The organism is Piscibacillus salipiscarius JCM 13188 (assembly GCF_001311865.1).
Lineage (GTDB): Bacteria > Bacillota > Bacilli > Bacillales > Alkalibacillaceae > Piscibacillus > Piscibacillus salipiscarius.
In genome coordinates this window covers 1-56,996 of the sequence record NZ_BBCD01000001.1, presented here as the reverse complement: position 1 = coordinate 56,996, position 56,996 = coordinate 1, and the positions used below count along the sequence as shown (strand labels likewise).

Sequence of the window (56,996 nt, the reverse complement as noted above, 5' to 3'; positions counted from 1 at the left end):
GAGTCATCCTCAGAGTAGGGGGTGACTTTTTTGACTGAACAAGAACTTCAAACCCTACGAGATAAACTTAAAAGTCGACTCGATATCACATGGGATGATGCCGGTACCGATAATGATTTACTTGACATTATTAAATCGGGTATCGCTTATCTAGATGAAATCGCCGGTACTAACCTCAACTATATTGAGGATTTAAAGGCTAAACAATTGTTATTGGATTATGGGCGTTACGTTTACAACAATGTGTTTGAGTTATTTGAAATTAACTTTAATCATGAACTCTTAAAACTATCCATTCGTGAAGGGGTGGTAGCTTATGAAGCGTCTACAGATGAAACCACTTCATGAGCCCTTAAATGATGGTTTTTTAGAGTATGGCCGAGTCACACCAGTCAGAAACGGTGTTGGAAAACGAACGGGCGAGGCTTTTGTGTCTGAAGGAAAATTAGCCTTTAAAGAGCTGAGCGCTCGAGAAGAAGACTACCGCATGGCCGGACTAAAAGGGGCAAGTCTTGATATCAAGGTTAAAACGTTATGTCCGCCTAAATTAAAGCGCATAAGTAAAACACAGCTGACCGTAATGATTGACCAAATTGAATATGACGTGATTGAAGTGGACCGAGATAACCAACAACGTTATCTCTATTATTTGCAGGAAGTGGGTGTGAGAGATGAATGAAAAACCTAAAGCCTATATGCAAGAACAAAGTCAAAAGATTTATGATCAACTAAACCAACACTTTAAACTACCGATTTTCCAAGATGAAGTAGGAGAAAACGAAATACCGAGTGATTATCACTTTTTTCTATTGGTGTATGGAGATATCCAGAGCACTAAAAATGATGTATTACTCCAAGATGTTTATATCATTTATACATCTCAAAACAATGCAGCAGTTGATCAAGACGTACTCGACATCATCTCTCTCATCAATCCTGTTAAAGGGGTTTCATTCAACCGAACTATTAAGCAGCGTTTAGAAATTAAAGAAACAGATGATTATTTGGATGAAGTAACCGTTCATTTTAGGAGGAAGCTAAGTTATGAGCACCAGTTACAATCTTGATTATTCAGATATACAAGCGTTAGAAGAAAAATTGGCTCGTCTTCCAGGTCAAATGGAACAAGTCATGAATGATGTGTTACATCGACAAGGAATCGAAATCACGGCTCGTCATATTACTGAACGAATGCCGGTTTCTGATCGTAATAAACGTCACGCAAAATATAGTAAATGGTGGAAAAGTGAACGTCATAATTTAGGATTTACGATTAAGGCTAAAGGCGGAGCTGCGAATAAACCGAGAAGTTTCGGTTATTTAGTTTTTCCGAATGAAGGTCGCGGTCCTCACAATCCGATGGAACAGCGTTTTATGGAAGAAGGATTAGCAGAAAGTGTTAATCCCATTCTTAATGAGTTGAATGAAGCAATTGATCAAAAATTGAAGGAGGAATTAAGCTAATGGCTACAATCGTTGAAAAATTTGATCCCATGACGATTACGAATGTGGGAGTTCAAATGATAGATACCGATGGGACCCAACAAGATGGAACCAAATTTGGTGCTGCAGGTTCTATTGGCGGTGAAACAACACTACGTGAGATTATTAAAACAGAAGAGGGCGTTGAGGTGGATAAAATTGTGAAGCCTCAAAAAATGGATTTAACGGTATCCTCTCATGTTCAGCTGAAAGTCATGCGTGATATTTTTGGCTTTTCAAACCAGGACTTAAAGCCAGGTGTTTATTCTTATGGTCAGGATTCAAAAGGGAAGCACTTTGTCTTAACGGCTGATGTGATTGATGAATTTGAAGATCACACGAAATTAGTGGCTTTCCCTAAATGTGTTAGCGCGACTGGTTTTACGTTTACGATTGAAAACGGAGCGGATGAGGTTGCGTTAATGGAATTGACATTAACGGCTTATCCGGATGACTTTAAACAGTTTTATTATGAAGCGATGGTGGAAGAACTTGAAGATACAACCATTCCAACGACATGGCATCAACAGTTTGATCGTACATTAGTAGAATCGGTTCCGACTCCCTAATGCGCCCTCCAACCTAGCAGCATCTAGCGTGACGGCTACAACCTTAACGCTAACGTGGGACGCTGTTAGCTATACGGAGGGAATCGATCATTATGAAATCTATCGTGATGGAGCATCAGTGGGGACTAGTGCGACAGCAAGTTTTGATGATACAGGTTTAACGGCTTCGACTTCTTACATGTATCAAGTCAAGGCGATTGGAACCGATGGAAAAGAATCAGAATTGAGTCAAGAACTACAAGTTACAACAACTGCTTAAAGAGTAGGGGGATCCCTGCTCTTTTTAATTTGTGTATGATAGGAGGCTTAAATAGTGCCTAAAGTTGAAATTGTCACACTGAAAGATATGGAAGTCATTGAAGTCGATGGTGAATACGAAACTCGATTCATGAATGAAAAGCGGTACCCAGCAGCCATAACCAACTACTCATTAAGTATGGGTGAAAAAATGGGACTTACTAAGGGATCTCAATTAACCGATCTCATTAAATTATCAGCCATGGAATCTGTTCGAAGAGATCTTGAACAACAACAGTTATCAGAAGAAAGCATTGAAGCAGCTGAAGGAATTGATATTCACAATTACCTAAAAGTAATTTATCTTGCCATTATCGGGTTGAATCGAAAACTCGACCTTACTTTTGATGACTTTCTAGAAAAATACCACGAAGACACACTTACGATTATTCAAACGTATGTGAGCCTTGTATTAGCGAGTATGAACATCAATAAGAATCAGTTTGCGGAAGGATTCAAAAAAAAGTACGGCTAAAAAAAGTAGGTCAAGATAAAAGACGTTCGTCCACCCAATATTACATTTGAGTGTGTGGAGGACCGATATGTCATGTACTGCTTGGTCTATGGAATAGATTCCAATATTTTTGGCATTCACCTATTCCGGATGTAGAGCGAATTTATGAAAGCAAAAAGGCATATGAAAATTGGGTACATAACCCGTTATGATAGGCAGGTGATAAGATGGCGAAACAACCTGAAACGAAAGTAACCTTTAGTGTTTTTAACAAAGAGTTCAATGAAGCTATGAATGAAATGAAAGGCGAAAGTAAACAGCTTCGAAAAGAGTTCAAGCTTCAGTCTGAACAAATGAAAGATACCGCATCCGAGACGCAAAAGTTAGAATCACGAATCGAGTATTTGGGTAAGCAACAGTCGATTGCCAAAAGGCAAATTCAAGAGACGGAAAAGCAGCTCGAAAAAGCGAAAAAAGTCTATGGCGAAAATTCAAATGAAGCCAATAAACTATCCAACCGTTTACTCGATTTGCGTATTTCTGAACAGAAACTACAAAATTCTATTAATCGAACTGAAACGGAACTCAATCAACAAGCGCAGGACATGGCTGATGCTCGAAAAGAAGCGGGCAAATTCAGGCAGTCATTAGATAAGACAGCTGAAGCAGCTAATAATGTCGGTGATTCTTTATCAACGGGTCTAACATTACCATTAGCTGGTGTAGGAGTTGCAGCCGGGGCTACAGCTATGAATGTTCAAGATTCTATTCGTCTTATGAATGACTTAGTCGGTGAAGCGGGTGATGAAGCTAAGCAGCTTGAAGAGGACTTTAGAGCTGTTTGGGATGATGGGTTTGGTAATAGCCCAGAACATGTCGCACGGTCTATTGCACTCATTAAGCAAAATATCCAAGGAATCAATAATGGATCTGAGCTACAAAAGGTCACTAAGGATATGTTAGCCCTAGCTGAAGTGACAGAGGTGGATATGAGCGAAGCGACCCGAGGGGTTAATCAGCTCATGCACAACTTCGGTATTACAGCCACGGAAGCTCTTGATTTATTTGTGAAAGGTCAGCAAGAAGGACTCAATTATTCAAATGAGATGTTTGATAATATCGCGGAATATGCCCCGTTATTTCAAGGTATGAAATTTTTCGGCAGGGGAATACTTTGCGATTCTAGCCAATGGTACCCAAAACGGAGCATATAACTTAGACTACATTAACGATTTAATGAAAGAGTTTAATATACGTGCTCAAGACGGGTCTAAGCGAACAGCAGATGCCTTTAACCAAATGTCTAAAGATACACAAGAGGTTTTTGAAGCATTTGAAGATGGGGAAGCCACAACGAAAGATTTGTTTAATACCGTTATTCCTGAACTCGAAAACATGGATGATCAAGTCCAAGCCAATCAAATTGGTGTTGAATTGTTTGGCACAAAGTGGGAAGACATGGGGGCTGACACGGTTTATGCCTTAGATGATGTCAATGAATCACTGTCAGACACACAAGGGGCTATGGATGAGTTATCTAAGTCTCAAGAAGAGACGTTAACCGTGAATTTCAGCGAACACTTAGAGGCATTTTAAAGGCATTAGAACCTATTGGTGAAGAATTACTAGAAATTGCTCAGGAGATCACACCTAAAATACAAGAGTTATCGGATTGGTTTGTTGAACTAGATGATGAAACGCGCAATGTTTTGTTAACTCTAGCAGGAGCTGCAGCGGTTGCGGGTCCAGCGTTAAAAGTGTTTAGTGGGCTAACTTCGATTGTTAAAACATTAACGGGTGCTATTGGACTAGCCAGTAGTGGCGGGTTAGTATCAAGACTTGCTTTATTAAGTCGTGCGGGTCCGATTGGGTTAGCTATTGCGGGGGTTGTTGGATTGGGGGCTGCGTTATATACCACGTTAGGCCGAACCAAAGAATTTGACGAAGCCTCGTTAGAGACGGCGGATAAACTCATGAAGCAACATCGTAGTAATGAAGAGTTAATTAACAGTTATGACGAGCTTCGCCAAAAGTCGAAGTTAACCACCGATGAGTTTGCGAGATATGTTGATTTACAAGACCGATTAGATGAAACACATAACCCTCAGACGTTAAAAGATATCAAAGATGAAATGGCTAAGCTGCAGGAAAAATCAGGTTTATCTGCGAAACAGTTTGACCGGATGGTTGGGTTAAACCAAGATTTAGTTGAAGTGATGCCAAACGCCACAACAAAGATCACAGAGCAAGGGAATAAAGTGGCCGGCACGACCGATGAAATGAAGAAATACAATCAAGAATTGCAGACCATGGCTACACGCAAAGTCGAAGACCATTTTTATCAGCAGCTCGAAAATCAAAACAAATTATTAGAAGAGCGTAATCAACTTGAAAAAGATTTGACCAGGACTCGCAAAGTCGAAGATGAAATTAGTAACATGTTGGTCAATTACAATAAGACCTTACTCGCGAATAAACGTGAACAATATGAACAAACACTTCAAGAACTAGATGCCCAAATTATCAAACGACAGAATCAAAATAAGTCAGTTAATAAACTTATGGAGCAAAAAGCCATCAATAAAGCCTTATTAGGATTAACGAGACTAACAAAAGATGAGCTATTCGAAGAGTATAACACTTACCGTAAGCAAAACACTGAACAAAAGGAAAAATTAGAAGCTAAAGAACAAGAACTAGGAAAGTTAGAGTTGTCTCTACAGCGTCTTCAGGAACAATACTTGCTTGAAGCAGGTATTACGGATGAAAATGCTAAACAAGCTGTTCGAGAAGGGAAGACATTATCTGTTTTAGATAAACAAATTGCAGCTCTAAAAGAAAACAAGCAAGAGCTTCAAGAACAATATCCAGCTGCATTGCGAAATACAGATGAATATCGTAAGGCAGTCAGTGAGATTGATAAACAAATTGGTAAACTGGAGTCTACTAAAGGCAAAATTAATGAGTTAAATGGAGTGGCAGCTGAATTCACAGATGAACTTGGCAGAGACGTTAACAAAAATGCCAATGTAAATGTATCACCATCTGTCAGTGATATCAATGCTGCATTATCTGAACCTGTTTATCGAAAGGTTAACGTGAGCGTTACTGAGTATACGCGAAGTCGATTATTGAGTTCTTACGCAGATGGTACCAACTTCCACACCGGTGGTCCCGCACTCGTTGGGGAAGAAGGGCCTGAGCTTATCCGTGAAGGTAACAAATGGTCGCTAACTAGTTTTGGCATTCTTCCACATTTAAAACGTGGTGCTCAGGTCTTCACCTATGAACAAACACAAAAATCCTAAGAGGCATTAATCAGTTACCAGCTTATGCGAGTGGTGTAGGTGTAAGTGAATCCATGAATAACCGTCTAAATGATTTGTCTTCTGACTTAACGTTAAGGAATCAAGTGTCAAATCAAATGAAATTTGATATAGGTGTCGGAGATGTTGTTCTGGATGGTCAACAAGTGGGACAAATTATTTGGAAGCCTGTTCAAGACTATATGCAACGAGAAGAAGCAATTGAAAAAGAGTTTAAATAGAGGTGAGGGATGTGAAAAGTGAGTTAAATTTCAAAGTCAGAAAACAAAACACTGAATACGACATGCATGAATTAGGGGTGTGGGTTGAATCGTTTCACATACACTCACCAAACAGCCAAAAGACCACTTTACAAATGCCAGGTAAGCATGGATCACGATTAATGCAATCTTCGCAAGGTGTTCGAACGGTTGACATATCTATGCAGTTGGAACAGAACAGTTTGTTTGAATACGATGAATTGAAGCATCAAATTTATGATATTTTCTATTCGGATGACACACTGACCATTGTAAGAGATTTACGACCTGATCGTGAAATTTATGTCATTCAAGAAGGCGATTATGATTTGGAGAATATCACTAAATCTGATGGGCGTTTTGAGCTATCGTTAACTATGATTGACCCTTATATATACGGTAAAGAATTATTTGAACCATTAGCGTCAACAGCTGGAACAATTATCAATGTTGAAGGCACGAATCCTACTCAGCCGATTATTGAACTCGATGTGTTAGCTCCCATCACGTTTGCTTTAGTCAGTAATGGAGACGAATTTATGATGATTGGCCAACCTGTCGATGTGAAACAAACACCGGTCCAAAAAGAAGAGCGGGTGTTTTATCATGGCATGGAATCCATGACAGGTTGGGTATCAACGAATGTCATAGGTGAAGGTTATATTAACGGTTCAATGGATTTTGACAGCACGGGATTTTTCCCTGTTTTTGCTGCTCCCAATCCGGATGAACAGGAGTGGCATGGCCCAGCTATGAAACACAGCTTGTCAGAAACCGTCCAGGATTTTAAAGCTGATATGGGTTTTCGGTTCTATGCTGAAAGTCGCGGGGGTTCCGTTGGACGGATTGAAATGTATGGGTTAGATGCGACGAATGGCATTGTCTTTCGAGCGTTCATCGAAGATAAGTGGAAAGGGAGAGACCACTTTGGGGTTCAATTAGAGTTAGGTAACGGGATGGTAACGGACTATTTGACCTTGCCTAAGTCGCTAGAGGATATGTATGGACGCTTAAAAGTCTTTCGTGAGGGTAATAAATGGACATTAATTATTCAACATTTAAGAGATGGCACGGGACAAATTGTTGAAAGAGAATGGAGACGAACCCTAACGACAGATGCCGTGATGCAACCAGTGTCCCAAATCCAATTGGCGTTTCAAAAATTTTATGATTTACCTGAAGAAGACATGGAAGTACTCCTCATGCGCTGTTATAAACTTAATGATGTCCAAGGGATTCCATATATCGCAAACGCTGGTGACAAAATTGTATTTGATCATAGAGACACTCAACAACGCAGCCCAGAAATTCGGGTTAATGGTGAGTTGCGTAATGATCTCAAAGATTTTGGCGCTACACCGTTCAGTTTACAACCCGGTAAGAACACCTTAGCTTTATTACCTGATAATGCGGTTCAAGCTATTTTACGCTATCGCCCAGCCTATAAGTAAGGAGGTGATCATGATTGCAATCACTCATTCATCTAGCTGACAAACAAACAGGTGAAGTACTCGATTATATTACGGAAGATAATTACTGGCGAGATAACCGCCGAATTAATTTAACATCAAACCGAGATACGTTTGATTTTATTACCTTTTCAGATAAGGCATTTTCAACTCATATCCAAGATCAGAACCGTTTGGTGATTCCGGATAAAAAGGTAGGGTTTGCCGAATTTATTATTGATCAGCATATTGAAAGACTTAATCAAAATGGCAGTCACGAAAAACAAGTTTATTCGACAGCTAGTTATTTGCGATTAAAAAAAGCAAAAATCATTGACCCACAAGAAACAACGGCAGAGACTGCTGCATATCATACAACGGAAACTTTAAAAGGAACCGGTTGGAATGTTGGAAAAATAGCTCATACAACCTTACGGTCATTCAATATTGAAGAGCATACCAATCCTTATAGCTTTCTAAAGAGAATAGCCAGTGAGTTTAATCTTGAGTTGCAATTTCGAATTGCTATAGAAAATGGAAAGATTGTTCGGTATGTCGACATGCTAGAACGGATTGGCAGATGGCGAGGCTTTGAAGTCACCTTTGGGCACAATCTATTAGGCATTGAACGGAAAAGTAAATCTACGAATGTTGTAACGGCTTTACTCGGTGTGAGTCCAGCTGATGTCGATGGCCAAGTTAAAACAGCTCTTATCGAAGATCAAGAAGCCTTAAAACGTTGGGGTGTGCCAAATGCTAATGGTCAACTGCAACATTTATATGCGGTTTACCATCCACAGTCGTCTGACCCTGATATGACGCAAGAACGATTAGAAACGCTCACCACAAATGAACTCGAAAAGCGTGTGAACGCGACCATTGAATATACGACGGATATTGCTACCTTGTCGAATAAGTTAGGACAGCAAGTGTTTATTGGCGATACGGTCAGAGTAAAAGATGAAAAGTTTAATCCAGCCTTATATCTAGAAGCTAGAGTTCATACAGCTGAGGGTAGTATAAAAGAACATGCTAGAACTAAAATTGTCCTGGGCGACTATGTTGAGTTCACCCAGGAAGAAGTCATGTCAATTTGGCGTAGTTTACAAAAACAAGTAGCTAGTAAAATTGAAGATGCCGAGCTTCGAGATTACACTTACAATAAACTGACCATTGATGATAAAGATACTACCGTTTTTGAAGATGGCAAAACGTTCGCCGAATTACAAGCAAATGATGCCCAAACTGCAGCTGAAAGTTATGCAGATACCGTTTCAAGTCAGGCTCAATCAGCAGCCGAAAGTTATGCGGATGCAGCAGCTGGCCAAGCCTTAATTGATGCTCAAAATTATGCAGTCGCGCAAACCGTTTATGATAACAAAATGACTGAAATAGCGAGTGATTTAAGTGATAAAGCAGACATAACGTATGTTGATGGTGAACTCGTAAGCAAAGCTAATAAAGGCGATGTCTATACAATTGAGGAAGTCGATAATGCACTATTAAACAAAGTGTCCGTCACACAATATCAAACGGATATGGACGGTGTTGTTCAAGACTTAAACACTCATAGTACTCTTATTGGGCAAAACCAGGATGCTATAGCTTTAAAAGCTGACAGTAGCCGGGTGGATATGATAGAAGGAACTGTTCAGGATCATAGTGCTGAGTTAACTGTCATGAGTGATGAGATTTCAAGCAAAGTAGAAGCTGATTATGTCGATGGCATCGTGGGCAACATGGATACTAGATTGCGATTTGACGGTATGGATGATTATGTTGAAGTTAATAATGTGGGAAGTTACCTCAATTCTACTAATTCCTTCACTGTTGAGTTTAATATTAAGTATATTGAGTTTGTAAATCATATGGTGGCTTATGGAAATAAAGCAAAAGAATTCTGGTTTGAACCTTTTAAGACTGATGATGTAAGCACGGGTATTTCTGCAAATTTTGTAGATACAAATGGAACAAGTCATCAATTAAACACAGGATATGTTTTACCATCCACTGCCACTTGGTATTGGTTATCTTACACCTGGGATGGAAGGTATTTAAAAGCATTTTTAATGGTGAAGAAAAAGGAAGTTTAGATACTGGCGGAGTTACTGCGGATTTACCTATTATTCACTATATAGGTTCATATGGTGATGGATCTAACAATATTAATGGGGGAAATGAAAAATGTTAGAGTGTGGGATAGCCCTTTAACCAAAGAACAAATCCAAAGTAATATGAATTCTGAATTAACGGGTACAGAAACAGGCCTTGTAGGATACTGGAAAATGAATGATGGTGTTGGTAACATTGCATATGATAGTGCAGGTAATAACGACGGAATTATTAGCGGAGCAAGATGGCAAGGCATAGCTACAACACCTGCTGGTTTGCTGGACGTTACTGTATCTGAACACACTACTCAAATCACACAAAATGCTAATCAAATCGAATTAAAAGCGGAAGCTTCAACTGTCGACACGTTATCAGGTGATGTCAGTAATATGCAATCAACGATCACGCAACATGCCAATGAAATTGAGTTAAGAGTGCGGGAAGATAATGTAGTATCCGCCATTAACTTATCATCTGAAAGCACCACGATTAATTCTAGTAAAATTAATCTAGTGGGGGCTGTGACCGTTTTATCGGATATCACAGGTAATTTAGGAACGATTAACGCTGGTCAAATTCTAGGTATTTATATAGAAGGGGCAGAAATTGTTCAAAATGCAGGTAGTGGTCATACCAGTATCCACTTGAACAATGAAGGGTTGATTGTTAAAGATAGTACCAATAATGATCGACTCGCCATTGTAACCGATGAATATGCATTTCAGGGTGCAAATCCATCTAGTATTTATTTTGAACCGAATACATCACAAGAATTCATTCTAGGCACCCTTCATGAAGGATTGGGTGAAGCCTTTTTAGGGTTTGTTGATTATCACAGTGGTTACTTTTTTAATATCAGAAACCGCGGTGGTCGAATTACGCTTGATGCGAATGAAGTTTATTCTTATGCCAATCATGCCGTGCAAAGTAATGGTCCCGGTTTACAACTCGAAGGCAGAAATCACTTTTATATAGAGTTTTATAAAAATGGAAGAACTAATGGGCGTAGTGGTTATTTTGGTTATCCTAATTCGACATCAAATGATGTCACCTTTTCAAACGAGATGAATGGTGGTTGGATTAGTTTTAATGCTGTTGGCGGTGGTAATGCAAATAGAGTGGTTGACATGAGAGCTAACATTGGTTCTGGTAATAACGTTTCTCTCCGTTTACCTGGGCTTGACACGTATACCACTTCTTCAAGTCCGAATCTATATATTAGTGGGGCTCATCACATTATACGTTCAACTTCAGCAAGAAAATACAAGAAGAATATTGAACCTTTAGAAGAAGAATACGCGTTTAACTTTTTTGATAATGCCGAGCCTGTATGGTATCAATCTAAGGCCAATGCAGATCCTGATCATTATGGGTATTATGGTTATATTGCTGATGATATAGCGCCAATAGAACCTCGATTAGTTAAGTTTAAAGACTATGATGAAAACGGCGATCCATATTTTGAACCAATTGGCGACGTTTATGAATGGGCTGAACCAGAAGGGTTTCACTATGATCGCGTTCCAGCATTATTGCATAAAGTGATGAAAGTAAAATTTACAGAGTATGACAATCGACTCAATTATTTAGAAATTGAGAATCAGTTGATGAAAGAACGGATTAGACAATTAGAGGAGGCCTCTTAATATGCAGGTGAAAATTAAACACGCTAAACTAGGGCAGGTCATTGACCTGCTTTTTAATTTGAGTTTGAAAGGCAAACAATCAAGGCATCGTACTAAATTTATTCAAAAGCTAAGTGAGCGTTATAAAGAAGTCGAAGAACAACGCATTGAATTGGCCAAAGAGTTTGCGAAAAAGATGAAAATGACGAGCCCCTAAAAACGAAAGATGGAAAAGGGTATGAAATAGAGGACCAAGAAGCGTTTCAAAAAGAAATAAAAGAATTGTTTGAAGAAGAGTTGGTCATTGATGGGGGTGATAACCAAGGAATGCTGCAAACCGTTAAGAAGGTGTTGGATGAATGCGATGTGGCTTTTAGTGGTGTACAAGCCACTGCTTATGACTATATATGCGATCAATTAGAGGAGGGTGTTAAACATGATTAACAGCTTAACTATTAAAGTGAACAATATCCAATTTGTGCACACAGGAGAAGAACCGACCGTAAATATTCATTTCCGCGGAGTGGATCCAGATAATCAACTTAACGTGAATGGGTATGTCCCCGTTACAAATGATGAATATGAAGCCAATTCAGGAGTTAACCAGCTAGAACAATTAGTAAGAGAAAAATTGACCGAACGAATGACAGTGTAATTCATCGTTGGGAGTACGAGAGGTGCCAATAACCTCTCTTTTTTAATGACCAAATATATAGAGGGAGGTCAAACTTATGACTAATAAGGAGATGAATCAAAGATGGGAAGTGTTAATTTGTCTTATTTAGAAGCAGCACATTTTTTATTTATTCGGAGAAGTGAAATTTCTTCACTTACTACTATTATTAATGGCGCTGGATATCATCACAGGTGTGTTTAAGGCTTTTAAAAACCGTAATCTGTGGAGTAGGAAAAGTTTATTTGGATATGCCAGGAAGGTTCTTATATTAGTTGTGATTATCCTGGCGAACGTAATTGATCAAATACTAGGATTAAATGGAACGGTTGCCTATGCAACGGTTCTTTTTTATATTGCGAATGAAGGCCTGTCAATTATGGAGAACTTAGCAGCTGTTGGTGTAGATGTACCTCCAGGACTATCTAAGAAACTGAGCAGTATCAGTGAAGACAATAAGAGTGTAACCCAAGAAATGCGAGAAGAATTCTCAGATAAGGAGCGTCGATAAAGATGGCAACATTTATTTATCCAAGCGTTAAAAGAGTAACAAGTGAGTTTAGATCAAATACGAGGCCAGATCACCATGGAACCGATTATGCTCAACCAGGTTATCATGAAATTAAAGCGGTCGCTGATGGAAAAGTCACACGTTCGTACGAATCAGGTTCTTACGGCCAGTGTATTATGATTGAACATCACATTAATGGCGAGACATGGGAGTCCGTTTATGCTCATATGCGCGATGGTTCACGCAAAGTTCATGTTGGGGACCATGTTAAGCAAGGACAAGTTATCGGTGTAATGGGGAATACGGGCCATTCATTTGGCCAACATTTACACTTTGAATTGCATAAAGGAAACTGGAACATCAACAAAACGGATGCTGTTAATCCAGAAAAATATTTAGGAAGAAATCTTTACGCTGCTAACTTAAAAGTAGATGGATTATGGGGCAGTATAACAACTAGAGGTCTTCAAGAAGCATTAGGTACCGTAGAAGATGGTATTATTAGCGATCAATATAAGAATGACGTAACGAAAATGATTGTCAGTGGTATTACGTTTGGCCAAGGTGGCAGTTTAGTGATTAGAGCCTTGCAACGTAAAATCGGTGCAGCTGTTGATGGTTACTTAGGTCCTGAAACAGTTAGAAAACTTCAGAGATATTTAGGAACACCTGTTGATGGTGTGATTAGTGACCCAAGTTTAGTAGTTAAAGAGCTACAGCGAAGATTAAATAAAGGTATTCTATAAATACCAACTTCTATAATAATTCAATAATATTAAATAAAACAGATTACAAATAACGTCATTTATCCCCTCTTGGAATGGAGGGGGTGAATGATTTTTTTCAATATCATTATTCCAAGTGAAAATGGATAAATTCATCTTTTGATATAGTGACTATTATTTCTATGCAAAACAATTATTTCAAAGCTTTTATTAACAGTTCTTTGCTTTATAATCATTTAATATGAAATGGTTTAAGTACATCCACCATTGTATTTTAATAAAATACAATTTATTTTTGCAGGATTTTCTCATTACATGTTGAAATATATTATTAACACACATTGAAAACTCTAACTAGTTACTAAAAATAATATAAACGGAGGTTTTATTATGAAGTTTTATTATCTCTATCACTGATTTTGGCGTTAAGTTTTAGCTTTACGATTTATGTGTCAGCAGAAACTTTAACAGAGGATCAAACACAAATCCCAATTAATGGTTCAAGCTGGGATTATGGATTAGGTTACTCAGCATTTAATTTAACAAGCAGTGGAAGTATATATGTACTAGCACAGACAAATTATGTAGGGGCTAGTTCTGTATATGTTCAGATTGAACCAGGAACTAATGGGTCTTCTATTAAACGGTCTAATTCGAGTGCTGGAGGATCAGTCAGCATCACACAAGGTATGGGTACTTATAATAATTCAAATTTATATCATAATTATTCTACCCATAGAATTTATAAAAATGGAGTGCTTGCTGGCACCGGTAACACTAGTATTCATTGGTGATCATAAGCAATTAGGATGAAACTATGAAAAAATATAACAATATGCACTCTAGCTTGTTTTATTTTATTTAGTTGTAATACAACTAATGATATAAAACGAAATATACGATACAAACAATCTAATATAAATGGTTTCAGTTTAGGTTTATATGATGAGACTTCTAGTGATAGACATCAAGTAATATATAAATTAAAAAGCGATGAGTCCTTTACTCCGACTATTAAAATAAATAATAATTTTAATAGAGGTTTTACTTATAGACTATTAATATTACAAAATTATGAACAAAAGAAATTAAACTCAATAATAAAATGATGGATTATATTGACGTTAATATAGGTAGAAATCAGAGCAAAGAATTTCGAATTGAAGTTAATGTTGAAAAAGGTGTTAATGATTTATTGATTTTATGTATTAGAGACCCTGATAATATTCTAGATAAAGAACAATACGTACCAACTGGCACTGTTTATTTAGCTAGAAGAGCTGTTACTATAAAAGGTGTAGAATATAAGCAAAAAAATATACCCCCTAAAAAAATAACTATTTATAAAGAAAATGAATCTAATGACGGTTCTCGAACTTCGCCATATGTTGTATTAGAAAATAACGATAAAAAAGAATTGTCTATGAATAGAATACCTAACAGCTTTTCCGGCTCAATGTATTTAAAAATGGGCAATAGTAGTAAAAGGACAAACTATGCTATATTCGCCATATTAGGTTCGGAATTAATGAAAATTGAAACTCCTTATATAATAGTGCATGAAAAAGGGGATTTTAAATTAAAGTTAATGGATTTGCCAATTGAAGGCGAACTTAATAAAAATTGATAGTCGGAGTTATAGAAAATCCTTTCACTCTTGACAAAGATGAACTAGTTCAACAAAAAGTTGAATTTGTTAACTTAATTTCATTAGTGGAAAAATAATAAAAGAGGGAGTACTCCCTCTTTTATTATTTTTTGTTTTTACTTGTATAATGTGAACCTGCTTTAATCCATTTATTTGTTTTGGGATCAAAAACAGCATATTTAAACTGCAGTTTGTCATTTGAGTCTATCCAACTCGCATAAAAATAAACTTCTGTTTCAGGTGGCGAGTTCGGCTTTCCGTTGTATATTGAATCGGGTAAATACTTAAAAATCTTTTCCTTTTCCAATATCCTTTTATTTCTTTATACTCAGTTATTATTCGTACATTTTTGTTAGCTAATTTATACTCCTCATAAAAGTCTGGATTTACTCTCTCTAATACTTTATCCAATTCACCGCTCTCGTTTTTTTCAGCAATAATTTCTTCACTAAAACTTATAAACAGTAAAAGAAACATTAAGGAAATTAATAAATGTAATTTTCTCATCTAAAATAATCACTCCTTTATTATAAGGATTGATAATTAGTGGATAAAATATACAAAATATTTATTCTCTAACTGAAATTTAATTACTCCAATATGTATTGTTACAGACTATCAATTAGGAGTGATTACTACAAGGTTAGACTTTTATGCAAGTTGAATCCATTTAATTATTGATCCCATCATTTCATTGAATATAAACACACCTCTAAATAATAAATAGATAACCATTATTTCCTGATTAAGTATTTTGTTTCTCTATAATCTAAATGAGGATTAGAATTATTCATTCAGAACACTAGAGTTAAGTATAACTAAAGTTATATGAACCAATAATAATAATTCAACATATAAATTTTGAACTTGTAAGACTATTGTCACATTTTGTATAATGTTGGTAATGGTAAATAAAGGGGGAATATTTTATGGAGAAAGTATTAGAAATCGTGAAATCAAAGTACTTTGTAGCGATAGTCGTTGCTATCATATTTATCGTGATTGGTTATCAAGCAGGTTACGGTAGTGGGTTTGATGATAAGAAGGCTTTGATTGATAATAAGAAAGTTTCTTATGAGAGTCTAAATGAACAAGTTAAAGGGCTACAAACAGATGTTAGTAGTTATGATGAAGAATTGGCTGCTAAGGAAAGTGAACTAAAAGATATTAATAGTCAACTTGAAGAAAAGAAATCCGATTTAGAAAAGTTAATACAACTTGAGAAAGACCGAGATATTCTAAAATCGGAAAAATCAAATCTGGAGTCCGAGGTTAATTCATTAAGAGACAGTGTAGATAAATTGGAATCTAAACTTGCTGATTTAAAAGGTGGAGTCGAAAGAGCTGAAGGTGAAGCTAAACGTTTAGGTGCTGGACAATACCTGGTCGGAATGGACTTACCACCAGGTCGTTACGAAGTCTTTCCAGAAGGGTCTGGTAGTAATTTTGTGGTTTATAACAGTGAGGGAAGTTTAAAAGTAAATACGATATTAGGTAATAATGGTGTAGATAGCTATGTATTCTTGGTTAATGAAGAAGATTATATCGAAACAGAGGCGGCAGTTAAATTTGTGCCAGTAGAATAACAAAAAAGAGAAGGGTCTATTATTAGATCCTTCTCTTTTAGTGTATATTTTAGAAAACTTTAATCTAAGTCATAATTAATTCACCCATGAATTACCCAGTATTTACCCAGAAAAATTAATTTTAATTTTATTTAGAAAAACTCAAAACACTTTTATAATGTGGATTATATCAGCATTTAGCTTAATTTTATTTAGATTAAATTAAGAAGGTATGTTCAGAACTCAAGTTCATCCTTGGGAACGTGAGCAATATATGAGTAGTTATTAATATGATTAAACCCCTTAGTACATGGTGTGCTAAGGGGCTTTTTTTGCTAATTTAATAATTAATAAATATATAAAAAGCTGTCCCTTTTACAGGAACAGCTAATTCATTAATATTAGTGAATTTCCCGATACAAACCAATGACTTTTCCTAAAATAGAAACCTGATTCAATATAATAGGTTCCATCGTTGGATTTTCAGGTTCCAGGCGGTATTGGTTTTCATCTTTAAAGAAACGTTTAACCGTTGCTTCGTCATCTTCAGTCATGGCAACCACGATATCCCCGTTATTCGCCGTTGCTTGTTTTCTAACGATGACCATGTCTCTGTCAAAAATCCCAGCTTCTATCATACTATCACCTTGGATTGAAAGAACAAAGACGTCATCTTCAGTTGCTGAAATAGTAGATGGAATCGGGATAAATTCTTCTACATTTTCAATCGCCGTAATAGGTTCGCCGGCCGTTACTTTACCGATTAAAGGAGCGTATAAAGCGCTACGTTCATGGACGGTACTACCGTCATCATACACGATTTCAATAGCCCTAGGTTTAGTAGGGTCGCGCCGAATATAACCCTTTTCTTCTAATCTAGATAAATGACCATGAACAGTAGAACTTGAAGCTAAGCCAACAGCTTCGGCAATTTCTCTAACAGAAGGTGGGTAACCTTTTAAATTGACATTATTAACTATGAAATCAAAAATCTCTTTTTGTCTCTTTGATAGTTTTTTCATATTTTCACCTCAACGTTTAATCCTGGGTTTATTATAGCAATATTAACCAATATAAGCAAACATTCGTTCGTAAAAATTTAAAAACTTGTCTAAGAAGGATTCAACATGTAAAATGACAATCGAACCTATATAAAGGAGTTTTTTGAATGATTTCTGATGAACGAATTAAACGGATAAATGAATTAGCTAATAAATCAAAGACAGAAGGTTTAACTGATCAAGAAAAGAAAGAGCAAAAGAAGTTAAGAGAAGAGTATTTACAAGCATTTCGGCAGTCATTTAAGAACCAACTAAAATCAGTTAAAGTTGTAGACCCTGAAGGTACAGATGTTACACCTGATAAATTAAAGAACGAAAAAGAAAATGGTCAAAAGCACTAAAAGGTTTCTTCAAATAGAAGGAATCTTTTTTTGTATGGATTTATCGATAGATTTGTTATAATAAATTTTGTGTGATTAATGATACATAAAGGGTATGGTATTTAAGGATGACAAGTTTTGTGTTGTGTATACTAAAAGTATTGTAAAATTACTATAAAATAACTTGTCAGATGTTACTAAACCATATACGATAAATGGTGGTAACTGATTGAACGGATATGAAAGGGGATTTTAAATTGACGAATATTGAACAAAATCAATCAATACGATCAGAACACTTGCGATTGATGCAGTTGAGAAAGCAAGCTCTGGTCACCCAGGTATGCCAATGGGTGCAGCTCCTATGGCGTATACATTATGGAGTAAAGTTATGAATCATAACCCTAAAAATTCTTCATGGTTTAACCGAGATCGATTTGTTCTATCGGCTGGTCATGGGTCTATGCTACTTTATGCTTTACTTCATTTATCTGGCTATAAAGTATCAATGGATGATATTAAGAATTTCCGCCAGTGGGGGTCTAAAACACCTGGTCACCCTGAATTTGGTCATACAGATGGTGTCGAGGCAACAACTGGTCCATTAGGCCAAGGAATTGCTATGTCAGTGGGTATGGCGATGGCAGAACGTTTCTTAGCTTCCAAGTTTAATAAAGACAATCAAAATGTGGTAGACCATTATACGTATAGTATTTGTGGTGATGGTGATCTAATGGAAGGTGTATCTCAAGAAGCAGCTTCATTAGCAGGTCATTTAAAGCTTGGAAAATTAATCGTTATGTATGATTCCAATGATATTTCATTAGACGGTGATCTAAATCGTTCATTTTCAGAGAGTGTTGAAGATCGTTTTAAAGCGTATGGATGGCAAGTCATTCGCGTAGAAGACGGAAATGATACTGAAGCTATCGAAAAAGCATTATTAGATGCGAAAGCGACAGATGACAAGCCTACTTTAATTGAAGTAAAAACAGTCATTGGTTATGGGGCACCAAACAAAGGTGGTAAATCTGATGCCCACGGAGCTCCATTAGGTGATGAAGAGCGTCAATTAGTAAGAGAACATTATAATTGGGATCATGAAGATTTCCACGTACCAGAAGAAGTAAAAGCTGACTTTGAAGAAAAAATGGTAAAGCGTGGTAAAGAAGCTGAAGATGAGTGGAATCAATTACTTGGACAGTATAAATCAGAACACCCTGAATTAGCTAAGGAATTTGAACTGGCGATGAACGGAGAGCTTCCTGTTAACTGGAATGCAGATCTTCCAACCTATGATGAGGACTCAAAAGCACTAGCTACTCGTGCAGCTTCAGGCGAAGTACTTAATGCGATTGCTAAAAATGTGCCGCATTTATTTGGCGGAAGTGCCGATTTAGCTGGTTCAAATAAAACGATGTTAAAAGATGAAGAAGACTTCAAATATCCTGACTATTCTGGTCGTAACATTTGGTTTGGAGTACGTGAATTTGCTATGGCTTGTGCACTAAATGGTATGGCTCTACACGGCGGAGTTAAGGTGTATGGAGGTACGTTCTTTGTATTTAGTGATTACTTACGTCCAGCACTTCGTCTATCTGCATTAATGGGTACTCCAGTTACGTATGTACTAACCCACGACTCGATTGCTGTTGGGGAAGATGGACCTACTCATGAACCGGTTGAGCAACTTCCATCTTTACGTGCGATGCCGCATTTAAAACTAATTAGGCCTGCAGATGCTAATGAAACAAAAGTAGCTTGGGAAATTGCAGTTCAGTCTACTGATACTCCGACTGCATTAGTCTTAACTAGACAAGGGTTACCAGTACTGCCTGAAACAGCTAAAAAGGCACCCGAAGGTGTTCGTAAAGGTGCATATGTGGTTAATGAGGTTGAAAAACCAGATCTATTATTGTTAGCTTCAGGTTCGGAAGTTCAGTTAGTTCACAAAGCTAGTGAACAGTTAAAAGAAGAAGGAATTAACGCTCAAGTCGTGAGTATGCCTTCTTGGTACTTATTCGATCAACAAGATGATGATTATAAGGAATCAGTACTACCAAACAATGTTAAAGCTCGTTTAGCTGTAGAAATGGCTTCTCCATTTGGATGGGAGAGGTATACGGGGTTAGACGGTGATGTATTAGGAATTCCTACATTTGGTGCATCAGCTCCTGGAAACAAAGTTATTGAAGAGTACGGTTTTACGGTTGAGAATGTTGTAAGTCGTGCGAAAAAGCTTTTAAAATAGGTATTTTGACAAAAACAATCAGTTTACAGGATTAAAATTTTGACAAATTTCGCCTAAGATTATTGATATGATATGTCCCAAAAGGGGGACATATCATGTATCAATATCATTTATATTTAGTGAAATCAGATTATGCGAAGCATTTTTATTATAAAATTGATACGGTATATCGTTTCTTGCAAGAACAAATGATGGATCAACCATCTAAATCCGCACAAGGACAGTATAAGCTTGTATTGGACAAGGTATATGCGAAGGATCTATTTCTACATTTAAATTATTGGAAAGATCAAGATATTCATATAAATATGAACCGTAATCATATTAACTTAATGGATTGTAAGCAATCGATCTCGTTAACAGTTAATGACTATTCAATTTCAATTTCTGCTGAGACAATTGTTGACTTAGATCAAATATTGTTTCGATCAATTAAGACTTTCCACCCTCACGTATTTGTAGTAAATTATGAAACTTATGAATGTGGGTGGATTACACCTTTTGTTGGTAAACAAATCTATTCACTATAATCAAATTTCGACTATTGTCATAGGGTTGTTGTTTTAATATACTTATTGAGAGACAACTAGAAGGAGGAAAATTTAATAATGGATACAATTTGGGTCGTATTAATTGCTTTAGGAGCACTTATTATCGGTCTTGCTATTGGTGTTTTTGTTGCTCGTAAGATGATGATGAGTTACCTTAAGAAAAACCCACCTATTAATGAACAAATGTTACGCACAATGATGATGCAAATGGGTCAAAAACCATCACAAAAGAAAATTAATCAAATGATGAGAGCAATGAATCAACAAATGGATGAGCCAAAAAAGAAAAATAAGTTAAAAGGATGGACAAGTAGTCTATCCTTTTTTAATTTCTGTTATTTTTCACTAAATTTTCAAGCATTACAAGATAACTAAGGCCTGTAATTTGGTACGATACATGTAGGTTATGTTTAGAAGGAGAGTTTTTAATGGACCTTAATATATTTTTAGCCTTTGGTGCAGGGTTCTTATCTTTTATTTCACCATGCGTCTTACCGCTATATCCGGTGTTCTTATCCTACGTCACAGGAATGAGTGTTGAAGAGTTAAAGACTGAAAATGCAATGCTTAGAAAAAGAAGTTTATTACATACATTATTTTTCCTTATTGGATTTTCGGCAATCTTTATCATTATGGGATTCTCAACTTACTATATAGGTGAGTTTTTAATCACTTATCAAGACTTAATCCGTCAGCTGGGTGCCGTTTTAATTATATTTTTGGCTTCTTCATGATTGGAATCTTTAACTTTGAATTTCTTATGAAAGAACGTAAGGTGACAATCAAGAACAGGCCAGCAGGATATATTGGAACATTGTTAATAGGAATGGCTTTTTCGATGAGCTGGACACCTTGTACAGGCCCGATTTTGGGCGCTGTGATTACTTTAGCAGCATCAGATCCTCAATCTGCTGTTGTCTTAATGACAGCTTATTCTCTAGGCTTCTCAATTCCATTTTTCATTTTATCATTCTTTGTTGGCAAAATGGATTGGTTAACGTCATTCAGCTAAAATTTCTAAAGTTGGAGGATATATTCTAATCTTCCTAGGTATTGCTTTATTTTTTGATTGGATGAAAGACCTTACAGCTTATTTAGCTAGCTTCTTTGGTTTTACAGGTTTCTAATATCGTTTGTATTTCATATATTAAGTGTATTAGAATAAAGTTAATGAACGTATCGTGAAGGAGTTATGTTATGAAGCAACCTAATGATCTAATACTACGTACTACGACTCAATTAATTGCCTTTATTCTATTAGGTTTTAGTGTTTATTTATTCTTTGCTGGTCACAATGCACCTGGAGGCGGTTTTATTGGAGGATTAATGACCTCAGCCGCCATTATATTAATGTACATGACTTATGGCTTTGATAAAATCGAGAAAATATTACCCGTAAACTTCAGAACTTTATTTGTCACGGGTTTATTAATCGCTACGTTAGCTGGAATTGGCTCCATTTTCTTTGGTGAGTCCTTTTTATCACATACATCAGAATACTTTAATATTCCACTTCTAGGTGAAAAACACTTAGCAACTGCTATGATTTTTGATTTAGGTGTATATTTAGTAGTAGTAGGAATCACTTTAACCATTATTTTATCGATTTCAACCGATTCAGACGATAATGAATCTGACAATGTAGGTGTATAATAGTGTTCTTTGAAAGTACTTTATTTGCTGTGTTAACGACAGTGATGTTTATAGTAGGCGCTATAACAATGATTATAGTGAGGTCTCGTGCATCAAAAAACCAGCAAGTGTAAAAAAAATTATATTACCACCACTTGGTATGAGTACGGGTGCATTTATGTTTCTCATTCCATATTTTCAAGTATCTTGGTGGCAAGTCCTTGAAGCTATTTCGGTAGGAATGGCCTTTTCGGTTTTATTAATTTGGACTTCTAATTTTGAAGTCAAGGGAAAAGATATTTATTTAAAACCATCTAAAGCCTTTATATTTATATTAGTTTTCTTATTATTGTTAAGGATTGCTCTTAAGGCTTATTTAGGACAAGAAGTTTCAGTTGGTGAGACAAGTGGCATGTTTTATTTACTTGCATTCGGTATGTTGTTCACATGGCGAATCGCTATGTTGATTAAATTTATGAAAATTAAGCAAAGCTTAAATTTCAGTCAGGTTAATTTCAGTTCACGGTCAAATTAATTTGGTCGTGAACTTTTTCTTTACATTCATCAAATTTTCATATTCATTCATTATGATTATTATAGAACGGAAGGTGAAAGTATGGCAGCAACGTCAGTATTAATATCAGTCGGAACATTAGTAGTCAGCTTTATCGTCGGTATAATAACTTATTTCTTGACTAGTCAAGAATCAATTGATGTAAGAAAAAAGAATATCGAAGAAGTGTCATCGTTTATTGTAAATGTCATCATATTTATTTGGATTGGGAAAATCCTTTTAAACATCAATCTTTTTATTCAGGACCCGTTAGCTGTATTAGCTTATCCAAGTTATTCTAGTGCATTTTACATAGGATTAATTGGTGCAGTTCTTGTCTTCGTTAGGAGGATGAAAAAAGGATTGGTTGATTTGGCGCCATTTCTAAACTCTTTGATGGTCATCTTTATTTTTACCTCTTTTACTTATGAATTTGTAGATTATGTTTGGAATGATAACTTATATACTTGGCGATACTTAACGTTGTTATTTGGAATAACGATGATCTATATTATGATTTCAAATAAGGTGTCATATTACTTAACAAGTGGACTATTAATGGTCTTATGGGGACTTGGACAAACTATTTTGTCAATATTACTTCCGTTTACAACAGTTTTTGGCTATTTAATTTCTATTTGGTTTTTCATTATTATTAGCATAATTGGGATCGTTTTGTTATTAACTAGAAAGCAGGTGAAAGCATGGCAGAAACAGCAGACTTAACTATTTGGTTAGCTTTAGGTGCGGGAATATTGTCGTTTTTTATCCCCGTGCACTCTACCTTTGTTTCCCGCTTACATTTCTTATATAACGGGTGTAAGTGTTAAGGAATTACAAAATGATAAAAGTTTGAAAGTCCGGTCACTTATTCTGATTCACTCAGTCCTATTTTTATTTGGTGTATCGCTAGTTTTTATCGGATTAGGATTGGGCGCTTCATATTTAGGTCAATTTATTCAAGGGTTTCTAGTTGGGGAATCCGGCCAATTATTACAACGGATCGCTGGGATTTTTATTATCATAATGGGATTATTTGTAGCAGGTTGGTTAAATATAACGTCTTTTATGAAAGAAAAGCGTATTCAATTTGCTAATAAACCTCGCGGATATTTGGGAACCGTATTAATAGGAATGGGATTTGCAGCAGGTTGGACTCCGTGTATCGGTCCAATCTTTGGTTCAATATTAGTTTTAGCAGCAAATAACCCTGCCCAAGGTTCACTATATACCATTTTTTATGTCATAGGATTTGCTTTGCCGTTTTAATCTTAACATTCTTTATGAGTTCAGCGAGGTGGATTGTTAAGTATAGCGGATTAATTATGAAAATTGTGGTACCATCATGATCATCATGGGGGTTTTATTATTCACAGGTCAAATGTCAAGAATATCAAGCTTCCTATTAAGATTAGTGCAAGATACTTGGATGGCTAACTTAGGTTAGATGGAGGGAAAATAGGATGAAAAAGTATATCATTTTAGCTGTTCTAATAGTGATGTTTGGGTGGGCGGTTTATGACTTTGTTCAGTCAAACGAAACAAATCAAGAACAAGATGATAGTGGTTTTATGATTAGCAGTGAACCGAATGCAGAGAATACCGAAGAATCTAAAGTAGGATTAGATATCGGTAGTAAAGCACCAGACTTTGAGCTTGAAAATCTTCAGGGAGAAACTGTTAAGCTATCAGATTACCGAGGTCAAAAAGTGATGATTAACTTTTGGGCAACTTGGTGTCCGCCATGCCGAGCGGAAATGCCTGATATGCAAAAGTTTTATGAGGAAAAAGAGGTCGTTATATTAGCAGTTGATATGTTTGAAACAGAACAAAACTTAGATAATGTAAAAAACTTTAAGAACGATTTCAACTTAACTTTTCCAATTTTAATTGATGAAGGTGATGTTTCAACAGAGTATCAAATACTTCCGATACCTACTTCATATTTTGTGGATTCAAAAGGAATTATAAGACATAAATCCATGGGAGCTATGAATTATGAACAAATGATTCAAGCGTATGAAAAGATGGATTAGCCCCGTATAGTTTAATATAATGGTAAGGTAGGTGAGGTGTTTAGACATGAAAGAGACAATTTTAATAGTTGAAGATGAAGAGATGATTAGAAATTTAATAAGGTTATATTTAGAAAAAGAACAATACGAAGTCATTGAAGCTGCAGATGGAATTGAGGCACAAGCACAATTCCTTAAACACCAGCCTTGCCTCATTATATTAGATTTAATGCTACCTAAATTATCTGGTGAAGAATTTTGTGAATGGGTGAGAAATCAGGAAACAACACAGGAAACATCGATCATTATGTTATCTGCTAAAACACAAGTAGATGATAAAGTTAATGGTCTCAAATTGGGCGCTGATGATTATCTAACCAAACCATTTAACCCTGAAGAGTTATTAGCTCATATTGAAGCGGTGCTAAGGCGTACGGGGAGGTTTTGTCATAAAATTACTTACGATGGGCTTAGCATTAAGGTTAGAAAAGGTGAAGTGACATTAAATGGTGAGCCTATTCAATTGACAAAGCATGAATTTAATTTACTTTATTTTCTAATGTCTAACCCTAACTCAGTATATAGTCGTGAACAATTAATAGAACAGCTTTATCCAAACTATGAACACGATATTTTAGACAGAACGATCGATGCCCACATTAAAAAGCTACGATTAAAAATTAATGATCAAAAAGATCCAAAGCGCATTCAAACAGTGAGAGGAATGGGATACAAATTGTCCCGAATCAGGAACATGTTTAAAAGCTTATTGGTAAGATTAACGTCACTTAACATTTTAATGATTACATTAAGTATTTTAATCAGTAGTTTTGCCATATACCAAACGGCATGTATATTGGTTGATTCCATTGGCAACCTCAATGAGAATCGGCAGTCACAGTTTGAGTGGATTCTATTTCAATATTTATTTGTATTTAGTTTTCTAACCATTATAATTGGGAGCGTTTTGCATTTTTATTTAACCAAAAGTTTTAATTAATCCCATTCGTAAGTTGATTTTATCTACGAAAAAATTAAAAGAAGGCGAAATCCCTGAATCAGTTAATTATGAATCCAATAATGAAATCGGTGAATTAGTGAATCATTATAATGAACTGTTACACCGGCTTAAGGAAAACAATCAGTTAAGAAGAAAAATGGTTACAGATCTTTCGCATGAAGTCAGAACACCTATTCAAAACTTAAACGGCTATTTATACGCTATTAAAAATGGTGATATAGAGCAAAATGAAGTCGTAATGGAATCGTTGTTTAATGAATCAGAAAGATTGAAACATTTAATCGAACAGTTAGATCAGCTAAAAGAATGGGATTTAGCTAAACATAACGTCATACTCGATAAATCTACTGTTGAGATTTCAAATTTGATTCGAAGATGTGTATCAATTTTTCAGTGGAAATTTGATCAAGTTCATATTTCAATTGATTTGAAGTTAGATGAAGACCTGATTGAATTGCAAGAAGAAGGGATTCAACAAGTAATCAATAATTTACTAGATAATGCTTATAGATATCATGAAGGGTCTGATCCAGTTCAAATTCATGGTAAAAAACACGAAGACTACTATGAATTCAGTATAATAAGCAAAGGGCAACCTATAGCACCTACCGATCAAGAAGAAATTTTTTAAACGATTTTACAGATTGAATCAACATGAAAAGAAGATTAACAGCACGGGATTAGGTTTAGCCATTGCCAAGGAGATAATTTCTAATCATAAGGGGAATATTGGAGTTTATTCATCAAAACAAGAGAATACTTTCTGGTTTACATTACCAAAAAGAAAAACAATGAGTACTTAATCATAAGCTCATTGTTTTTCTAATAAATGTTCATAAGAAGAGAAATCTATATTTTTTTCATTTAGTCGTTTGACTAAAAAACTTATGATCTCGTTTAGGAGTTGCTAGTATGTAGCCTTCAATAATCACATCTAAAGTTATCTTCTTTTTGCGCTTTTGAAGTGCGACCTTCCCTATTTTAGCTGCTATTTTTTGTTTAGCTACATCCCTAAAAAGCTGAGGTACAGGTTCAACAAGTTCGTTTAATAATTTCTTTTCCTCTTCACCCCACATGTGGATGGTCTGGTCTACATAGTATTCTTCCCAGTCAATAATGGATTTTCCATCATCCTTAGGCAATTTTTAGGAATTTACGAAACATAAAAAAGCCGCCTATTCCTAATAACCCAATCATAATTAAGCCCCATAATATCATTAAATAACCAACTGTCTCAGACATGTTATTCACTCTCTTTAATTAATTGATGGCGGGACTGTGTGGGAATCGAACCCACCGAAGACGACACGCGCCTTCCAGGAGGTTTTGAAGACCTTGACAAGCACCAGCATTGTAACCAGCCCCATAAACCCTGTTATATCAAGGTTTTTAAAACCTTTATAACGGTTTTTTTAACAGTTTGAATCGGTTTTAACTTGTCCTCTTTCAGTTTCAAATTATACTTTTATTCTATTAAATTATCAATTATTAAGTAAAGTTCATTTAAAATTTGTTCAAGTTTAGAAATTGGCTGAATTAATGATATAATTTGCATTTATTTTTGAAAATTTTTAAAGGTTTTGTTTTCCCTTGTTAATGCTGATTGTTTTGACTAAGGAGATAATCGACCATATAGGGAATCCAAAATAATGTTACGATTTAAGAATTGCTGTAACCCTTGATACAATAGGGTTTTTAAACGAAAATCTTTAGGCAATGTCGATACCCCCAATAAATACTGCCTATTTCGACAAAAGAGATAATCGACCATATAGGAAGGTGTAATTATTGCAGTGGACATTTAGAAAACGCTGTAACCCTTGGTATTACAGAGTTTTTAATCGAAAATTTTTAGGCGATGTCGATAGTATCTGTATTTATGGGGTATCTCAACAAATGACTTAATGCACCATATAGGAAGGTTCAGATTAAAAACCTTCATTTTAAGCCCAAAAGTGTCAAGTAAACAGCCCTTGAACCCTTGATATGACTGGCCTCTTATTTTCTCCTAATGGTAGGGTATGATTAATTTGTTTTAAGCAGTCAAATTGATTGATTGTTTAAAAGAGATTAACTATCTCTATGTAAGCACTAATTATTAATAACCTCCAAGAAGTCACGTTTTGACTTCTACTTTTCGCTAGAGTAGTCGTTTTGGCTACTCTATTTTATTTTTTTACTCATAAATATGAGTGGACAGGAGAGATAAAAAATGGATTTATCACAAATACCTTTAGATGTTTGGTTATCGCAAGGTGTTTTGCGATACTATTGTTTGGCTATTGATTGATACAAGAAAAGAAGCCAAAAAACGAGAAGAACAACTGACAGCACAGATAGACAGGCAAAATGAATCACAATCTAAAATTGTACAGACATTAGAACGCCTAGAAACCAAAATACAAAATATTAAGGGGGGAATAAATGAATGGCTGAAATTACACAAGACGCATATCAAGATTTACGTGATTATATTCAAAACAGTTGGCAGTTTATCGAACTTCAAGACGATAGTGGAACAGCAGTATTACGACTTGATCCTAGCGACAGTCGAGTAACGTGGACGCATACAGCAGGAAGTCAAATTTTACAATTACAAGTAGTAGTTAAAGGTTCTGATACTGATATTACTGCCCCACAAACATTTGCACAATCGGTTATTTTCAATGTTGCTAGTGGTGGTAATCCATTAAGCACAGAAACATTTACAGCATTTACAATCGAACAAGACGAAGATCAATTAACGGTGATACATAATATTGAAGTACCGCAAGTTTAAGGCGGTGATTAATTATGGCAACTTTAATAAGTACACCGCAAGATTTAGATAATATTAGAAATGATTTAACTGGTACTTTTGAATTAACAAATGACATTGATATGTCTGGTTGGGGTAATTGGACACCAATTGATGATTTTGGTGGTTCATTAGATGGTAAAGGATATAAGATTCTTAATTTATCTATTAATCACAATGCTCATACTGGTTTGTTTGGGATAACTTCATCTACTTTTACAATTTTATATTTAGGATTTGAAAATATAGATATTGTAAACAGTAATTCAAATGCAGGTGCTTTAATTGGGTACACAAGTGGTAGCAACACTATTATTGATAACTGTTTTGTTGAAGGTGGAACAATTCAAGCATATGGTTATGCAGGTGGATTAATAGGTAACTTACGAGGAACTGCAACAGTAACAAATAGTTATACTAATTTAGATTCTATACATACTACTAATTATCGTTCAAGCGGTTTTATTGGTGCATTTGTGGGTGATAATCATTTGGTTGAAAATTGTTATTCAGTTACTAATAGTTTAACCTCTGCTGACCCTAATGAAGTATTTGGTTTTGCTTGGTATGAAAATAATTCAACAGTAAATAACTGTTTTTGGGATACAGAGGTAAGTGGTGTAACTCAAACACATCATGGTACAGGTAAAACAACAGCAGAAATGCAAACTCAATCTACCTATACCAATTGGGATTTTACTTCTATATGGGGGATAAATGGTAGTTATCCATATTTACAAGTGTTTGGTACACCTGAACAACCTGCTAAACAAGAATCTAGAGAAGTAACCTCTTACCTTAATATTATTACTTCTCAATTAGATGTCGCAATAGATGACTATGTACCACCAAAAATAGAAACACGATCTATTCAATCTGATATACAACCTATTTCTAGCCACATACAGAGCCACAGAGCAACTTTAAGAAGTATTGAAGGGTATTTGTCTAGGATTGATACAAATGCCACACAATCAAGCCATATCGTACGAGTTGGGAATGTAACAAGTTTTGTTTCTCCAATTCAATCTAGCGTTAATGTATCAACTTATCGACAACCTATAATACAAACTATTAATCTAGTATCGTATTTGAACCGCATACAAGCCGATACAGACGTTTATTACCATCTAGTAGTAAAACCATTAATGGTTACATAACTATCGAGAGTAACCAATCTCGAACGTCATATAACGTGAATAATACTTATAGTCAAGTTATAGAAAATCCATCTTACAGTGAGGTGATGGAATGATTTATAAAGGTGATACTGTTCGTTTAAAAGTACACTTTAAATCGTTGAACGGACAGTCAGTTAATCCAGTTGACGTGTACTTAACAATCTATGATAAAGACCAAACTGAAATTGAATCAATTGCTTTAGACGACACCAATCAAGAAGATGTAGGTGTCTTTTTTATGACTATGTACTACCCAATGACAAACCTGAAGTGATTTTCGAGTTTAGAGGATTGCATAATCAAAAACCTATCCTTGTTAGAGATAGGATTGAATCAAAATTTATTTAAAAAGGAGAGATTGTGTATGGCTGAAGAAAACACATTTACACAAGAACAGGTAGATGAGGCAATTCAGAACGCTAAAACAGAATGGACTGAGCAAGAGTTAGATCCAATCGTTACAGAACGTGATGAGTTACTTCAATACAAGCCGAAAGAATTAACAGAAGAAGAAAAAGCGTTAGCAGAAAAAGAGCAGAATTTATTTAAGCGTGAAGTAAATGCAACTTTAAAAGAAAATGGATTAGAGCAATTTGCTGATGTAGTTAAAGTACAAGATGAAGAAGAACTTAATCAAGCAGTTAAATCACTTAATCAGATTGTCAACGATATTAAAACAAGCGTTGGCTATGTACCACAGGATCATGCGACTGATGATGAGTATTCTAAGTTTGAAAAAGATAAGGATACAAAAGGCATGATAGGTACAAAATTAACTAAACTCTTTGGATAAGCCGATTTTATCGGTTTATATAAATTAAAACAACTATTAAAGGAGATTGATATTAATGTTTAACTCAGATAACTTTACACAAGCAGAACGAATTAGTTTAGCAAAGGAAATCGCAGTAATTGGTGTTCAAGCGACACCTTTAACATCTATGCTTATGGCAAAAGGTAATATTGAAAAAGCACTTAGCACTGTTTACACTTGGAGAGAAAAGACGTTGGATTCTACGGATGACATTTCAGCAGAAGAAGGTTCAGATACAACAACTTTCTATGAATCTGCTAGAGCAGAACTAAATAACGTGCTTGAAATCTTCAAAAAGGGTGCTAGTATCTCAGGTTCAGCACAGGCAATGAAATCTAGTCAATTAGCAGAAGAAGTAAATGATCGTCTATTAGAACTAAAAATCAACATGGAGAAGAAATTAATCAATGGTCTAAAAGATGATGGTTCGACTTCAGGTATTCGTCATATGAGTGGTCTAATTGAATTTGCAGACGCTAGTAACGCAGTCGCAGCGACTGACGCTGTAACTGAAGACAATATTAAAACTGCTATGCGTAACCTTTGGGATCAAGATTTAGCAGAGGGTACTTATTATGCTTTAGTCAATGCGGACATTAAAGAAGACGTAGACGCTATCTATCAAGATCGTTACAACTACAATCACAAACAAACTAACTTTGGTTTAGTGGTTGATTCTGTAACAACTAACTACGGTACTGTAAACTTTATTTTATCTAAGCACGTACCTGTTGATAAAGCAGTATTTTTTAATGACGCTTATGTTGACCTTGCATATTTACGTGAGCCACATTTTGAGCCACTTGCTAAAACAGGTGACTCTGTTAAAGGTCAAGTAATTGCTGAATCTACACTTAAAGTAGGATCACCTAAAGGTGTTGGTGTATTAACTGTAACTGCTGGTGTATAAATTTATACATAATCAAGGGCTGTCCATTTTGGGCAGTCCTTTTTAATTTTAAAAGGAGAAATTGGAGATGTTTAGAAAGGAAGAATATCTATTAAAACGTAGACGTAAATGTATTACTCATAAAGATTTATCCGAAGTACTAAATTGCAGTCAATCACTTATCAGTAGATATGAAACTGGTGATTGTAATATGTCAGACGACAAGATAGAGAGATATAAAAGATACATAGATCAAAAATAAAATCGAAAAGTAGAGGTGAAAATGTGAAGGTATTAGTAAATTCATCTTAACCACTTCTTCTCACCTACACTAAGTAGGCAAGATAAGGAGTGGCAGGAGATGAAATATTTAAGCCGAGTATCAGAGAGATAGTGGGAGGATTTACTTCTTTCACTAAAAAATGAAAAAAGAATTAAAAGACATGTTTCCAAAATGGTGTTTTGAAAAAGGTAACTACTCAACAGTATTAACAAATGATTTAGATAGTTTGTTGGGTTGTGTGATTGAGCAATATGTAAATGGTTATGAAATAAATCACTTTTACGACTTTAACACGTTGTTTGTAAATGACCCTAACTATCAATCAAAATTAATAGGTGTCGATTTAGCATTACACAATGGTAGATCGTGGTGTAATCATGTAGTTAAAGTGTCTGAAGGTGATTATGTGAATCCTAAAACAGCCAATATTAATGCAATAAACGGCATACATAAGGATAATTATTTTGATAAATATGCTATGTCAACAGCATTATTAATGTGGTCATTTTATGATTTACCATTGCCAAAAACTAAACTAGGTAAAATGCTGATTTTATCAATTGATAGTGGATTTTTAGGACACTACAATGACCGATTTAAAGATATACATACACACTACCTAGAGTTATTGGAGTTCCCAGAGTTGATTGATCTATTAAATGAAACGGATATTGAGGAATTTTATGAGTTACAACAACAATACAAAACTAAAGCAACTATTAAATTAAATGATGAAGGTTATCTAGAAACTAATCTACCCTTGTCCAAGTTGGAAGGGGTTTTTAATTTGCCTTTAGAACTACCTAGAGGGCAATTTACGTTACAGAAGAAGTATATTGATTATGCCTGTAGCACAAACAAATTAATAGCAAAAGTGATATTAAACGTCAATTAGTATCTTTTGCTTTAACCAACAGAAACTTTTGTAAATTTACATACTTAAAAAGGGAGAGAAATTAATATGAAAATTAAAAATGATGATCTATTTTACTGTTACAGTAAAAAATTAAGCACGTATATCTATAAACATTCTGACGGAAAAATTGTACCTTTAACAATTGCAATTAATCCTAAGTCACAAAAAATGTTCAGTTTATATCCTAAATCAGAAGAATTGCAGAAGTGTTTAGATGTTTATAAAGAAGAAAATAGTCAAAATAAATAAATTTGAGCAATTATATTGAATTTACTCTGAAAATCAGTAAGGTTAAAAGCGTTGATATAATAGGGTTTTGGGAAATGAATTAAAATTTACTCGGAAAATAAGATTTTGGTATCTGAAAACCTAATATTTACTCGGAAAATAGGAACAGTTAATGAGTTAAAAGTGCCGATTTACTCTGTTTTTAGGTATATAGTAAAACAATCAAAATTATAGTCCAAACTTATACATTTTACAGTATGTTTGGACGATATTCCAAAAATAGTAAATACCAGTTTACTCGCTAATTCGGAATGATAAAACTATTAATATACCAAATTTACTCTGTATTTAGGTATATAATTAATTATAATTAATAATCTCTTAAAGAATTATAATTAATATTTCCTTGCTTTTTGTACTAGACGTACAACGCAAGAGAACAAGACAACTCATTTTTCTGTTTCTGGTCTGTTTTAAATTTAATTTCTAATTTAACAATTTATAATTCAAAAAGGGGTTTTTAAATGGAAAAGTTTGCAGTCAGTTCTATTAAAATTAAATCATCATGGTTTGACAGTAATAGGAAAAAGAAATCTGTCTTTAAGAAAATGGGAAAAGATGAAGGTTTAAATTTATACTTACAATTGTTCCGTTTCAGGGTACATCAAGGTTCTAAAGACGAACATTATTTTATTACTAGCATTGGCTCGTTGGTAAAATACACAAAGGTGAATATCAAAACTAAACTGTCAAAGAAAGATATACATAAACTACTTAAACAAATGGATCATGCAGGAGTTATCGAACTGCAAAATTATAAACGTTGGGATACATTATTAGATGAAAAAGGCAATGTTTATGATGATAAAATGATAATACTTAAAGCAACAGACGTTCCGAATGTCTATAACGAAGATATAGATATTCCCAAAACTGAAGATGACTACTATATTCCAGTTTCTTTTGATTTAATTAATCACATGTACGAACAAGATCTAACTTCTAAAGCGGTAACGATTTATCTATTGGTTCGTAAACTATCAAATTCATCTGCTGAACGTAAAGCATGGATAAACATTAATACAATCAAAAATTGGCTTGGCTTTGGCAATGACACAATTAAAGATTGTTTAATTGACCTTAATAAACTTGGGGTTGTGGCTACTAACGTAAGAAATAAGAAAGGTGGCATAAAATTTGAACATTATGCTGTCTTTGGTGGATTGAAAAATCTAGAACAGCATAAACAAGACAATTTAGACGTAATTAGTAAATTTCTAAAACGATATAATGAAGATACTGTTTCTGAAGACCCATTACCGTTTGAAGAAATAGAAGAAACAGAGATTGATGATGGCTGGGGAATACCCCCTGTAGGTTATCGTACTGAACACGAACTCTAGTGAAAACTAGGGTTCTTTTTTTATTAATAAATTTTAAGAGGTGTTAATTTTGGAAAACAAGAAAATCGTAAAGTTTGAGGAAGAAGGTCAGAACTCAATTCTGAAGAATTTAGATAAAATTGAAAAACTATTAATAGAAAACTACAATCTATCAGTTGTTAATAATAACGAACTAGAAATATTGAACACTAAATTAGAAAAAGTCAGTGATGAAACCCAAAGAATTAGTAAATTTTTAAATATTGATAGAGGTGATGTCGAATGAATATTTATCAAGCACTGAAAAAAGTTAGTTGGGAAAAACAACATTATTTTAAATACAAGTTTCCTGATCTTAGATACCAAAAAGACAGACCGTTAAAAACGGAAGAACAGTTCTTAAAGTATGTTAATCGTAAAACTATTGATTCGTTTCTTAATTGGGAATTAACCGAAGAATATAAAAATCTAGTTATTTTATATCTTCATTCTCAGGTGGCTGATGATCTGTTAGAAACATATAAAGCAGTGTCTGATAAAGCCAAAAATGGTGATGAAAAATCAGTAAAACTATTTCTGCAACTAAAGAAGGAAATTAATACATCTTCTAAGCAAGTTGCTAAACAATTTCAATCGCCATCTGATGATGAAGATGATTATGATTTAGATTTAAGTTAAGAGGTGGTGTGAATTGGCAGCCAAACAGAAAAATCAAAAAGCAATTGAAAAAGTGATGGGTGACTTTCGACTATTTGCTAAAAATTTTATTAAAATTACAGACAATAACGGTGCTAATGTACCGTTTGTATTAAATCCTGAACAAGAGCATTTTATGAAGGAAATGGAAAAATACAATATCATTCTAAAAGGTCGTCAAATAGGTTTTACCACATTTAGTTTAGCGTATATGTTATATCTTGCCTTAACAAATCCAGATACTAACTACTTGATGATGACACACCATAATAAAGTTACTCAATCATTGCTAAGGCGACTTAATAAGATGTATGACATGCTACCACATAAAAAATACCCTAATTTGTTCCCGAAAAAGAAGATAAACAATAGAGATGAAATTATTTTGATAATCACAGTCGTATTCAAGTTGCTACTGCTGGTGGTACAGATAGTATTTCAGGTAATACGTTTCAATTGATCCATTTTAGTGAAATGGCTAAATATCCTACTGATGAACAAAGTGAGATTATCGCTACAGCCATTCCAGCCCTTGCTAAGAATAGAGATAGTAAAATAATCATTGAATCGACTGCTTATGGTGAAAATGAGTATGCTGATATGTTTCGTAAGGCATGGAGAGGTAAAGAGAGTGTATGGAAAGCACACTTTTATAGTTGGTTGGCTAAAGCGTATAGTAAACAGTTTAAACATAGTTTGATGAGGCAGAAGAATGGTTTAAAGTACATAATCAAGGTAGTCGTATGAGAAAGCAACATTTAGAACATGACGAAAAGGTATTAAAAGAAGAACATAAAGCAACCTATCGTCAGTTGATGTTTAGGCGACATTACATTGAAACTAATTCTATTGAGAAATTTAAACGTGAGTTTCCTACGACACCTGAAGAAGCATTTAATACGACTAATGTTGGTGTATTTGATACAAATAAAATAGTTGAACGTATGCAACATGTGATCGATCCGATTGAAACTAATGAAATATATGACGAGTTACCAGATGTATTGAAACCATATATCAATAAAAGTCTATACATATATCGACTACCTAAACCTTCAGTACGTTGCTATGGTGGTGTAGATACAGCAAGTGGTACTGGTGGAAGTAATGATAATAGTACAATCAGTATATTTAATGCAGAAGGTCAACAGATGGCTAGTTTTTATGCAAATGATGTTCCTGTCTATAAGTTCGCTGAAGTGGTGAACAGTTTAGGCAGGTTTTTTAATTATGCTTACCTTTGTATTGAACGTAACAGTTATGGATTACCTTTAATCGAAAGGGTTAGGAAAGAGTACGGTTACTTAAACTTATTAAAACAAAAGACGTTCGATAAGAAAGGGCATAGAAAACTTCAGTTAGGTTTTCAGACAACCAATGTAACAAAACCAATTATTATTAATGACTTTGTAGAGCATTTTGACTTGAATATGATTGTCATTGAATGTGTGGAAACATTGGAAGAAATGAAAATCTATCAGGACAATAATGGAAAATTAGGCAATAAACGTGGAGAAGATCGACATGACGACTTAGTGATTAGTGTGGCTATGTCAATACAAGCCATGAAACACGCTAAATATTATGTCGAGATATAAACGTAAGGAAGGTGATTGAATGACTGCTTTAGATAAGTACGTAAGTGAGAAATATGACGGTAAGCAAGATTGGTTTGTAGAAGAAGTCAATCAATTAAACAACCAACAACGTATTTTAGATGTTCAACAGAAAAAGAGTATTTGAATGGTAATCATAAAATACTTCAAAAACAATCGTATAAGTACAATGGTAAAGAATTTGAGCCAAAGAAGATTGTATTGCAATATGCTAAAACATTATTAAACTTTCAAAAATCATATCTGTTACAGAACCCGATTACATTAACTGGTGACGAATCAGTTGTTAAACGTTATCAAAAGGTTAATCGCAAGGGGAAGTATGATCGTTTTAATCAGAAGATATTGGATAAGGTATTAAAATATGGTCGTGTGGCGGAATATGTTTATTTAGATCGTGGTGTGATTAAGAGTAAATTAATACATACTGATGAATTTGTACCTGTCTATAACGAGCATAACGAGTTAATCGCTGTTATTGAAGGTTTTGTACATGATGGTATTAGTCATTATATTGTGTATGATGATGAAGTGGTACGTAGGTATAATGATAAAGGTGGAGAAATTCGATTAATTGAGCAAAATGCCAATTTATCAGGTTTTGCCGATTATCTATCATAATGAAAATGAATTGAATGAAGTTGATGGTCGTTCAGAGTTAGATGATTGGATTTCTATTCTAGACAACTTAGAAAGTTTATTAAGTAAATATGCTGAGGCGACTGAAAAATTCCTTGATCCAATCTTTTTAAATATTGGGCAACAATTGAAGGGTGAATCTTTACCTGCTGATTTAGTGGGTAAGGGGATTAATTTAGATGATGGATCAGACGCTAAATATTTACAAGCAAAATTGGATAGTAAGAGTTTTGAATCATTACATAAAGTGTTATTGCAATCGTTATTAGACATATCACAGACACCTGCTGTTAGTATGAATAAGACAGATATATCTAACCTCAGTGAAGTATCTATTAAGTTGTTATTCCAGTTGGCTAACATTAAGGCGAGTATGAATGAACAGTTCATGAGAGAAGGTATAGAGGAACGACATGATAAGGTTAAGTCATTGTTAGCGTTGCAAGGTGTTAAGGTTAATGATGATAAGTACGATACGTTAGATATGGTATTCCAATATGCTATGCCACAGAATGATAGTGAGATCATTGAACAGTTAGAGAAGTTGAGAGATATGGGTGCGATTAGTTTAGAATCGTTGCTTGGTCGTAGTCCAATGACTAATGATGTGCAAGAGGAAATGAAAAGGTTACATAATGAGGTTGTGGATAACTCTGTTGATAACTCAAATAATGACGGGGGATGTAAATGATAATAATTATCAAATATATTAAATTGAGTTAGAGTGTAGTGATAATGGGGGGATTATATTAATAGAGTATAGAGCCATTTCCTTGCACATGTTATAGATTTTTTGAGTTCAGATGTAGGACTATATAACTATACTTAATAGAGTATAACTGCTAGGTGGTACAATTTATTGCTGTTATATCAAGTTTGTGGCTTAATATGATGGCTGTTATAAGCAATCTAGCAGTTATAATGCTTGGCTAGTATACCAAAATACAATGATCCATTTGATTTATAAGGTGAATATGGTAAAATAAACCTAATAAAATATTAATTTTAATAGATTAAAAATTGCTCGGTGTGAAATTGGTCGGCTGTTATAGGCGAAAAATTGCTTGGGGTGGTAGAGGTCGGCTGTTATACCTAGTATGACGTGATAACCTATATTATAAGACACTTCCTATAACATACGATATGTAAACTCTCATATATTTACAGTTAATATATGTAAAATACCCCGTTTAACACCATTAAACCCCCCTAACTAACCCATTTACACACCCGTAAATAAGCGAGGTTATTCTAATGAGAATTAAACATAACCCTAAAGCGATAAAGGATTTGCATGAAATTATGAATAAACATATAGACGACAAGACTATTGAACGTTGGGCTAAATTGATTCATAAACATATGTCAGAATCCAACGACAGTAAACAATAATTTTAATATGTATAGGTGATTCTCATGAAAATTAAACATGATCCTAAGAAACTTAAACAATTTCAAAAAGAATTTAATGAACATATAAATGACAAAACAGTAGAACATTGGGCAAAAACTATTCATAAACACATCTCAAAAAAATAGGAAAAAAAATTGAAGGATTCCTCCAAAAAAATGTAGAAATATGTAATTTAGCATATTTTATTAATTGGGGAGAGTGTTTATTATGTTTGATGTACAAGAATTATTGAAAACATTAAAAGATCAACATAGGGAAGAACTTATTAATTACCAACAAAGACAAGACGCTAAATTGCATTATATTGATTTTATTAATGATTTAACTTATCGCTTACATCAAGAATTTTATAATTTATCTCAAGCAACAAAAAGCGTTCGAGTACTAAATGAAGATGACGTATTTTCATTACATGTTAATGAAAAATGTTACGTTTGTATAAATTCAAAAATATTAATGATATGCCAGATAAGATTATGGTGATTTATACAAACGATGCTGGTAATCAAGGTGATGAATTATTTATTGATGAAGGTGTTTATCGAAGTAGCAAATTTTATGTAGAATTAAGTGATGAATTAATCGATCATTACATTGACCACATATTTCAGAATTAATAAGTAAAAGGTATAACCCTCTTATTTGTCGAATAATGGTAATTAAGGGGGTTTTTATATGACTGAAGATAAAAATAAAGCAGAGAAAATTGGAGACGATTTAGAGCAAATCGGAAAAGGTTGCCAACAAATAGGTTGTGCTTTAACAATATTAATTACCATTCCTGTTATTATAATATTGTTTTTATTATAGTAGGTCATCTGATTAAATTCAGATGCTTTTTATTTTGGTTAAACATATTTCATTAATGCTGTATCATACCTTTTAATAATAAAATGAAAAGGGTGGTAAATATGGATAAATTTCAAGACAAATTTACTGTTGGTGAGATTAAGGAAATAGTAAGAGAGATTGATGATATTCAGAAGTTTTCTATACGTTATAGTAGTGATGAAGAATGGTTAATGAATATCGTGGATCAAATATCTAGAGTGGCTGGAATGTTTGGAGATGTAATCATTCAACAATTAGAAGATGGTTATATTCATACAGGAGATCCTCAAGATTATATAAAGAAGAAGTTAGGGAGTGCGACAATTTATAAAGATAAGTATATAGAACATTATCCAGATAGAGTTAAATTTTAGTCATTAGTTACTCAATAGAGTGGTTTTAAGAAGGAAAATGTCCTTGATTGTCGAATGATGATAATTGGGGTGGTGTAATTAATGGAATTAAATACTTATTTAGTTGTAGCCATAATTGGCGGATTGACCGCACTGGCTAGTGTGATTGGTAGTATTATACAAGCAATATTAACAAAAAAAATATGAAAAAAAAGAACGTGCAATTAAAACATCTGTTTTAGATAATGCATATAAGGCATATGAACACAAGAATGAAATTGCAATGAAAATATCTGATAAGACAGGACAAACTGTAAATATATATCCTTGGGATATGCATGTTATATCGTATACAAAGATTCTAAAGTTAGTGGATAAGAAGAGAGTTAACAAGAATGATGTCATAAAATTACTTAGTGATATAGAAGAAATTCAAGATATATATGATGAGCATAATGCAAAAATGAAGAAAAGGAACAATCCTAGTAAAATTTCCCTGAAATAAGTTTGCAGGAATTTATTCCCTTTGTTGAAGTTAGTAGATGAAAGGGGAAATTAGTGTGAGTGAAGTGTCAATACTTAATGATTTTAAACAAATTTCCAGAGAAGATAATAGTTTTGCTATCACCAAAGAAAACCCATCAGAAGATGTGATTGACAGATATAAAGATAAAGTTATGAATTTAGAAAGTAATAATTATATTAGTATTGATCACATAAGAAAGTATTATAAACATAGGTATTGTCTAGAGGTATCTGGTAAATTACTATAACAATACTAATTTAGGTCATCTGATTCAGTCAGATGGCTTTTTATATGGAAATCATTTCCTTTTTAGTGTATATTATAATTAGTACATTAAGAAGGGGAGAATATAGATGAATAGATTGTATCATGTTCGTGAAATAGGAAATAAAAAGTATTCTGTTGGGGATCAATTAGAGTTTAGTGGTTATAATAATTTCTTTAAAGATTATGATACAAAAGATATTCCATTAGTAAATACAAAGAAAACTATCTTTCAAGGATTAACTTACTATTGGCATTTTGCTAGAGAAACAATATTTGAAGAGGTTAGAAAAAATATTGATCCTAATTTACCTTCTAGACAAAGATGTTTATGGTTGACTGATATTAGAAATTTAGATTATTGGATGCATACTAAAGATTTTCATCCTGAAACTCATCAAGTATTATTGTTAAACTTAGATGGCAATGCATTTAAATGTGATGCGACTTTTGTAGAAGGTAATCCTAAAAAGTTAAATGATGTTAGGGAAGACGCAAAAATTATTGGAATCAAGAGATAGTTAATGAGAAAAGAGTAGAGTATTTGTATGAGGGAAGAGCAACAGTAGAAGAAGTTTTATCATTTAAAAACGGTTAATTAGCACCCAATAGGGTGCTTTTATTTTGCACTAAAGGAGAGTGATTTTAATGAACAATATACAACGTTTAGAAATGGAAGTTAAGAACGTTAACCTAAATCAATCAGAACTATCAATTTACCTTCAAGAAAACGGACTACAACCGTTTCAAGAATATAACCCTGAATCTGCCACAAGTAAAAAGAAAATCTATCAATCAGCATTATCTATCTTAGAATCATTGGCTAATGACCCAGAACGTATGAAAAATATTAAACATGATGATTTGGATATATCTGAATTTGCAACTAATATTCAGAACAGAATAGATCAGTTGGAACGTAAAATTAGAGGGTTAAAAATAGACGAGAAGATTGAAACTGAAACAAACTTCTTTAATTATTCGATAGGTAGGTGATTTAATGTTAACAGAAACTTTTAACCATCTCTTGAATGAGTATGGTAAAGATGTTTATTTAAATGATGAAACTACATCACGTAAAGCGTTAATCAATAGTACGTCTGTTACAAGTAGTTATAAAGAGAATTTTGACGATCATATAATACATACCAATTTTCCTATTCAACGTGGAGATACAATAACAATTAATAATGAGATATTTATCGTTGTGTCTGATGTGCAATTAAAAAGCGATTACGAGTATAAAGCAACGATTAGACCATGCGATCAAACAATTGAAGTAATCGTGATTGAACAAAATTAATCGGTTATGATGATATGGGAAGACCTGTATATGAAAATACTGAAGTACCTTATGACATACCTGCTTATATTGATTGGCAACGTTTGGCTATTGATGGCACTCAAATTAGAGTATCAGATCAAGAAATAGATATTGTTGTACAAGACAACGAACAAACTCAAACAATAGTAGTAAATGATGAATTTGATTTATTAGGTAAGCGATATGCTGTTGATAATATAAATAAGTTTAGACAGGGATTATTAATATTACGTTCTAGTATTGTCCTTACATAAGCAAGATAATAAATTCCCCTACACGTATAAATGTAGGGGAAAAGATTATCACTTAAATAAGTTTGCTATTGGTGAATACTGATTGTGCTTATATTGTATATCTCTATCCGTCATTTGAATATATCGTCTTACCATATTCATGTGCGAATGTCCTAAAATCTTTTGCAAACTAAAAGGATCACCACCGTTACGAATATAAAACAATGCCCCTGTATGTCTGAAAACATGAGGTGATACACGATTATTTATCTTGGCTACTTTACCATAGACAGATAAATCAGTTCTTATCGTGTTTTTAGTTAATGGCTTACCCTCATATGACAAAAAGAAGTATTCGTTATCAAATTCTTCAGTTTCAAGTAGATATGCCCTTAATACTTTTATAGTTTTAGTTGAGATTGGAACAAATCTACCTGTTCGAGTTTTAGTTGTGTCTGCTTTTACATAAACTGTGCCTTCATTTAAATTTACATCTTCTTTTCGTAAATTCACAAGTTCAGATACCCTTATTAAACTGTCCAAAAGTGTGTAGCAGATTACTTGGGTACGATAACCAACATATGATCCGTCATCACAAGCCCCAATTAGTCGTTTGACTTCTTCATCTGTTAGAGATTCAACTACATCAATTGGCGATTTAATAGGTTTAAATCGTTTGTGAATCGGTTGATTAATCCAACCTTTTTCTTCATAAGCATATTTAACAAATGCTCTAGTGGTTCTTACTCGAATATTAATGGTTGCAGGTGCAAGATTCATTTCTTCCTGCATGAAGTCAATCCAACTACAAAATAATTCTGTTGTCATTTGATTACTTGTTAAATCACCTTCTGTGTAATCTAGCAAGTAGTTAAAATTCACGTAATATTCTTCTATAGTCCGTTTTGCCAACCCTTCTGTTTTCTTAATGAACATGAATTGCTCAAACATTTCAGACATGCTGAAATCATTCTCGATTTGCTTAGTTAGTTCAACATTACGTTGATACTTCCTAGTTTTACGCATAAAAATACCCCTTTCAAAATTTTATTGAAAGAGGACATAAAACCTGAATCAAACGGTCTTGCCTACAGATCAAAACGGTCTTTTATGACAGTTTGGAACAGTTTCATTTAGACCGAGTGGAAACCGTTATATGCATATCGAACACTTGTTTGTTAAAAGTGCTATAATTGACGGGTTATAGGGGATAGGTTTTATCAATCTAAAGGTACGGTTTTGAAGACCTTGACAAGCACCAGCATTGTAACCAGCCCCATTTCTTTCATCATTATAGAATGTTGAATAATAGATTACAAGTATAATATATGTGAACAATTGTATTAATAAAAAGTAATTTTCTAAAAAATTTTAAATCGTTTTTGCCTTTAAGACATTTTTTGGTTAAAATAAGAATTGTGTAATAATATTGAGGCCGGTTCATAGTTATTTAGTGTATATAGCGTTTTGGGGGGGATTAATCGAATGAAGAAGCACCCACTGGTGATAAATGGAGGTCATCATCTAGACATCGATCAGGACTTACTAAATTCTGCTTTTCAATGGTTCGATAATCATTCTACTAACATTAAGCTGATCTTTGATGAAAACTATAAAATAAGGTATATATCTTATTCAGCTGAGTTATTACTTGGTTATACCAGAGATTTTTTATTAAACTCAAACTTATTAGACTACGTTTGTCAAGAAGATTTAGAAACCATCAAAGAATATGTTAACTCGATAGGTTTTGATCGTACTAGATTAGAAATTGCTTTTAAAAATTGTGATGGACGCACAGTCTACACATCGACACACTTAGGCCAAATTAATGATAACCATAAAGGGAAAACTTATTATATTTGTGTCATTAATGATATATCTGAGTTAAAGACAGCCCGTAAAATGCTTATGAACTCCGAGAAATTATCATCAGTTGGGCAGTTAGCGGCAAGTGTAGTTCACGAGATCCGTAATCCGCTAACATCTATTAAAGGTTTTTTACAACTATTAGAGAGTGATTCTAAAGAACATAAAGTCTATTTTGATATAATGACAGAAGAGATAGAAAAAATTGAATCCATCACTTCTGAATTACTCTACATTGCCAAACCATCTCCTAATCAAATGAAAGACGAAAATTTAACAACCATTTTAAAAGAAGTTTGTATGTTAATGAAATCGCAGGCGAGATTAAGTGAAATAAGTATTGATTTATCGACAGACCAAGCCGATCATTTCATTAATTGTGATCGATCCCAAATAAAGCAAGTTTTTATTAATCTGATAAAAAATGCAATTGAAGCTATGGAACATTCTGGCACAATTAGAGTTCATATTTATAAAGATGATGTATTAACGGTAGACGTCATTGACGAAGGCCATGGTGTTCCTGATGAATTAAAAGATCGCATCGGTGAACCATTTTTATCTACGAAGGAGAAAGGGACTGGACTAGGTTTAATGGTCACTAAACAAATTTTAGACAAACACCATGCATCATTAAAGGTGTTAGATCATGAAATTAAAGGAAGTATTTTTAGAATAAGATTTTATTAATGATGGTTGGTGTGACGTCATGAATAAACAGCATTATACAATAGGACTAGCAGGACATATAGACCACGGTAAGACAGAATTAGTTAAAGCGTTAACTAATGTTGATACAGATCGATTAAAAGAAGAAAAAGAACGGAAAATATCTATAGAATTAGGCTATGCACCATTAATTAACGAAGACAACTTAAACGTATCAATAATAGATGTGCCTGGTCATGAGAAATTTATTAGACAAATGATCTCTGGCGTATCATCCATTGACTTATCATTGTTAGTCATTGCTGCTAATGAAGGAGTTATGCCTCAGACGTTAGAACACATGGAAATCTTAAATCATTTAGGGCTACATGATGTTATGATTGTGCTAACGAAAATTGACCAAGTTGATGAGGAATTATTAACAATGGTACGAGAAGATCTAAACGATACATTAACTGGGACATTTCTAGAAGGACAGTCTTGTTTTGAAGTGGACTCCGTTTCAAAAAAGGGGATTTCTCAGTTAAACGAAGCTATTTTAAATAAGTTGAAATCTCTTAATTCCAGACCAACTGAAGGTCATCTGGTCTTACCAGTTGATCAAAGCTTCCATCTGCACGGAATTGGAACTATTATAAGAGGAACGGTTACACAGGGGAGCTTAAGAGTTGGAGAAAAAATTTATCTTCTGCCAAATGGTTCTAAAGCACAGGTGAAGGGACTTCATCATTTTAATCAACCTGTGAATGAAGTCTTCGCAGGTCAAAGAGCTGCTGTAGCACTTAACAACGTAGACTTGGCAGATGTCAATCGAGGGGCAGTTCTAACTAATTATGCAAATACAACAGCTTCTAGCAGAATTGATATTGAACTAAATGTAAGCTTTTTATTTAATTCTTCAATAAAGCAAAGAGCTCCTATTAAATTACATACTGGAACTAGTGAAATTTATGGTAAGGTCATTTTCTTTGACCGTAATCGGTTGGAACCAGATGAAGATGTCATTTATGCACAACTAGTGTTAGACCAGCCTATATACGTTTTAAAAGATCAAAGATTCATACTTAGAAGGGCAACACCAGTTGAGTTGATTGGCGGAGGGAAAGTAATTGAACCGTTCGCGAATAACATTCACACAACCAAAAGACTATTGAGTTGTTAAAACAAAAAGCAGTCTTCAGCGAGGCGGATTACTTATTGGACATCATTGAGAAAGAACCTGGAATTACCGAAGATCAATTGCATGAAATGTCAGACCAAATTTTAATGCAGCTGATTTCGACCCAACACATTATAAAAATCGACCAGCATCTCTATTCAAAGACCTACATCACTAAAGTCAAAGAGGAAATTACTGATACATTAAATCAATTCCATAAAGAACATCCATTATTAATTGGAATGAATAAATCTGAGTTATCATCACAGATATCTACTTCTGCAAGAGAAGGGAAAATAATTCTGGATTATTTAATTAGTACCGGTTATATAGAACAAGAACACTATTTTGTTAAAAGTAAAGAGTTTAAAGTGAAGTTAACAAATGAACAAACACAATTTTTAAATGAATTGTTAAAAAACTTATCATCTGATGGGTTGAAGGTTAATAGCATTGATCACTATTTTGACGATAAAATGGATAAACAGGATTGGATAGAATTTTTAATACAACAACAATATATCGTTCAGCTAACGAGTGAGTTATATGTTGAGAAGGAAGCATTTCATGAAGGGATCTCTTTGTTGAAACGTTCGACCCAGGAAACATTTGAAGTCAAAGAGGCGAAAGAAACACTTGGACTTTCTAGAAAGTATGTCATCCCTTTTCTAGAGAAATTAGATAAATCTAAGTATACGATTAGATTGGACCAAAAGCGTAAGTGGATTTAAAGTAAGGGTCCCCCCAGTTAAGCTGGGAGACCCTTGTTTTAGTCTACATAAATTGCAGATTCATTTTTTCAGTAACATAACCAATTATTTTTGCACGATGACCTGTTAGTTCATTAATGTATTGTTTTGCTTCTGACTCTTTCATAGAAATGAGTAACCCACCAGAAGTAATAGCATCAGATAGAACGAGCCTGTCAATCTCGTTTTAATTGATTGTTAAATGAAACGTGGCTTTTTAGCCACTCTAGGTTAGCTTTAGAACCTCCAGGTATGGCTCCTTGTTGAGCTAAATCAATAGTACCTTTAATGACAGGTATTTCTTCGTAATTAAGTTTCATGGATACACCACTTGCATATGCCATTTCATAGCTGTGGCCAAGTAGACCAAAACCTGTTACATCTGTGCATGCATGAACTGAATAATGTTTAAATAATTCACTAGCTTGTTTGTTTAATAACTGCATCCACTTAATGGCTTCATTTGCAATGTCATTTGATGCAAGTCCTTTTTTATACCTGTTGTGATTATACCAATTCCTATAGGTTTCGTTAGAATTATAACGTCACCTGGTTGTGCTTGATCATTTCGAGTAATAAGATCCGGGTGGGCGAGGCCAGTAACAGATAATCCAAATTTTGGCTCATCATCATCAATTGAATGACCACCTATAATTGAGCCGCCTGCTTCATGAACTTTATCTTCCGCACCTTGTAAGATTTGAGCGAGCACGTGACTGCCATATTTTACATTAAAACCAACGATATTTAATGCAGTCTTAACATCTGCACCCATAGCATAGACATCACTTAATGAATTAGCTGCAGCAATCTGACCAAAAGTATAAGGGTCGTCGACAATGGGTGTGAAATAGTCAACGGTTTGAACCATCGCTAGTTCATCAGTTAATCGATAGACACCGGCATCATCTGAATGATTTTGACTATAGATTACGTTTGCATCCTCTTGATGAGTATTAACTTGACTCAAAACTTGAGTCAGTTCGCTCGGGGCGAGTTTGCAACCTCATCCAGCTTTGGTTGACAATGAAGTTAATTTTATAATTTCATCTTTATGGCGCTTCACCAATCTCACCCCCTTAATTTGTTATTTACATTATACTAAAACTGTTAATAGTTGAAAAAGTAAAACTCTTTTAATATTCTTAAATTAATGTAAAGAAAAGGGGGATTCATCATGGAACATAAAGTAACCATTGAATTTTGTATGATGTGAAACTACGCACCAAAAGCTGCGAGTCTCGCAGACAGTCTATTTTCTGAATTTCATCATAACATTAGTGAAATGAAACTTGTTCCATCATCTGGTGGTGCATTTGAAGTCATCGTAAATGAACATAAATTGTATTCTAAACTAGATACGGGTGTATTTCCAAAACATGATGATATAATAGAGTTATTGAAAGAGAAAGAAGAAAGTACGCGATAACATTTCGCGTACTTTTTCCATATTTAATCGAAAGGTAATGTGTGCTTATGAAGAATTTATTTAGATTAATACCTTCTATTCACGACATTCTACATTCAGATGAAATGCAAAAACTAAAACAGGAGCAAGGGTTGCCTGAAACCTTTTTAAAAAGACGAGTCAACCAAGTAGTAGATGATATCAGAGAAGAGCTACTAAAGAATGAGTTGTCATTTGAATCAAAAAATGAAGCCTTAATTGTGATTCAAAATCGAGTGGTACATAACATAAAAAAATATTTATCTGATCGAATAGAACCTGTCATAAATGGTACAGGGACTATTTTACACACTAACTTAGGACGAGCTCGATTATCTGAAAAGGCCATTCATCAAGTGGTTCAAGTAGCTAAGCATTATTCTACTTTAGAATTTGATCGAGATTCTGGAGAACGAGGTTCTAGGCATGATTTAGTTGAAGAACTTATAAAAGAATTAACTGGTGCTGAAGCGGCTATTGTCGTTAATAATAATGCTGCGTCTGTCTACATGGTATTAACGGCGTTTGCAAAAAATCATGAAGTTATTGTCTCAAGAGGTGAATTAGTTGAAATCGGTGGAAGCTTTAGAGTGTCTTCTATTATGGAAGAGAGTGGAGCTTTATTAAAAGAAGTCGGCACAACGAACAAAACCCATCTTTTTGATTATGAGAAAGCCATTAATGACCAAACCAGCCTAATGATGAAAGTTCATACGAGTAATTTTCACATGGTTGGTTTCACGGATCAAGTCACCAGGGAAGATTTAGTTGAATTGGGTAAAGACCATCATGTGATGACATATGAGGATCTTGGAAGTGGTATGGTCTATGACTTAACAAGACATGGTATAGGAAAAGAGCCGCTAGTAATGGACGTTCTTAAGTCAGGAATTGATTTAGTGTCGTTTAGTGGTGATAAATTATTTGGTGGCCCCCAAGTTGGTATTATTGCAGGAAAAAAGCAATATATTAAACAATTAAAGAAACACCAGCTTGCTAGAGTACTAAGAGTTGATAAGATGACTTACGCTGCACTTGAATCTACTTTAAAACAATGGTTACAACAAGATTTAAATATTCCCACTATTAGAGACTTATTAATAACAAGGGAGGAACTTCAGAAACGAGTTAAACTTTTTATTCGTCGGTATTATGAATGCCATCATAAAGGTTTGACATTAAAAGAAATCCCGCTTAAGTCAATGGTTGGTGGAGGAACGTTGCCAGAGATTGAATTAGATTCATATGGTGTTTCAATCACAAGCAGACACTTAAGTGCTACAAAACTAAAAAGTAAATTACGAAATTTAAAACCGCGAATTATTGCTAGAGTTGAACAAGAACAGGTTTTGTTAGATTTTCGAACAATTACACCTGAAGAGGAAGTTATTATCTTGAAAAAAATTGGTTGAAATTGATTAAACCAAGTCTTTAAAGCATTAAATCTATAAAAATGCATTCAAATGTTTTACTTCTCGTATAAATTCAGATAAAATGTAGAAGTGCGGAAAAAGAGTGATTCTATTTCAATAATAAGAATCATCTATTAAACTACATATTTTCATTAAGGGGGTAAAAACGTGACAGCAAATGCCTTTAATGCAAAAAAGCAATTTGAATTGAATGGTAAGACGTATAACTATTATCATCTAAAAGCATTAGAAGAAAAAGGCTTAGGCAAGATCTCTAGGCTACCTTTCTCTATTCGTGTTCTTTTAGAATCAGTTTTACGTCAACATGATGGTCATGTTATTAAAGATGAACACATTGAAAAATTAGCTAAATGGGGAAAAGGGGAATCAGTAGATGTTCCTTTTAAACCATCACGAGTCATTTTACAGGACTTCACAGGAGTTCCTGCAGTAGTAGATTTAGCTTCTCTACGTAAAGCAATGGTAGATATGGGTGGAAGCCCAGACCAGATTAACCCAGAAGTACCAGTGGATCTGGTTATCGACCACTCAGTACAGGTTGATCAGTATGGTACTCCAAATGCACTAAAAGCAAATATGGAAATTGAATTCGATCGTAACAAAGAACGTTACGAGTTCTTACACTGGGCTCAAAAAGCCTTCGATAACTATCGTGCGGTTCCACCAGCAACAGGTATCGTACACCAAGTTAACTTAGAATATATTGCTAACGTTGTACATGAACAACAACAAGATGATGGTACGTATGATGCGTTTCCTGACACACTTGTAGGTACTGACTCTCATACGACAATGATCAATGGTTTAGGTGTACTTGGTTGGGGTGTAGGTGGTATTGAAGCTGAAGCTGGAATGCTTGGTCAACCTTCATACTTCCCAACACCAGAAGTTGTCGGTGTAAAATTAAAAGGAAGCTTCCCAGAAGGTACAACTGCAACTGACTTAGCACTTAAAGTCACTCAAGTGTTACGTGAGAAGAAAGTTGTTGGTAAATTTGTTGAATTCTTCGGCCCTGGTTTATCTGAGATGCCACTAGCAGATCGTGCAACAATTTCTAACATGGCTCCTGAATATGGTGCTACTTGTGGTTTCTTCCCAGTTGATGAAGAATCATTAGATTACATGCGTCTAACTGGACGTTCAGAAGAACAAGTTCAACTTGTAAAAGAATATTTACAAAAGAACGATTTATTCTATACACCAGATCAAGAAGATCCAGAATTCACTCAACTAGTTGAGATTGACCTTTCTGAACTTGAACCAAACTTATCTGGTCCAAAGCGTCCACAAGACTTAATTCCTTTATCTCAAATGAAGAAGTCATTTAATGAAGCTTTAACAGCTCCTGCTGGTAACCAAGGCTTCGGACTTTCTGAAGATGAAAAGGATAAAGAAGCAGTTGTTAAATTTAACGATGGTAAAGAAGTACCTATGAAGACTGGTGCTGTTGCTATTGCAGCGATTACGTCTTGTACGAATACGTCTAACCCACACGTAATGTTAGGTGCAGGTCTACTAGCTAAAAATGCAGTAGAAAAAGGATTAAACGTACCTGATTATGTTAAAACATCATTAGCTCCTGGTTCTAAAGTAGTAACGAACTACCTAGAGAACTCAGGTTTAATGGAATATTTAAATGAACTAGGTTTCAACCTAGTTGGTTACGGTTGTACAACATGTATCGGTAACTCTGGTCCGTTACTACCGGAAATTGAAGAAACAATTGCAGAATCCGATCTAACTGTTGCTTCAGTACTATCTGGTAACCGTAACTTTGAAGGTCGTATTCATCCATTAGTTCGTGCAAACTACTTAGCATCACCACCATTAGTTGTGGCGTATGCTCTAGCAGGTACAGTAGATGTCGACATCTTAAACGAACCATTAGGTCAAGATAAAGATGGCAATGATGTTTACTTTAAAGATATCTGGCCTTCATCTGATGAAATCAAAGCGGAGATTGAAAAGGTTGTAACACCTGAAATCTTCCGTAAAGAATACGAAGAAGTATTCAATTCAAACGAAAAATGGAATGAAATCCAAACAACAGATGAACCTCTTTATGAGTGGGACGATGATTCAACTTACATTCAAAACCCACCATTCTTTGAAGAAATGTCTAAAGATCCAAAAGAGGTTACGCCGCTTAAAGGAATGCGCGTAGTTGGTAAATTTGGTGACTCTGTAACAACAGACCACATTTCACCAGCAGGTGCTATTCCAAAGGATATGCCAGCAGGTAGATATCTAATGGATAAAGATGTATCTCCTCGTAACTTTAACTCTTACGGTTCACGTCGTGGTAACCATGAAGTTATGATGCGTGGTACGTTTGGTAACATTCGTATTCGTAATGAAATTGCAGGAGGTAAAGAAGGTGGCTTCACTACTTACTGGCCAACAGGTGACGTTATGCCTATTTACGACGCTGCAATGAAGTATAAAGAAGATGGTACCGATCTATGTGTCATCGCAGGTAAAGATTACGGTATGGGAAGCTCTCGTGACTGGGCAGCAAAAGGTACTGACCTATTAGGTATCAAGACCGTTATTGCTGAAAGCTTTGAGCGTATCCACCGTTCTAACCTTGTTATGATGGGCGTATTACCACTTCAGTTCCAAGATGGTGACAGCATTGAATCTCTAGGTCTAACTGGTAAAGAAACATTTGATGTTCAAGTAACAGAAGATGTTAAACCACATGATTTAGTCAAAGTTACCGCAACTGATGAAGATGGTAATACTAAAGAATTTGAAGTAATTGCACGTTTTGATAGTGATGTAGAAGTTGATTACTACCGTCACGGTGGAATTCTTCAAATGGTTCTACGTAACAAGCTACAAAATGCATAATATTAGCAACTTTAAAAGCACATCGCTATTAGCGATGTGCTTTTATTCTTTATGCTTGTTTACGGTCGTGATTTTCACGCATCCAGTGACGATGTTGTGCAACGGCGTCAATAAAAGCTTGATTGAATTGTGTTAAATCATGAGCATCATTAACTGTCACTACTCCTAAGTTAGAATATACTTCTCCGGTATGATCATTTGTATAAGCAATATTTTTAACTAATGTATTTGCTAATAGTTCCAAAGCTTCGTTCGTTGCGCCTATCGGTTTAGCATGAGCAAATGTGTCATTAACGAAATCTTTTGCTTCCTTATAACCACTTAACATATCTATATGCTGCCCACCTGGTATAAATAAAGCATCATACATAACTGAATGACTGTTTGCAAAGCTTTTATGTGGTTCAATTTGGTCACCTTCAGCACTGTTAACAGGGCTGAATGTTTTGCTGATGAATTCCAAATGAACGTGTTGTTTTTCACATGCGACCATGATTTGTTTTAATTCGTTATAGTTAAATCCTTCATCAACTAGTACAGCTACTTTACGTGTTTCGGGTGATTTATTGGTGTTTTCCTGGCTCAGTGCAGGAGATGTTTCAGTTATGGCCGCATTATTCTTTTTAGTAGGTTGGTTGGCTCCTATACCTTTCGCAATCTCTTTGGCAAGATCATGATCAACTTGGTTAAACATATCAACAACTTTTTGACGAATTTTTTTTATCTTTCACATTACCAACTTCAAAATAGAAGGCTTTAATGATATGTTTCTTTTCTGCAGGCGACATACTATTCCAAAAAAGTCTTGCTTGACTAAAGTGATCATTAAAACTTTCACTGCGTGTACGAACTTTTCTACCGTCCACCTTCTCTTGATAATGTTCATATCCACCATCCTTACCAGGAGCTGGTGTGGGATCATTTTGGCGGATAGAATTTGGAAAATAGGATACTTTTCCTTTGTCGATTGTCATTCTATGAAAGCCATCTCGCTGATTATTGTAATACTGAATAATAGGTCTATTAATTGGTATTTCATGAAAGTTAGGCCCGCCTAATCGTAGTAATTGAGTATCTAAGTATGAGAATAAACGTCCTTGTAGAAGGGGATCATTTGTAAAATCAATACCTGGAACGACATTACCTAAGTGGAAAGCTGCTTGTTCAGTTTCAGTGAAAAAATTATCCTGATTACGGTCAAGAGTCATTTTGCCAACTATTTTACAGGTACTTGTTCTTCTGGCCAGATTTTAGTAGCATCCAAAATATCAAAATCGAAATCAAATTCTTGTTCTTCCTCAATTACTTGGAGTCCTAGTTCAAATTCCGGATACTCACCATCATTAATAGCATCCCATAAATCTCGGCGGTTAAAGTCTGGATCTTTACCCGCGATTTTCTGTGCCTCATCCCAGGTTAAAGAATGAACACCAAGTTTAGGCTTCCAATGGAACTTAACAAATCGTGCTTTACCTTCTGAATTGACTAATCTAAAGGTGTGTACCCCAAATCCTTCCATCATTCTGAAACTCCTTGGAATCCCTCGGTCTGAAAGTAACCACATAATCATGTGTGCCGTTTCTTGATTATTGACGACCCAGTCCCAAAATGTATCATGTGCTGCAGAAGCTTGAGGAATTTCATTATTTGGTTCAGGTTTGATGGCATGGACCAAATCTGGAAACTTAATGGCATCTTGAATAAAGAATATAGGCATATTATTGCCCACTAAATCAAAGTTTCCTTCTTCGGTATAAAATTTTGTTGCAAAACCTCTGACATCACGGACCGTATCCGCAGAGCCCCTAGAGCCCACGACAGTTGAAAACCTAACAAAGACGGGTGTCTTAACATTTGGATCTTGAAGGAATTTAGCTTTAGTTAGGTCTGTTAATGGCTCATAAACCTGAAAGTAGCCGTGCACCCCAAAGCCTCTAGCATGTACGACTCTTTCTGGAATGCGTTCATGATCAAAGTGAGTTACTTTTTCACGGAAGTGAAAGTCTTCCATTATGGTGGGGCCACGTTCACCTGCTTTTAGTGAATCAGAGGTATTTGATACCTTTGTTCCTTGATTTGTTGTTAAATCTTGACCCTCATGATCTACTTTAAAATCTTCTAATTGTTGTTGTTTTTTATTAGGTTCGTTTTCAGGTTGTTTAGTCATACTGATAACCTCCTTGTAAATTCTAATGTATAGTTTGTCTTTTTCCTATTTACTTATTCCAAATTTAGGAACATCTTTAACAAAGTTTTCACTAGTTTTGATCAAATCAAATTCTCCTAGGGTGTAATTTTTGTTAAGATAAGGTTGTGATAATAAGTAAGTGTTCTAATGTGGGCAAGGAGGCACAACACGTTGATTTGGAAACGAATATTTGCAATAGGAATTATAGTAATCTTATTAAGTATCGTTGTTTATAATACAGCTTTTTCAAGTGACAAAAGCGAAAATGAGGATTCAATATTCATCGTACCTGAAGGAATGGAGGTTGAATCTGGAGGAACAGATGTGGGAGATATGGCACCTAATTTTCAATTGGAAAATATGAAGGTAAGAAGGTACAGCTTCAAGACTATAGAGGTAAAAAAGTTTTCTTGAACTTTTGGGCTTCTTGGTGCGGGCCATGTAAGGAAGAAATGCCACATATGCAGAAATTTTATGAAGAATACGGAGACGAAGTAGCTGTACTGGCAGTTAATACGAATGAACCAGTATTAGATAATGCTAGAAAAATTTGTAAAAGATTACGAACTGACGTTTCCGATACTTCTTGATAAAACAACCGAAGTAGCAGCTAGGTATAAAATTCCTAATTTGCCAACGACCTATTTTATTAACACAAAAGGTGAGATTCAGTTGCAAAAGAAATCAGGTCCTATGACATATGATGAAATGGTTCAAAAATGGAAAAGTTAGATTAGTATAAGTATATTTTACCAACATAATGGTCAAACTATTTGCAAAAAGGAGACGATTATGTTGCGTAAAAAGGATTTGTCACATTCCAATCTTTAATTGAAAGTGAAAAAGAAAAATCATGAAAAACCCTGATGAGATGGAACGGATTTACGATAAGCTTGATGAGCGACTAGGTATTATTAAAAATAATGAAAAACATGCATAGTAATGGTCACACTTCACATATTAAAAACAAAATGTGAAGGAGATGAATGTGCATGACAAATCGCAATCAACCTAAACCTGACGATCGTTCTGATAATGTGGAAAAAATTCAATCGAACATTCAAAATACGATCGAAAATATGGAAGAAGCTGAAGAATCAATGGAATCAGCTTCAGAAGAACAAAAGCAACAAATCCAAGCAAAAATGAAAGAAGACGTCAATCAATTAAAGGGTTAAGGGAAGAAGCGAGTGACGAAGCGAAAGATCATTAAAAAGTTGGCTTATGGCCAACTTTTTTATTTGTTATGTTAAACTTTAATATGTGAATGACTATTATTTCAGTTAACATTTTAGATTAAGGGAGAGTTCGAAGCATGGTCATCAATGAAACAAACGTCAAAGTTAGATATCAAGAAACTGATCAAATGGGAGTTGTCTATCATGCAAATTATCTTGTATGGTTTGAAATTGGACGAACCCATTTAATTGAACAATTAGGGTTTAGTTACGCACAGATGGAAAATGAGGGCGTAGTTTCACCAGTACTGGATATTGAAGCCAAGTATAAACAAGCGATTCGTTATGGTCAAACCGCTAAAGTAAAAACATGGATTGATCATTACGACGGTTTTAGAGTCATATATGGTTATGAAATTTATTCTGAAGATGGAACATTATCAGTTACAGGTAAATCTACTCACGTATGTGTGAAAAAATCTAATTTCAGACCAATCTCAATTAGAAAGCATTTTCCTGATTGGCATGAGGCATATTTAGAAGCTGTGGAGGAGTAAGATATGGCCTTTGGATTAAAAAGAGAAGAGCTAAAAGAATGGAAAAAGAGAGTTCAGGCAGGAGAAATCGCTTTTATAACACATTATTGGTTAGATGAACGCTTTCCAAATATGAAGACTGTAACAAAAGTAGGTTGTAGCGATATAGATAAATTAATAAAGTGGGGAAGGAAACACGGGCTTAATCCTAAATGGATACATAAAGATGAGAAGTACCCACATTTTGATTTAATCGGTTCATTTCAAGAAGATGTTTTAAGAGCTGAAAATAAGCTAGATCAACTGAGTCGGTTTAAATAACTCCGAGGCTTGTACAAAATATATATTAATCTAGAAGAAGACGAATATTAGAGGAGAGATCAATCCCTAATATTCGTCTTCATTATTTAGCTGCGTCAAAATGCTTCGCTTTCCGCAGGCACGGCGCGGG

69 protein-coding genes, 1 tRNA gene and 10 pseudogenes (1 of these 80 running past the window's edge) are annotated in these 56,996 nt (G+C 34.6%); 73 read left to right on the top strand and 7 right to left on the bottom strand.

The window, feature by feature from the left end; translation table 11 throughout:
• The 22 genes and pseudogenes from JCM13188_RS00360 to JCM13188_RS00260 form a co-directional block, all read left to right on the top strand.
• A protein-coding gene (locus JCM13188_RS00360; protein ID WP_054751381.1) for a hypothetical protein crosses the window boundary here: on the top strand, positions 1-18 show its 3' end. It extends 354 nt beyond the left edge of the window; 18 of the gene's 372 nt are visible here — the last part of the coding sequence; its start codon lies off the left edge, out of view; it ends in the stop codon at positions 16-18.
• 12 nt (positions 19-30) lie between these two features.
• The gene (locus JCM13188_RS00355; protein ID WP_054751379.1) at positions 31-348 is read left to right on the top strand and encodes a hypothetical protein; all 318 of its coding nucleotides are present in this window, start codon (positions 31-33) and stop codon (positions 346-348) included.
• A complete protein-coding gene (locus JCM13188_RS00350) occupies positions 317-679 on the top strand; it encodes a head-tail adaptor protein (protein ID WP_439646597.1) in 363 nt (120 codons plus the stop codon). The genes JCM13188_RS00355 and JCM13188_RS00350 overlap by 32 nt, the downstream gene beginning before the upstream one ends.
• Positions 672-1,067, top strand: a complete 396-nt coding sequence (locus JCM13188_RS00345; protein WP_054751376.1) for a hypothetical protein — start codon at positions 672-674, stop codon at positions 1,065-1,067. The genes JCM13188_RS00350 and JCM13188_RS00345 overlap by 8 nt, the downstream gene beginning before the upstream one ends.
• Positions 1,045-1,464, top strand: coding sequence for a hypothetical protein (locus JCM13188_RS00340; RefSeq protein WP_279401179.1), 420 nt, complete (start codon positions 1,045-1,047; stop codon positions 1,462-1,464). Before JCM13188_RS00345 ends, JCM13188_RS00340 begins: the two co-directional genes overlap by 23 nt.
• Positions 1,464-2,051, top strand: a complete 588-nt coding sequence (locus JCM13188_RS00335) for a hypothetical protein (RefSeq protein WP_054751374.1) — start codon at positions 1,464-1,466, stop codon at positions 2,049-2,051. Before JCM13188_RS00340 ends, JCM13188_RS00335 begins: the two co-directional genes overlap by 1 nt.
• 13 nt (positions 2,052-2,064) lie before the next feature.
• Positions 2,065-2,310, top strand: a pseudogene (locus JCM13188_RS00330) (fibronectin type III domain-containing protein); the annotation flags it as partial.
• 54 nt (positions 2,311-2,364) lie between these two features.
• Complete coding sequence (locus tag JCM13188_RS00325) at positions 2,365-2,823, top strand: hypothetical protein (protein ID WP_054751369.1); 459 nt, start codon at positions 2,365-2,367, stop codon at positions 2,821-2,823.
• Positions 2,824-3,029: 206 nt separating this feature from the next.
• On the top strand, positions 3,030-4,016 hold the full coding sequence (locus JCM13188_RS00320; RefSeq protein ID WP_054751367.1) for a phage tail tape measure protein: 987 nt from the start codon (positions 3,030-3,032) through the stop codon (positions 4,014-4,016).
• Positions 3,982-4,398 carry a hypothetical protein gene (locus tag JCM13188_RS00315; protein ID WP_369404748.1) on the top strand — a complete coding sequence of 139 codons (417 nt, stop codon included), beginning with the start codon at positions 3,982-3,984 and terminating at the stop codon, positions 4,396-4,398. Before JCM13188_RS00320 ends, JCM13188_RS00315 begins: the two co-directional genes overlap by 35 nt.
• 113 nt (positions 4,399-4,511) lie before the next feature.
• On the top strand, positions 4,512-6,110 hold the full coding sequence (locus JCM13188_RS00310; protein ID WP_054751364.1) for a coiled-coil domain-containing protein: 1,599 nt from the start codon (positions 4,512-4,514) through the stop codon (positions 6,108-6,110).
• Between the two features lie 53 nt (positions 6,111-6,163).
• Positions 6,164-6,349, top strand: a complete 186-nt coding sequence (locus JCM13188_RS00305; RefSeq protein ID WP_054751362.1) for a hypothetical protein — start codon at positions 6,164-6,166, stop codon at positions 6,347-6,349.
• A gap of 11 nt (positions 6,350-6,360) precedes the next feature.
• Positions 6,361-7,818 carry a phage tail domain-containing protein gene (locus tag JCM13188_RS00300; protein ID WP_279401178.1) on the top strand — a complete coding sequence of 486 codons (1,458 nt, stop codon included), beginning with the start codon at positions 6,361-6,363 and terminating at the stop codon, positions 7,816-7,818.
• Between the two features lie 14 nt (positions 7,819-7,832).
• Entirely contained in the window at positions 7,833-9,908 is a 2,076-nt protein-coding gene (locus JCM13188_RS00295; RefSeq protein WP_054751358.1) for a phage tail spike protein, read from the top strand.
• Positions 9,909-9,992: 84 nt separating this feature from the next.
• A complete protein-coding gene (locus JCM13188_RS00290) occupies positions 9,993-11,573 on the top strand; it encodes a tail fiber domain-containing protein (RefSeq protein WP_054751356.1) in 1,581 nt (526 codons plus the stop codon).
• 1 nt (position 11,574) lies between these two features.
• Positions 11,575-11,769 (top strand): hypothetical protein, encoded by a 195-nt coding sequence (locus JCM13188_RS00285; protein ID WP_054751354.1) that lies wholly within the window; start codon positions 11,575-11,577, stop codon positions 11,767-11,769.
• An 80-nt stretch (positions 11,770-11,849) separates the two neighbouring features.
• Entirely contained in the window at positions 11,850-11,996 is a 147-nt protein-coding gene (locus JCM13188_RS17325) for a hypothetical protein (RefSeq protein ID WP_279401177.1), read from the top strand.
• Complete coding sequence (locus JCM13188_RS00280; protein WP_054751352.1) at positions 11,989-12,207, top strand: hypothetical protein; 219 nt, start codon at positions 11,989-11,991, stop codon at positions 12,205-12,207. Before JCM13188_RS17325 ends, JCM13188_RS00280 begins: the two co-directional genes overlap by 8 nt.
• Before the next feature lie 160 nt (positions 12,208-12,367).
• On the top strand, positions 12,368-12,736 hold the full coding sequence (locus tag JCM13188_RS00275) for a phage holin family protein (protein WP_279401176.1): 369 nt from the start codon (positions 12,368-12,370) through the stop codon (positions 12,734-12,736).
• A gap of 2 nt (positions 12,737-12,738) precedes the next feature.
• Positions 12,739-13,482, top strand: coding sequence for a M23 family metallopeptidase (locus JCM13188_RS00270; protein ID WP_054751350.1), 744 nt, complete (start codon positions 12,739-12,741; stop codon positions 13,480-13,482).
• 428 nt (positions 13,483-13,910) lie between these two features.
• Positions 13,911-14,255 carry a hypothetical protein gene (locus JCM13188_RS00265; RefSeq protein WP_279401175.1) on the top strand — a complete coding sequence of 115 codons (345 nt, stop codon included), beginning with the start codon at positions 13,911-13,913 and terminating at the stop codon, positions 14,253-14,255.
• 314 nt (positions 14,256-14,569) lie between these two features.
• A complete protein-coding gene (locus tag JCM13188_RS00260; protein WP_054751346.1) occupies positions 14,570-15,088 on the top strand; it encodes a hypothetical protein in 519 nt (172 codons plus the stop codon).
• A 225-nt stretch (positions 15,089-15,313) separates the two neighbouring features.
• Here the strand turns inward: JCM13188_RS00260 and JCM13188_RS00255 are convergent, their stop codons facing one another.
• On the bottom strand, positions 15,314-15,616 hold the full coding sequence (locus JCM13188_RS00255) for a hypothetical protein (RefSeq protein ID WP_054751344.1): 303 nt from the start codon (positions 15,614-15,616) through the stop codon (positions 15,314-15,316).
• Between the two features lie 422 nt (positions 15,617-16,038).
• On the opposite strand from JCM13188_RS00255, the gene JCM13188_RS00250 reads away from it, so the two are divergent.
• Positions 16,039-16,695, top strand: coding sequence for a hypothetical protein (locus tag JCM13188_RS00250; RefSeq protein ID WP_054751342.1), 657 nt, complete (start codon positions 16,039-16,041; stop codon positions 16,693-16,695).
• A gap of 380 nt (positions 16,696-17,075) precedes the next feature.
• Here the strand turns inward: JCM13188_RS00250 and lexA are convergent, their stop codons facing one another.
• Positions 17,076-17,696 (bottom strand): transcriptional repressor LexA, encoded by a 621-nt coding sequence (gene lexA / locus JCM13188_RS00245; RefSeq protein ID WP_054751340.1) that lies wholly within the window; start codon positions 17,694-17,696, stop codon positions 17,076-17,078.
• Between the two features lie 146 nt (positions 17,697-17,842).
• Between lexA and JCM13188_RS00240 the strand changes: the two genes are divergently transcribed.
• From JCM13188_RS00240 to JCM13188_RS20035, 13 genes and pseudogenes are all read left to right on the top strand, one after another.
• The gene (locus JCM13188_RS00240) at positions 17,843-18,076 is read left to right on the top strand and encodes a DUF896 domain-containing protein (RefSeq protein WP_054751338.1); all 234 of its coding nucleotides are present in this window, start codon (positions 17,843-17,845) and stop codon (positions 18,074-18,076) included.
• Between the two features lie 259 nt (positions 18,077-18,335).
• Positions 18,336-20,306, top strand: a complete 1,971-nt coding sequence (gene tkt, locus JCM13188_RS00235; protein WP_054751336.1) for a transketolase — start codon at positions 18,336-18,338, stop codon at positions 20,304-20,306.
• Between the two features lie 95 nt (positions 20,307-20,401).
• Entirely contained in the window at positions 20,402-20,836 is a 435-nt protein-coding gene (gene sirA / locus JCM13188_RS00230) for a sporulation inhibitor of replication protein SirA (protein WP_054751334.1), read from the top strand.
• Positions 20,837-20,914: 78 nt separating this feature from the next.
• A pseudogene (locus JCM13188_RS00225) lies at positions 20,915-21,124 on the top strand (YneF family protein); the annotation flags it as partial.
• 161 nt (positions 21,125-21,285) lie between these two features.
• A pseudogene (locus JCM13188_RS00220) lies at positions 21,286-21,984 on the top strand (cytochrome c biogenesis CcdA family protein).
• A 70-nt stretch (positions 21,985-22,054) separates the two neighbouring features.
• Positions 22,055-22,510 (top strand): Na(+)/H(+) antiporter subunit B, encoded by a 456-nt coding sequence (locus JCM13188_RS00215; protein WP_054751331.1) that lies wholly within the window; start codon positions 22,055-22,057, stop codon positions 22,508-22,510.
• A gap of 139 nt (positions 22,511-22,649) precedes the next feature.
• Positions 22,650-23,024: a CcdC family protein gene (locus JCM13188_RS00210; protein WP_369404715.1), complete on the top strand. Its 375-nt coding sequence runs from the start codon at positions 22,650-22,652 to the stop codon at positions 23,022-23,024.
• A gap of 81 nt (positions 23,025-23,105) precedes the next feature.
• Positions 23,106-23,768: a hypothetical protein gene (locus tag JCM13188_RS00205; protein WP_054751329.1), complete on the top strand. Its 663-nt coding sequence runs from the start codon at positions 23,106-23,108 to the stop codon at positions 23,766-23,768.
• Positions 23,747-24,489, top strand: a pseudogene (locus tag JCM13188_RS00200) (cytochrome c biogenesis CcdA family protein). Before JCM13188_RS00205 ends, JCM13188_RS00200 begins: the two are co-directional and overlap by 22 nt.
• A 16-nt stretch (positions 24,490-24,505) precedes the next feature.
• Complete coding sequence (locus tag JCM13188_RS00195) at positions 24,506-25,078, top strand: TlpA family protein disulfide reductase (RefSeq protein ID WP_054751327.1); 573 nt, start codon at positions 24,506-24,508, stop codon at positions 25,076-25,078.
• Between the two features lie 46 nt (positions 25,079-25,124).
• A pseudogene (locus tag JCM13188_RS00190) lies at positions 25,125-25,793 on the top strand (response regulator transcription factor); the annotation flags it as partial.
• Positions 25,794-26,070: 277 nt separating this feature from the next.
• The gene (locus JCM13188_RS00185; protein ID WP_054751325.1) at positions 26,071-26,709 is read left to right on the top strand and encodes a sensor histidine kinase; all 639 of its coding nucleotides are present in this window, start codon (positions 26,071-26,073) and stop codon (positions 26,707-26,709) included.
• Positions 26,690-26,881, top strand: a complete 192-nt coding sequence (locus JCM13188_RS20035; protein WP_369404747.1) for an ATP-binding protein — start codon at positions 26,690-26,692, stop codon at positions 26,879-26,881. Before JCM13188_RS00185 ends, JCM13188_RS20035 begins: the two co-directional genes overlap by 20 nt.
• Before the next feature lie 8 nt (positions 26,882-26,889).
• Here JCM13188_RS20035 and JCM13188_RS00180 read toward each other — a convergent pair.
• Positions 26,890-27,320: pseudogene (locus tag JCM13188_RS00180) on the bottom strand (DUF2621 family protein).
• 26 nt (positions 27,321-27,346) lie between these two features.
• A tRNA-Sec gene (locus tag JCM13188_RS17320) sits at positions 27,347-27,443 on the bottom strand.
• Between the two features lie 1,063 nt (positions 27,444-28,506).
• Here JCM13188_RS17320 and JCM13188_RS00175 point away from each other — a divergent pair.
• The 24 genes from JCM13188_RS00175 to JCM13188_RS00070 all read left to right on the top strand — a co-directional run bounded on the left by JCM13188_RS00175 (position 28,507) and on the right by JCM13188_RS00070 (position 42,485).
• Complete coding sequence (locus JCM13188_RS00175) at positions 28,507-28,857, top strand: hypothetical protein (protein WP_054751323.1); 351 nt, start codon at positions 28,507-28,509, stop codon at positions 28,855-28,857.
• Positions 28,858-28,871: 14 nt separating this feature from the next.
• Positions 28,872-30,035: a M26 family metallopeptidase gene (locus JCM13188_RS00170; protein WP_054751321.1), complete on the top strand. Its 1,164-nt coding sequence runs from the start codon at positions 28,872-28,874 to the stop codon at positions 30,033-30,035.
• A 91-nt stretch (positions 30,036-30,126) separates the two neighbouring features.
• Positions 30,127-30,330, top strand: coding sequence for a hypothetical protein (locus JCM13188_RS00165; RefSeq protein WP_279401174.1), 204 nt, complete (start codon positions 30,127-30,129; stop codon positions 30,328-30,330).
• A 90-nt stretch (positions 30,331-30,420) separates the two neighbouring features.
• Positions 30,421-30,849 (top strand): hypothetical protein, encoded by a 429-nt coding sequence (locus JCM13188_RS00160; RefSeq protein ID WP_054751319.1) that lies wholly within the window; start codon positions 30,421-30,423, stop codon positions 30,847-30,849.
• Positions 30,850-30,904: 55 nt separating this feature from the next.
• The gene (locus JCM13188_RS00155; RefSeq protein ID WP_054751317.1) at positions 30,905-31,780 is read left to right on the top strand and encodes an SU10 major capsid protein; all 876 of its coding nucleotides are present in this window, start codon (positions 30,905-30,907) and stop codon (positions 31,778-31,780) included.
• Between the two features lie 401 nt (positions 31,781-32,181).
• Positions 32,182-32,937, top strand: coding sequence for a hypothetical protein (locus JCM13188_RS00145; RefSeq protein ID WP_054751313.1), 756 nt, complete (start codon positions 32,182-32,184; stop codon positions 32,935-32,937).
• Positions 32,938-33,710: 773 nt separating this feature from the next.
• Positions 33,711-34,589 carry a hypothetical protein gene (locus JCM13188_RS00135; RefSeq protein WP_054751309.1) on the top strand — a complete coding sequence of 293 codons (879 nt, stop codon included), beginning with the start codon at positions 33,711-33,713 and terminating at the stop codon, positions 34,587-34,589.
• A 49-nt stretch (positions 34,590-34,638) separates the two neighbouring features.
• Positions 34,639-34,854, top strand: coding sequence for a hypothetical protein (locus JCM13188_RS00130; protein ID WP_054751307.1), 216 nt, complete (start codon positions 34,639-34,641; stop codon positions 34,852-34,854).
• Complete coding sequence (locus JCM13188_RS00125; RefSeq protein ID WP_054751306.1) at positions 34,851-35,246, top strand: hypothetical protein; 396 nt, start codon at positions 34,851-34,853, stop codon at positions 35,244-35,246. The genes JCM13188_RS00130 and JCM13188_RS00125 overlap by 4 nt, the downstream gene beginning before the upstream one ends.
• Before the next feature lie 13 nt (positions 35,247-35,259).
• Complete coding sequence (locus tag JCM13188_RS17315; RefSeq protein WP_279401173.1) at positions 35,260-35,724, top strand: hypothetical protein; 465 nt, start codon at positions 35,260-35,262, stop codon at positions 35,722-35,724.
• A complete protein-coding gene (locus JCM13188_RS17310; protein WP_279401172.1) occupies positions 35,721-36,011 on the top strand; it encodes a hypothetical protein in 291 nt (96 codons plus the stop codon). The genes JCM13188_RS17315 and JCM13188_RS17310 overlap by 4 nt, the downstream gene beginning before the upstream one ends.
• Entirely contained in the window at positions 36,008-36,862 is an 855-nt protein-coding gene (locus JCM13188_RS17305) for a terminase large subunit (RefSeq protein ID WP_279401171.1), read from the top strand. The genes JCM13188_RS17310 and JCM13188_RS17305 overlap by 4 nt, the downstream gene beginning before the upstream one ends.
• Positions 36,863-36,881: 19 nt before the next feature.
• Positions 36,882-37,007, top strand: coding sequence for a hypothetical protein (locus JCM13188_RS17300; RefSeq protein ID WP_279401170.1), 126 nt, complete (start codon positions 36,882-36,884; stop codon positions 37,005-37,007).
• Positions 37,004-37,501 carry a phage portal protein gene (locus tag JCM13188_RS00115; RefSeq protein WP_054751304.1) on the top strand — a complete coding sequence of 166 codons (498 nt, stop codon included), beginning with the start codon at positions 37,004-37,006 and terminating at the stop codon, positions 37,499-37,501. Before JCM13188_RS17300 ends, JCM13188_RS00115 begins: the two co-directional genes overlap by 4 nt.
• Complete coding sequence (locus tag JCM13188_RS00110) at positions 37,464-38,210, top strand: phage portal protein (protein ID WP_054751302.1); 747 nt, start codon at positions 37,464-37,466, stop codon at positions 38,208-38,210. The genes JCM13188_RS00115 and JCM13188_RS00110 overlap by 38 nt, the downstream gene beginning before the upstream one ends.
• 930 nt (positions 38,211-39,140) lie before the next feature.
• The gene (locus JCM13188_RS00105; protein WP_054751301.1) at positions 39,141-39,416 is read left to right on the top strand and encodes a hypothetical protein; all 276 of its coding nucleotides are present in this window, start codon (positions 39,141-39,143) and stop codon (positions 39,414-39,416) included.
• Positions 39,395-39,550: a hypothetical protein gene (locus JCM13188_RS17295; protein WP_279401169.1), complete on the top strand. Its 156-nt coding sequence runs from the start codon at positions 39,395-39,397 to the stop codon at positions 39,548-39,550. The genes JCM13188_RS00105 and JCM13188_RS17295 overlap by 22 nt, the downstream gene beginning before the upstream one ends.
• Positions 39,551-39,608: 58 nt before the next feature.
• Positions 39,609-39,743, top strand: coding sequence for a hypothetical protein (locus tag JCM13188_RS17290; RefSeq protein WP_279401168.1), 135 nt, complete (start codon positions 39,609-39,611; stop codon positions 39,741-39,743).
• A 101-nt stretch (positions 39,744-39,844) separates the two neighbouring features.
• Positions 39,845-40,138 (top strand): hypothetical protein, encoded by a 294-nt coding sequence (locus JCM13188_RS00100; RefSeq protein ID WP_054751298.1) that lies wholly within the window; start codon positions 39,845-39,847, stop codon positions 40,136-40,138.
• Between the two features lie 539 nt (positions 40,139-40,677).
• The gene (locus JCM13188_RS00090) at positions 40,678-40,890 is read left to right on the top strand and encodes a hypothetical protein (protein ID WP_054751294.1); all 213 of its coding nucleotides are present in this window, start codon (positions 40,678-40,680) and stop codon (positions 40,888-40,890) included.
• A 106-nt stretch (positions 40,891-40,996) separates the two neighbouring features.
• Positions 40,997-41,428 carry a DUF2441 domain-containing protein gene (locus tag JCM13188_RS00085; RefSeq protein WP_054751291.1) on the top strand — a complete coding sequence of 144 codons (432 nt, stop codon included), beginning with the start codon at positions 40,997-40,999 and terminating at the stop codon, positions 41,426-41,428.
• A 127-nt stretch (positions 41,429-41,555) separates the two neighbouring features.
• Positions 41,556-41,903 (top strand): hypothetical protein, encoded by a 348-nt coding sequence (locus tag JCM13188_RS00080; protein ID WP_054751290.1) that lies wholly within the window; start codon positions 41,556-41,558, stop codon positions 41,901-41,903.
• Positions 41,904-41,907: 4 nt separating this feature from the next.
• The gene (locus JCM13188_RS00075; RefSeq protein WP_054751287.1) at positions 41,908-42,210 is read left to right on the top strand and encodes a hypothetical protein; all 303 of its coding nucleotides are present in this window, start codon (positions 41,908-41,910) and stop codon (positions 42,208-42,210) included.
• A 14-nt stretch (positions 42,211-42,224) separates the two neighbouring features.
• A complete protein-coding gene (locus tag JCM13188_RS00070; RefSeq protein ID WP_054751286.1) occupies positions 42,225-42,485 on the top strand; it encodes a hypothetical protein in 261 nt (86 codons plus the stop codon).
• A gap of 48 nt (positions 42,486-42,533) precedes the next feature.
• Here JCM13188_RS00070 and JCM13188_RS00065 read toward each other — a convergent pair whose 3' ends face one another.
• On the bottom strand, positions 42,534-43,490 hold the full coding sequence (locus JCM13188_RS00065; protein WP_054751284.1) for a tyrosine-type recombinase/integrase: 957 nt from the start codon (positions 43,488-43,490) through the stop codon (positions 42,534-42,536).
• Between the two features lie 459 nt (positions 43,491-43,949).
• On the opposite strand from JCM13188_RS00065, the gene JCM13188_RS00060 reads away from it, so the two are divergent.
• From JCM13188_RS00060 to JCM13188_RS00050, 3 genes are read left to right on the top strand one after another with little or no spacing between them, the layout of a single operon-like run.
• Positions 43,950-45,023, top strand: coding sequence for an ATP-binding protein (locus JCM13188_RS00060; RefSeq protein ID WP_054751282.1), 1,074 nt, complete (start codon positions 43,950-43,952; stop codon positions 45,021-45,023).
• A 19-nt stretch (positions 45,024-45,042) separates the two neighbouring features.
• Positions 45,043-46,164, top strand: coding sequence for a selenocysteine-specific translation elongation factor (gene selB / locus JCM13188_RS00055; protein WP_054751280.1), 1,122 nt, complete (start codon positions 45,043-45,045; stop codon positions 46,162-46,164).
• A 35-nt stretch (positions 46,165-46,199) separates the two neighbouring features.
• On the top strand, positions 46,200-46,892 hold the full coding sequence (locus tag JCM13188_RS00050) for a SelB domain-containing protein (protein WP_279401167.1): 693 nt from the start codon (positions 46,200-46,202) through the stop codon (positions 46,890-46,892).
• A 43-nt stretch (positions 46,893-46,935) separates the two neighbouring features.
• Here JCM13188_RS00050 and selD read toward each other — a convergent pair.
• Positions 46,936-47,976 (bottom strand): annotated as a pseudogene (gene selD / locus JCM13188_RS00045) (selenide, water dikinase SelD).
• A gap of 162 nt (positions 47,977-48,138) precedes the next feature.
• Here selD and JCM13188_RS17285 point away from each other — a divergent pair.
• The 3 genes and pseudogenes from JCM13188_RS17285 to acnA all read left to right on the top strand — a co-directional run.
• Positions 48,139-48,339: pseudogene (locus JCM13188_RS17285) on the top strand (SelT/SelW/SelH family protein); the annotation flags it as partial.
• Positions 48,340-48,386: 47 nt separating this feature from the next.
• Positions 48,387-49,769: an L-seryl-tRNA(Sec) selenium transferase gene (gene selA, locus JCM13188_RS00040; RefSeq protein WP_054751275.1), complete on the top strand. Its 1,383-nt coding sequence runs from the start codon at positions 48,387-48,389 to the stop codon at positions 49,767-49,769.
• Between the two features lie 168 nt (positions 49,770-49,937).
• Positions 49,938-52,643: an aconitate hydratase AcnA gene (acnA, locus tag JCM13188_RS00035; protein WP_054751273.1), complete on the top strand. Its 2,706-nt coding sequence runs from the start codon at positions 49,938-49,940 to the stop codon at positions 52,641-52,643.
• A gap of 49 nt (positions 52,644-52,692) precedes the next feature.
• On the opposite strand, the pseudogene JCM13188_RS00030 reads toward acnA, so the two are convergent.
• A pseudogene (locus JCM13188_RS00030) lies at positions 52,693-54,810 on the bottom strand (catalase).
• Between the two features lie 192 nt (positions 54,811-55,002).
• Here JCM13188_RS00030 and JCM13188_RS00025 point away from each other — a divergent pair.
• The 7 genes and pseudogenes from JCM13188_RS00025 to JCM13188_RS00005 all read left to right on the top strand — a co-directional run bounded on the left by JCM13188_RS00025 (position 55,003) and on the right by JCM13188_RS00005 (position 56,866).
• On the top strand, positions 55,003-55,245 hold the full coding sequence (locus tag JCM13188_RS00025; RefSeq protein ID WP_054751271.1) for a hypothetical protein: 243 nt from the start codon (positions 55,003-55,005) through the stop codon (positions 55,243-55,245).
• Complete coding sequence (locus JCM13188_RS20030; RefSeq protein WP_369404714.1) at positions 55,242-55,421, top strand: TlpA disulfide reductase family protein; 180 nt, start codon at positions 55,242-55,244, stop codon at positions 55,419-55,421. The genes JCM13188_RS00025 and JCM13188_RS20030 overlap by 4 nt, the downstream gene beginning before the upstream one ends.
• Entirely contained in the window at positions 55,369-55,563 is a 195-nt protein-coding gene (locus JCM13188_RS00020; RefSeq protein ID WP_054751270.1) for a peroxiredoxin family protein, read from the top strand. Before JCM13188_RS20030 ends, JCM13188_RS00020 begins: the two co-directional genes overlap by 53 nt.
• A 112-nt stretch (positions 55,564-55,675) precedes the next feature.
• A pseudogene (locus JCM13188_RS20025) lies at positions 55,676-55,771 on the top strand (FbpB family small basic protein); the annotation flags it as partial.
• 52 nt (positions 55,772-55,823) lie between these two features.
• The gene (locus tag JCM13188_RS00015) at positions 55,824-56,009 is read left to right on the top strand and encodes a small acid-soluble spore protein Tlp (protein WP_369404713.1); all 186 of its coding nucleotides are present in this window, start codon (positions 55,824-55,826) and stop codon (positions 56,007-56,009) included.
• Between the two features lie 137 nt (positions 56,010-56,146).
• Positions 56,147-56,566 carry an acyl-CoA thioesterase gene (locus tag JCM13188_RS00010; protein WP_054751267.1) on the top strand — a complete coding sequence of 140 codons (420 nt, stop codon included), beginning with the start codon at positions 56,147-56,149 and terminating at the stop codon, positions 56,564-56,566.
• Between the two features lie 3 nt (positions 56,567-56,569).
• Positions 56,570-56,866, top strand: a complete 297-nt coding sequence (locus tag JCM13188_RS00005) for a hypothetical protein (RefSeq protein WP_054751265.1) — start codon at positions 56,570-56,572, stop codon at positions 56,864-56,866.
• Positions 56,867-56,996 lie beyond the last annotated feature (130 nt).

Coding starts and splice junctions, on each gene's coding strand:
- JCM13188_RS00250 (WP_054751342.1), top strand. CDS start 16,039: ATGGAGAAAGTATTAGAAATCGTGAAATCAAAGTACTTTGTAGCGATA.
- JCM13188_RS00110 (WP_054751302.1), top strand. CDS start 37,464: ATGCCAATTTATCAGGTTTTGCCGATTATCTATCATAATGAAAATGAA.
- JCM13188_RS00060 (WP_054751282.1), top strand. CDS start 43,950: ATGAAGAAGCACCCACTGGTGATAAATGGAGGTCATCATCTAGACATC.
- JCM13188_RS00080 (WP_054751290.1), top strand. CDS start 41,556: ATGAACAATATACAACGTTTAGAAATGGAAGTTAAGAACGTTAACCTA.
- JCM13188_RS00210 (WP_369404715.1), top strand. CDS start 22,650: ATGAGTACGGGTGCATTTATGTTTCTCATTCCATATTTTCAAGTATCT.
- JCM13188_RS00240 (WP_054751338.1), top strand. CDS start 17,843: ATGATTTCTGATGAACGAATTAAACGGATAAATGAATTAGCTAATAAA.
- JCM13188_RS17300 (WP_279401170.1), top strand. CDS start 36,882: ATGACTGCTTTAGATAAGTACGTAAGTGAGAAATATGACGGTAAGCAA.
- JCM13188_RS00350 (WP_439646597.1), top strand. CDS start 317: ATGAAGCGTCTACAGATGAAACCACTTCATGAGCCCTTAAATGATGGT.
- JCM13188_RS00105 (WP_054751301.1), top strand. CDS start 39,141: ATGTTTGATGTACAAGAATTATTGAAAACATTAAAAGATCAACATAGG.
- sirA (WP_054751334.1), top strand. CDS start 20,402: ATGTATCAATATCATTTATATTTAGTGAAATCAGATTATGCGAAGCAT.
- JCM13188_RS00155 (WP_054751317.1), top strand. CDS start 30,905: ATGTTTAACTCAGATAACTTTACACAAGCAGAACGAATTAGTTTAGCA.
- JCM13188_RS00215 (WP_054751331.1), top strand. CDS start 22,055: ATGAAGCAACCTAATGATCTAATACTACGTACTACGACTCAATTAATT.
- JCM13188_RS00020 (WP_054751270.1), top strand. CDS start 55,369: ATGCTAGAAAAATTTGTAAAAGATTACGAACTGACGTTTCCGATACTT.
- JCM13188_RS00005 (WP_054751265.1), top strand. CDS start 56,570: ATGGCCTTTGGATTAAAAAGAGAAGAGCTAAAAGAATGGAAAAAGAGA.
- JCM13188_RS00340 (WP_279401179.1), top strand. CDS start 1,045: ATGAGCACCAGTTACAATCTTGATTATTCAGATATACAAGCGTTAGAA.
- JCM13188_RS00280 (WP_054751352.1), top strand. CDS start 11,989: ATGATTAACAGCTTAACTATTAAAGTGAACAATATCCAATTTGTGCAC.
- JCM13188_RS00085 (WP_054751291.1), top strand. CDS start 40,997: ATGAATAGATTGTATCATGTTCGTGAAATAGGAAATAAAAAGTATTCT.
- JCM13188_RS00135 (WP_054751309.1), top strand. CDS start 33,711: ATGGAAAAGTTTGCAGTCAGTTCTATTAAAATTAAATCATCATGGTTT.
- selA (WP_054751275.1), top strand. CDS start 48,387: ATGAAGAATTTATTTAGATTAATACCTTCTATTCACGACATTCTACAT.
- JCM13188_RS00305 (WP_054751362.1), top strand. CDS start 6,164: ATGAATAACCGTCTAAATGATTTGTCTTCTGACTTAACGTTAAGGAAT.
- JCM13188_RS17295 (WP_279401169.1), top strand. CDS start 39,395: ATGCCAGATAAGATTATGGTGATTTATACAAACGATGCTGGTAATCAA.
- JCM13188_RS17290 (WP_279401168.1), top strand. CDS start 39,609: ATGACTGAAGATAAAAATAAAGCAGAGAAAATTGGAGACGATTTAGAG.
- JCM13188_RS00255 (WP_054751344.1), bottom strand. CDS start 15,616: ATGAGAAAATTACATTTATTAATTTCCTTAATGTTTCTTTTACTGTTT.
- selB (WP_054751280.1), top strand. CDS start 45,043: ATGAATAAACAGCATTATACAATAGGACTAGCAGGACATATAGACCAC.
- JCM13188_RS00345 (WP_054751376.1), top strand. CDS start 672: ATGAATGAAAAACCTAAAGCCTATATGCAAGAACAAAGTCAAAAGATT.
- JCM13188_RS00160 (WP_054751319.1), top strand. CDS start 30,421: ATGGCTGAAGAAAACACATTTACACAAGAACAGGTAGATGAGGCAATT.
- JCM13188_RS00100 (WP_054751298.1), top strand. CDS start 39,845: ATGGATAAATTTCAAGACAAATTTACTGTTGGTGAGATTAAGGAAATA.
- JCM13188_RS00205 (WP_054751329.1), top strand. CDS start 23,106: ATGGCAGCAACGTCAGTATTAATATCAGTCGGAACATTAGTAGTCAGC.
- JCM13188_RS00270 (WP_054751350.1), top strand. CDS start 12,739: ATGGCAACATTTATTTATCCAAGCGTTAAAAGAGTAACAAGTGAGTTT.
- JCM13188_RS00015 (WP_369404713.1), top strand. CDS start 55,824: ATGACAAATCGCAATCAACCTAAACCTGACGATCGTTCTGATAATGTG.
- JCM13188_RS00175 (WP_054751323.1), top strand. CDS start 28,507: ATGGCTGAAATTACACAAGACGCATATCAAGATTTACGTGATTATATT.
- JCM13188_RS00290 (WP_054751356.1), top strand. CDS start 9,993: ATGAAAAATGTTAGAGTGTGGGATAGCCCTTTAACCAAAGAACAAATC.
- JCM13188_RS00070 (WP_054751286.1), top strand. CDS start 42,225: ATGGGAAGACCTGTATATGAAAATACTGAAGTACCTTATGACATACCT.
- JCM13188_RS00065 (WP_054751284.1), bottom strand. CDS start 43,490: ATGCGTAAAACTAGGAAGTATCAACGTAATGTTGAACTAACTAAGCAA.
- JCM13188_RS00170 (WP_054751321.1), top strand. CDS start 28,872: ATGGCAACTTTAATAAGTACACCGCAAGATTTAGATAATATTAGAAAT.
- JCM13188_RS00010 (WP_054751267.1), top strand. CDS start 56,147: ATGGTCATCAATGAAACAAACGTCAAAGTTAGATATCAAGAAACTGAT.
- JCM13188_RS00165 (WP_279401174.1), top strand. CDS start 30,127: ATGATTTATAAAGGTGATACTGTTCGTTTAAAAGTACACTTTAAATCG.
- JCM13188_RS00335 (WP_054751374.1), top strand. CDS start 1,464: ATGGCTACAATCGTTGAAAAATTTGATCCCATGACGATTACGAATGTG.
- JCM13188_RS00320 (WP_054751367.1), top strand. CDS start 3,030: ATGGCGAAACAACCTGAAACGAAAGTAACCTTTAGTGTTTTTAACAAA.
- JCM13188_RS17305 (WP_279401171.1), top strand. CDS start 36,008: ATGAGAAAGCAACATTTAGAACATGACGAAAAGGTATTAAAAGAAGAA.
- JCM13188_RS00285 (WP_054751354.1), top strand. CDS start 11,575: ATGCAGGTGAAAATTAAACACGCTAAACTAGGGCAGGTCATTGACCTG.
- JCM13188_RS00260 (WP_054751346.1), top strand. CDS start 14,570: ATGGATTATATTGACGTTAATATAGGTAGAAATCAGAGCAAAGAATTT.
- JCM13188_RS00145 (WP_054751313.1), top strand. CDS start 32,182: ATGAAAAAAGAATTAAAAGACATGTTTCCAAAATGGTGTTTTGAAAAA.
- lexA (WP_054751340.1), bottom strand. CDS start 17,696: ATGAAAAAACTATCAAAGAGACAAAAAGAGATTTTTGATTTCATAGTT.
- JCM13188_RS00075 (WP_054751287.1), top strand. CDS start 41,908: ATGTTAACAGAAACTTTTAACCATCTCTTGAATGAGTATGGTAAAGAT.
- JCM13188_RS00125 (WP_054751306.1), top strand. CDS start 34,851: ATGAATATTTATCAAGCACTGAAAAAAGTTAGTTGGGAAAAACAACAT.
- JCM13188_RS00195 (WP_054751327.1), top strand. CDS start 24,506: ATGAAAAAGTATATCATTTTAGCTGTTCTAATAGTGATGTTTGGGTGG.